Source organism: Sinomonas atrocyanea (genome assembly GCF_030812675.1).
In the GTDB taxonomy this organism is placed as follows: domain Bacteria; phylum Actinomycetota; class Actinomycetes; order Actinomycetales; family Micrococcaceae; genus Sinomonas; species Sinomonas atrocyanea_B.
In genome coordinates this window covers 55616-104626 of record NZ_JAUSTE010000014.1, presented here as the reverse complement: position 1 = coordinate 104626, position 49011 = coordinate 55616, and the positions used below count along the sequence as shown (strand labels likewise).

Annotated in this window: 46 protein-coding genes and 2 pseudogenes (1 of these 48 running past the window's edge); 16 read left to right on the top strand and 32 right to left on the bottom strand. The window is 71.9% G+C overall.

Annotation, left to right across the window (positions count from 1 at the left end; all coding sequences use genetic code 11):
• The 9 genes and pseudogenes from J2W20_RS17075 to hisS all read right to left on the bottom strand — a co-directional run.
• Positions 1-1358, bottom strand: a pseudogene (locus J2W20_RS17075) (hypothetical protein); the annotation flags it as partial.
• 5 nt (positions 1359-1363) lie between these two features.
• Complete coding sequence (gene ruvX / locus J2W20_RS17070; protein ID WP_307008086.1) at positions 1364-1915, bottom strand: Holliday junction resolvase RuvX; 552 nt, start codon at positions 1913-1915, stop codon at positions 1364-1366.
• Between the two features lie 12 nt (positions 1916-1927).
• On the bottom strand, positions 1928-4606 hold the full coding sequence (gene alaS, locus J2W20_RS17065; RefSeq protein ID WP_307008085.1) for an alanine--tRNA ligase: 2679 nt from the start codon (positions 4604-4606) through the stop codon (positions 1928-1930).
• A 114-nt stretch (positions 4607-4720) separates the two neighbouring features.
• On the bottom strand, positions 4721-4933 hold the full coding sequence (locus tag J2W20_RS17060; protein ID WP_307008084.1) for a hypothetical protein: 213 nt from the start codon (positions 4931-4933) through the stop codon (positions 4721-4723).
• 38 nt (positions 4934-4971) lie between these two features.
• Complete coding sequence (locus J2W20_RS17055; RefSeq protein WP_307008083.1) at positions 4972-5352, bottom strand: DUF948 domain-containing protein; 381 nt, start codon at positions 5350-5352, stop codon at positions 4972-4974.
• A gap of 121 nt (positions 5353-5473) precedes the next feature.
• Entirely contained in the window at positions 5474-6097 is a 624-nt protein-coding gene (gene rpsD / locus J2W20_RS17050) for a 30S ribosomal protein S4 (protein WP_307008082.1), read from the bottom strand.
• Positions 6098-6257: 160 nt separating this feature from the next.
• Positions 6258-7691 (bottom strand): replication-associated recombination protein A, encoded by a 1434-nt coding sequence (locus J2W20_RS17045; RefSeq protein ID WP_307008081.1) that lies wholly within the window; start codon positions 7689-7691, stop codon positions 6258-6260.
• 102 nt (positions 7692-7793) lie between these two features.
• Positions 7794-9584 carry an aspartate--tRNA ligase gene (aspS, locus tag J2W20_RS17040; RefSeq protein WP_307008079.1) on the bottom strand — a complete coding sequence of 597 codons (1791 nt, stop codon included), beginning with the start codon at positions 9582-9584 and terminating at the stop codon, positions 7794-7796.
• 52 nt (positions 9585-9636) lie between these two features.
• On the bottom strand, positions 9637-10983 hold the full coding sequence (hisS, locus tag J2W20_RS17035) for a histidine--tRNA ligase (RefSeq protein ID WP_307008078.1): 1347 nt from the start codon (positions 10981-10983) through the stop codon (positions 9637-9639).
• 80 nt (positions 10984-11063) lie between these two features.
• Between hisS and J2W20_RS17030 the strand changes: the two genes are divergently transcribed.
• The 3 genes from J2W20_RS17030 (at position 11064) to J2W20_RS17020 (ending at position 14065) form a co-directional block, all read left to right on the top strand.
• Entirely contained in the window at positions 11064-11867 is an 804-nt protein-coding gene (locus J2W20_RS17030; RefSeq protein ID WP_307008095.1) for a peptidylprolyl isomerase, read from the top strand.
• Positions 11864-13339, top strand: coding sequence for a DUF349 domain-containing protein (locus J2W20_RS17025; RefSeq protein WP_373458040.1), 1476 nt, complete (start codon positions 11864-11866; stop codon positions 13337-13339). The genes J2W20_RS17030 and J2W20_RS17025 overlap by 4 nt, the downstream gene beginning before the upstream one ends.
• 135 nt (positions 13340-13474) lie before the next feature.
• Positions 13475-14065 carry a hypothetical protein gene (locus tag J2W20_RS17020; protein ID WP_307008076.1) on the top strand — a complete coding sequence of 197 codons (591 nt, stop codon included), beginning with the start codon at positions 13475-13477 and terminating at the stop codon, positions 14063-14065.
• On the opposite strand, the gene J2W20_RS17015 is transcribed toward J2W20_RS17020, so the two are convergent.
• The 9 genes from J2W20_RS17015 to pdxT form a co-directional block, all read right to left on the bottom strand.
• Positions 14062-16497, bottom strand: a complete 2436-nt coding sequence (locus tag J2W20_RS17015; RefSeq protein ID WP_307008075.1) for a RelA/SpoT family protein — start codon at positions 16495-16497, stop codon at positions 14062-14064. The two genes, J2W20_RS17020 and J2W20_RS17015, sit on opposite strands and share 4 nt — an antisense overlap.
• Before the next feature lie 40 nt (positions 16498-16537).
• Positions 16538-17533, bottom strand: a complete 996-nt coding sequence (gene secF, locus J2W20_RS17010) for a protein translocase subunit SecF (RefSeq protein ID WP_307008073.1) — start codon at positions 17531-17533, stop codon at positions 16538-16540.
• Positions 17533-19302: a protein translocase subunit SecD gene (gene secD / locus J2W20_RS17005; RefSeq protein ID WP_307008072.1), complete on the bottom strand. Its 1770-nt coding sequence runs from the start codon at positions 19300-19302 to the stop codon at positions 17533-17535. Before secD ends, secF begins: the two co-directional genes overlap by 1 nt.
• A gap of 72 nt (positions 19303-19374) precedes the next feature.
• Positions 19375-19839: a preprotein translocase subunit YajC gene (gene yajC, locus J2W20_RS17000; RefSeq protein WP_307008094.1), complete on the bottom strand. Its 465-nt coding sequence runs from the start codon at positions 19837-19839 to the stop codon at positions 19375-19377.
• A 130-nt stretch (positions 19840-19969) separates the two neighbouring features.
• Positions 19970-21040: a Holliday junction branch migration DNA helicase RuvB gene (gene ruvB / locus J2W20_RS16995; RefSeq protein ID WP_307008071.1), complete on the bottom strand. Its 1071-nt coding sequence runs from the start codon at positions 21038-21040 to the stop codon at positions 19970-19972.
• Positions 21033-21674 (bottom strand): Holliday junction branch migration protein RuvA, encoded by a 642-nt coding sequence (gene ruvA / locus J2W20_RS16990; protein WP_307008070.1) that lies wholly within the window; start codon positions 21672-21674, stop codon positions 21033-21035. Before ruvA ends, ruvB begins: the two co-directional genes overlap by 8 nt.
• An 86-nt stretch (positions 21675-21760) precedes the next feature.
• Entirely contained in the window at positions 21761-22396 is a 636-nt protein-coding gene (gene ruvC / locus J2W20_RS16985) for a crossover junction endodeoxyribonuclease RuvC (protein ID WP_373458039.1), read from the bottom strand.
• 3 nt (positions 22397-22399) lie between these two features.
• Positions 22400-23155, bottom strand: coding sequence for a YebC/PmpR family DNA-binding transcriptional regulator (locus J2W20_RS16980; RefSeq protein ID WP_307008069.1), 756 nt, complete (start codon positions 23153-23155; stop codon positions 22400-22402).
• Between the two features lie 2 nt (positions 23156-23157).
• Positions 23158-23796: a pyridoxal 5'-phosphate synthase glutaminase subunit PdxT gene (gene pdxT, locus J2W20_RS16975; protein WP_307008092.1), complete on the bottom strand. Its 639-nt coding sequence runs from the start codon at positions 23794-23796 to the stop codon at positions 23158-23160.
• A 168-nt stretch (positions 23797-23964) separates the two neighbouring features.
• On the opposite strand from pdxT, the gene asnB reads away from it, so the two are divergent.
• The 3 genes from asnB to J2W20_RS16960 all read left to right on the top strand — a co-directional run bounded on the left by asnB (position 23965) and on the right by J2W20_RS16960 (position 30216).
• Positions 23965-26628 (top strand): asparagine synthase (glutamine-hydrolyzing), encoded by a 2664-nt coding sequence (gene asnB, locus J2W20_RS16970; RefSeq protein WP_307008067.1) that lies wholly within the window; start codon positions 23965-23967, stop codon positions 26626-26628.
• A 138-nt stretch (positions 26629-26766) separates the two neighbouring features.
• On the top strand, positions 26767-28779 hold the full coding sequence (locus J2W20_RS16965; RefSeq protein ID WP_307008066.1) for a M3 family metallopeptidase: 2013 nt from the start codon (positions 26767-26769) through the stop codon (positions 28777-28779).
• Between the two features lie 99 nt (positions 28780-28878).
• Complete coding sequence (locus tag J2W20_RS16960) at positions 28879-30216, top strand: phosphoribosyltransferase family protein (RefSeq protein WP_307008065.1); 1338 nt, start codon at positions 28879-28881, stop codon at positions 30214-30216.
• A 27-nt stretch (positions 30217-30243) separates the two neighbouring features.
• On the opposite strand, the gene J2W20_RS16955 is transcribed toward J2W20_RS16960, so the two are convergent.
• The 4 genes and pseudogenes from J2W20_RS16955 to J2W20_RS16945 form a co-directional block, all read right to left on the bottom strand.
• Positions 30244-30498, bottom strand: coding sequence for a phosphopantetheine-binding protein (locus tag J2W20_RS16955; RefSeq protein WP_307008064.1), 255 nt, complete (start codon positions 30496-30498; stop codon positions 30244-30246).
• Positions 30495-31337 (bottom strand): 2-oxo acid dehydrogenase subunit E2, encoded by an 843-nt coding sequence (locus tag J2W20_RS16950; RefSeq protein WP_373458043.1) that lies wholly within the window; start codon positions 31335-31337, stop codon positions 30495-30497. Before J2W20_RS16950 ends, J2W20_RS16955 begins: the two co-directional genes overlap by 4 nt.
• A pseudogene (locus J2W20_RS19230) lies at positions 31338-31616 on the bottom strand (E3 binding domain-containing protein); the annotation flags it as partial.
• On the bottom strand, positions 31549-31914 hold the full coding sequence (locus tag J2W20_RS16945; protein ID WP_307008061.1) for a biotin/lipoyl-containing protein: 366 nt from the start codon (positions 31912-31914) through the stop codon (positions 31549-31551). The gene J2W20_RS16945 and the pseudogene J2W20_RS19230, both read right to left, overlap by 68 nt.
• 207 nt (positions 31915-32121) lie before the next feature.
• Here J2W20_RS16945 and J2W20_RS16940 point away from each other — a divergent pair, with 207 nt between their 5' ends.
• The 3 genes from J2W20_RS16940 (at position 32122) to J2W20_RS16930 (ending at position 33791) form a co-directional block, all read left to right on the top strand.
• On the top strand, positions 32122-32451 hold the full coding sequence (locus J2W20_RS16940) for a hypothetical protein (protein WP_307008060.1): 330 nt from the start codon (positions 32122-32124) through the stop codon (positions 32449-32451).
• A 56-nt stretch (positions 32452-32507) separates the two neighbouring features.
• A complete protein-coding gene (locus tag J2W20_RS16935) occupies positions 32508-32903 on the top strand; it encodes a hypothetical protein (protein WP_307008059.1) in 396 nt (131 codons plus the stop codon).
• A 132-nt stretch (positions 32904-33035) separates the two neighbouring features.
• Complete coding sequence (locus J2W20_RS16930; protein ID WP_307008058.1) at positions 33036-33791, top strand: FG-GAP repeat domain-containing protein; 756 nt, start codon at positions 33036-33038, stop codon at positions 33789-33791.
• Between the two features lie 117 nt (positions 33792-33908).
• On the opposite strand, the gene pdxS is transcribed toward J2W20_RS16930, so the two are convergent.
• The 4 genes from pdxS to thrS form a co-directional block, all read right to left on the bottom strand.
• Positions 33909-34817 carry a pyridoxal 5'-phosphate synthase lyase subunit PdxS gene (gene pdxS / locus J2W20_RS16925; protein ID WP_307008057.1) on the bottom strand — a complete coding sequence of 303 codons (909 nt, stop codon included), beginning with the start codon at positions 34815-34817 and terminating at the stop codon, positions 33909-33911.
• Between the two features lie 57 nt (positions 34818-34874).
• On the bottom strand, positions 34875-35486 hold the full coding sequence (pgsA, locus tag J2W20_RS16920; RefSeq protein ID WP_307008056.1) for a phosphatidylinositol phosphate synthase: 612 nt from the start codon (positions 35484-35486) through the stop codon (positions 34875-34877).
• Positions 35476-36027, bottom strand: a complete 552-nt coding sequence (locus J2W20_RS16915) for an HIT family protein (protein ID WP_307008091.1) — start codon at positions 36025-36027, stop codon at positions 35476-35478. Before J2W20_RS16915 ends, pgsA begins: the two co-directional genes overlap by 11 nt.
• Before the next feature lie 73 nt (positions 36028-36100).
• Entirely contained in the window at positions 36101-38113 is a 2013-nt protein-coding gene (gene thrS / locus J2W20_RS16910; RefSeq protein WP_373458038.1) for a threonine--tRNA ligase, read from the bottom strand.
• Positions 38114-38286: 173 nt separating this feature from the next.
• On the opposite strand from thrS, the gene J2W20_RS16905 reads away from it, so the two are divergent.
• The 5 genes from J2W20_RS16905 to J2W20_RS16885 all read left to right on the top strand — a co-directional run bounded on the left by J2W20_RS16905 (position 38287) and on the right by J2W20_RS16885 (position 41817).
• Positions 38287-39015 (top strand): SOS response-associated peptidase, encoded by a 729-nt coding sequence (locus J2W20_RS16905; protein WP_307008054.1) that lies wholly within the window; start codon positions 38287-38289, stop codon positions 39013-39015.
• 74 nt (positions 39016-39089) lie between these two features.
• Complete coding sequence (locus J2W20_RS16900) at positions 39090-39350, top strand: mycoredoxin (RefSeq protein WP_307008053.1); 261 nt, start codon at positions 39090-39092, stop codon at positions 39348-39350.
• 135 nt (positions 39351-39485) lie between these two features.
• On the top strand, positions 39486-40568 hold the full coding sequence (locus tag J2W20_RS16895) for an S-(hydroxymethyl)mycothiol dehydrogenase (RefSeq protein ID WP_373458042.1): 1083 nt from the start codon (positions 39486-39488) through the stop codon (positions 40566-40568).
• Positions 40568-41191, top strand: coding sequence for an MBL fold metallo-hydrolase (locus J2W20_RS16890; RefSeq protein ID WP_307008051.1), 624 nt, complete (start codon positions 40568-40570; stop codon positions 41189-41191). The genes J2W20_RS16895 and J2W20_RS16890 overlap by 1 nt, the downstream gene beginning before the upstream one ends.
• A 50-nt stretch (positions 41192-41241) precedes the next feature.
• Positions 41242-41817, top strand: a complete 576-nt coding sequence (locus J2W20_RS16885; protein ID WP_307008050.1) for a cysteine hydrolase family protein — start codon at positions 41242-41244, stop codon at positions 41815-41817.
• On the opposite strand, the gene J2W20_RS16880 is transcribed toward J2W20_RS16885, so the two are convergent.
• On the bottom strand, positions 41810-42559 hold the full coding sequence (locus J2W20_RS16880) for a lipoate--protein ligase family protein (protein WP_373458041.1): 750 nt from the start codon (positions 42557-42559) through the stop codon (positions 41810-41812). The two genes, J2W20_RS16885 and J2W20_RS16880, sit on opposite strands and share 8 nt — an antisense overlap.
• A 30-nt stretch (positions 42560-42589) precedes the next feature.
• Entirely contained in the window at positions 42590-43423 is an 834-nt protein-coding gene (locus J2W20_RS16875; RefSeq protein ID WP_307008048.1) for a thioesterase family protein, read from the bottom strand.
• 130 nt (positions 43424-43553) lie between these two features.
• On the opposite strand from J2W20_RS16875, the gene J2W20_RS16870 reads away from it, so the two are divergent.
• Positions 43554-44999 (top strand): MFS transporter, encoded by a 1446-nt coding sequence (locus tag J2W20_RS16870; RefSeq protein ID WP_307008047.1) that lies wholly within the window; start codon positions 43554-43556, stop codon positions 44997-44999.
• Here J2W20_RS16870 and J2W20_RS16865 read toward each other — a convergent pair.
• Together J2W20_RS16865 and J2W20_RS16860 are read right to left on the bottom strand one after the other, a co-directional pair.
• Complete coding sequence (locus J2W20_RS16865) at positions 44996-46171, bottom strand: FUSC family protein (protein ID WP_307008045.1); 1176 nt, start codon at positions 46169-46171, stop codon at positions 44996-44998. The two genes, J2W20_RS16870 and J2W20_RS16865, sit on opposite strands and share 4 nt — an antisense overlap.
• A 56-nt stretch (positions 46172-46227) precedes the next feature.
• Positions 46228-47244 carry a hypothetical protein gene (locus J2W20_RS16860; RefSeq protein ID WP_307008044.1) on the bottom strand — a complete coding sequence of 339 codons (1017 nt, stop codon included), beginning with the start codon at positions 47242-47244 and terminating at the stop codon, positions 46228-46230.
• A 184-nt stretch (positions 47245-47428) separates the two neighbouring features.
• On the opposite strand from J2W20_RS16860, the gene J2W20_RS16855 reads away from it, so the two are divergent.
• The gene (locus tag J2W20_RS16855; RefSeq protein WP_307008042.1) at positions 47429-47848 is read left to right on the top strand and encodes a hypothetical protein; all 420 of its coding nucleotides are present in this window, start codon (positions 47429-47431) and stop codon (positions 47846-47848) included.
• 99 nt (positions 47849-47947) lie between these two features.
• Here the strand turns inward: J2W20_RS16855 and J2W20_RS16850 are convergent, their stop codons facing one another.
• Both J2W20_RS16850 and J2W20_RS16845 read right to left on the bottom strand, forming a co-directional pair.
• A complete protein-coding gene (locus tag J2W20_RS16850) occupies positions 47948-48934 on the bottom strand; it encodes an aldo/keto reductase (RefSeq protein WP_307008041.1) in 987 nt (328 codons plus the stop codon).
• Between the two features lie 54 nt (positions 48935-48988).
• Positions 48989-49011, bottom strand: partial view of a hemerythrin domain-containing protein gene (locus J2W20_RS16845; protein ID WP_307008039.1) — the end only. It continues 490 nt past the right edge of the window; 23 of the gene's 513 nt are visible here — the last part of the coding sequence; its start codon lies beyond the right edge, outside the window — the gene reads right to left on this strand; the stop codon is at positions 48989-48991.

Sequence of the window (49011 nt, the reverse complement as noted above, 5' to 3'; positions counted from 1 at the left end):
GCACTCAGCGCGAAGTAGACCACCTTCGCACTGTCCGTGCCGGCCAGGATCGCCGCCGCATCCGAGGCCTTCATCTCCTTCTTGAACGTGTAGTCCCCGGGGTGGAGGTCGCCGCCGGCGGCCGCGAAGGCCTTGAGGAAGGTCCCCGCGTCCGCGATCACATCCTGCTGCTTGAGGGAGCTGGCCACGGCGGCCGGACCGGATCCGGGCTGGACGGTCACCACGACCGAGCCCGAGCCGGGGCCTGGATAGTCCGTGACCTGGTCGATGCCCAGGAGCGGCTTGAGGAACTGGACCCCGATCAGCGCTGCTCCGACGAAGAGCGCGAGGGCGAGGGTGAGCCCGATGAGGACGCGGAACCGACGGGACCGCCGGGAGGGCCTCGGCGCAACGGGCTCGCCGAAGACCCCGTGGCCGGGATCGAGAGGAAGGGAGATGTCGAGCGGGTGGTCGTCCTCGGCGAGGGCGTGGTGGCCGTGGTCGGCCGCGCCCAGGAAGTCGGCGCCGTGGGCGTCGTCATGCAGTCCGTGGGCGGAATCCCCCCAGGGGGCGTCACCGGCCGGAGCGTGGGCAGGGGCGGCCTCGGGCTCGAGGACGGCGGGACCGGCCGCGCCGCGGGTGAAGGCCTGCGCGGCAGCAGGGAACACGTTGCGGCGGATGGGCGCGTCCTCGGACCGCGCCGGGACCCGGTCCACGAGCCGGGTGGCGGGCTGGGCCTCGGGGACGGCGGGCAGGTAGGAGGTGGCCGCGGGGTCGGCCTTGCCCGTGGGGGCCGCCGTTCCGGCGGCCGGCGGCCGCGCCGGGGACGCGGCGGCCGCGGGGCGTGCAGCGGGCACGGGTGCGGGCAGGACCGAGGGCGCGCCTGATTCGGCGGACGGGATCGCCGACGGCGGGGAGTACGCGGGGGCCTGGGAGCCGGACGACGGCGGGTAGGCGCCCCAGCCCATCGTGGCAGAGGTCGGGGGGACGGCCGAGTCGGACGTCTCGAAGGAGCGGGCGCGGCGGCGCCCATGCGGGGTGCCGGCGCGGAGACCCTCGGCGTCCGCGGTCGCGCCGTCCCGGGCTGGGGAGGCCGCGCTCGGGGGCGGGGCGCTGTTCTGGGGCGGGCGGACCTGGGAGGGCACGGTGTCCCACCCCGTGCCGGTCCCGGTCGTCGGGGCGGCATCTGCCGCCTTCGCCGCGCCGTCGGGCGCGGAGGCGGACCGTGGGAACGCGGAGGGCGGAGGAGAGGCGGCACGCCGCTGGGGAGCGAGCAGCCGCTGCTGCTCCTCTTGACGGGCGCGCTCCCGCTCGCGGATCTCGCGGCGGGTCAAGGGCCGGTCAGGCACGGCCGGGGTCGTGTTGTCCTGGGGGTCCATTCTCGCTAGCCTCTCACATCCGAGTCGTCGCCGCGGGTCTCCCCATTCCGCGGATCCGGGACACCCACAGGGTCGCCGGCCTCGCCGCGGCCACGGATCAGGTCCAGCGCGTGCTGGAGTATACCCACCGCCGCCATCTGGTCCACCACTCTACGTTGCTCGCGAGAGTCCATGCCCGCGGCCCGCAGGTTGCGCTGGGCCTCGACGGTGCTGAACCGCTCATCCACGAGCCAGACGCCGCACGGTGTGCCGGCCGCGTCAAGGGCGACGGCGAGGCGTTGGGCGAACGCCCTCGCCAGCTCCGCGGAGTGGGTCTCCCGGCCCGCGAGTGTCCTCGGCAGGCCCACGAAGACCTCGACCGCGCCGCGGGCTGCTGCTTCCTTGGCCAGGACTGTGATGTCGCTGTTGCGCTTCGGGTCGCGGGCCAAGGTCTTCAGCGGCGTGGGGAGGATGCCGTCGGGATCGCATACGGCGACGCCGACCCGCACCGTGCCCACGTCAGCGGCGAGCCTCACGCCGCGCGGGAAGGGGCGCTCCTCGCGATGGGGGGTGGTCATAGGCGGCGCCCGCTAGCGCTGGGCGACCGCTGCCGCGATCGCCCCCAGCGCGTCGACGATCTTCGACGGGTCGGTGCCGCCGCCCTGGGCCACATCGTCCTTGCCGCCGCCGCCGCCGCCGAGGATCCCGGCGGCCGTGCGCACGAGGGCACCGGCCCTGACGCCGGCGGCGCGGGCCTCCTCGTTGGTGGCGACGAGGACCGCGGGGCGGCCCTTGGCGATGCCGGCCACCGCGACCGCGGCCGCGCCCGAGCCGAGCCGGGCCCGGAGGTCCAGCGCGAGCGCCCGCAGCTCATCCGCGGAACCGAGCTCCCCGGCGTCGTGCGTGATGAGGCGTACCCCGGCGACGTCCTTGGCGGTGCCCACGAGGGCGGCCGCGGAGGCTGCCAGCTTCTCCTTGCGGAGCCGCTCGAGTTCCTTCTCTGCCGTCTTGAGCTTCTCGAGCGTCGCGGAGATGCGGTCGGTGAGCTGCGCCGAGGGCACCTTGAACATCTCGCTGAGCTCGGAGACGAGGGCCCGCTCGGCGGCCTGGTGGCGGAACGCGTCCAGGCCCACGTACGCCTCGACGCGGCGGTTGCCCGAGCCGACGGACTGCTCGCCCAGCATGGTCAGGCTGCCGATGAGCGCGGTGGAGTCGACGTGCGTGCCGCCGCAGAGCTCCATCGACCAGGGCCCGTTGATCTCGACGACGCGCACGCGCGAGCCGTAGTTCTCCCCGAACAGGGCCATGGCTCCGGCGGCCCGCGCCTCGGCGAGGGGCATCTCGGCGGTGTTGACCACGAAGTTGTCCCGGATCGCGAGGTTCGCGACCTCCTCGATCTCGCTCCGGGCCGCGCCGGAGAGCTGCTCGCCCCAGGCGAAGTCGAAGCGCAGGTAGCCGGCCTTGTTGAAGGAGCCGCGCTGGACGGCCTCCGGCCCGAGGATCTGGCGCAGGGCAGCGTGGACGAGGTGCGTGGCGGTGTGCGCCTGCTCGGCCCCGTGGCGCCGCTCGCGGTCGACCGCGGTGCGCACGAGGGCCTCGGCGCTCAGCTCGCCCTCGCGCACGATCCCCTTGTGGACGGAGAGGCCCTTGATCGGGCGCTGGACGTCGAGCACCTCGACGAGCACGCCGTCGGCGCTGATCAGCCCGCGGTCGGCGGCCTGGCCGCCGGCCTCGGCGTAGAACGGGGTCTCCTCGAGGACGATCTCCACTTCCTCGCCGGCAGAGGCGCGGTCGACGCGGGAGCCGGCGGAGACGAGGCCCCGGATCCGGGACTCGCCTGCGAGCTCGGTGTAGCCCGTGAAGACGGTGTCTCCGGCGGCGTGCAGCTCCTGGAAGAGGGTGAGGTCGGCGTGGCCGGACTTCTTCTCCTTGGCATCCTTGCGGGCGCGCTGGCGCTGGTCCTCCATGAGGGCCCGGAAAGCGGTCTCATCGACGGAGACCCCGGCCTCCTCAGCCATCTCGAGGGTCAGGTCGATGGGGAAGCCGTAGGTGTCGTGGAGCGCGAAGGCCTCCTCGCCGGACAGCGGCGAACCGGCCGCCTTCGAGGCCCGCACGGCGTCGTCGAGGCGCGCAGTGCCGGCGGCGATGGTGCGCAGGAAGGCCCTCTCCTCGCCGTAGGCGATGCGGCTGATCCGGTCGAAGTCCTTCTCGACCTGCGGGTAGACGCCCTTCATGGCGTCGCGCGAGGCCGGCAGGAGCTCGGGAAGCACGGGCTTGTCGACGCCGAGGAGGCGCATGGCGCGCACGGCACGCCGAATGAGGCGGCGGAGCACGTAGCCGCGGCCCTCGTTGGAGGGGGTGACCCCGTCGGCGATGAGCATGAGGGCGCTGCGGACGTGGTCTGCGACGACGCGCATGCGGACGTCGTCGGTGTGGTGCGGGTCGGCGGCGGTCTCGGCGGAGGTGTACTCCTTGCCCGAGAGCTCGGCCGCCTTGTCGATCACGGGGCGGACCTGGTCGGTCTCGTACATGTTCTCGACGCCCTGGAGGATCATCGCGAGGCGCTCCATGCCGAGGCCGGTGTCGATGTTCTTCTGGGGCAGCTCTCCGACGATGTCGAAGTCGACCTTCGAGCGCACGTTCTCGATCTGGTACTGCATGAACACGAGGTTCCAGATCTCGATGTAGCGGTTGTCGTCCGCCGCGGGACCACCCTCGACGCCGTAGCCGGGGCCACGGTCGTAGTAGATCTCGGAGCAGGGGCCCGCGGGACCGGGCTGGCCGGTGGACCAGTAGTTGTCGCTCTTGCCCATGCGCTGGATGCGCTCGGCCGGGATGGAGGTGTGCGTGAGCCAGAGGTTTGCGGCCTCGTCGTCGTCCTCGTAGACGGTGACCCACAGCTTCTCGGCGGGCAGGCCGTAGCCCCCGTCGTCGACGCTCTTCGTCAGCAGGTCGAACGCGAAGCGGATCGCGTCCTCCTTGAAGTAGTCCCCGAAGGAGAAGTTGCCGCACATCTGGAAGAAGGTGCCATGGCGGGCGGTCTTGCCGACCTCCTCGATGTCCCCCGTCCGGATGCACTTCTGCACGCTCGTCGCGCGCGGGAAGGGGGGCTCCTCGCGGGCGGTGAGGTAGGGGATGAAGGGGACCATGCCGGCCACCGTGAACAGCAGGGAGGGGTCGCTCGAGACGAGCGACGCCGAGGGCACCGCCGTGTGCCCCTTGCTGACGAAGTAGTCGATCCAGCGTCGGGTGATCTCGTGCGACTTCATGGGCGTGTTCTTCAACCTTCTCTACGAGTGGACGCGGCGCGCCGCGGCGCCGGACGGCCAGCGGACCCGCGCACCGGTGGGCGCGGATGCCTTCATCAATTCTAGGCGCGGGAGCTAGTCCCCCAGGCCGAGGCCCTGGCGCAGCTCCCCTTCGCGCTCCGCCATCCCTGCGCGCACCTGGTCCGCGAAGTGCGCCACGCTGTCGGCGAGCGAGGCGACGGCCCGGTTGAGGCCCCCGGGCGAGGCGAGCGAGCGGGCCGCGGCGATCTTCTGGTAGGCGACGGCGCCGAGCGCCACGCCCACGGACAGCCACACGATGCGCTTCACGACGGTTTCCCTTCCTTGGTTGCTGCCGGGGGTACCGGTCAGCGGCTGCGGCGGCCGGAGGCGCGGGGGGTCCTCTGCCGCTGGGCGAAGGCCGACCGGACGCCGTAGGAGAACGCGGCAACCTTCACGAGCGGGGACCCGACGGTGGCTGCGACGAGCGAGGACAGCGCCGAGACGTTCGCAGTGGTGTCCGAGACGTTGGAGGCGATCCCGTCGACCTTCTTGAGCTGCTCGTGGGTGGTGGTGACGGTCATGGTCACCTCGTCCATGAGGGGGGTGGCGCCGTCGGCGAGGGTGCGGATCGAGGCGCGGAGCTCGTCGAGCACGCGCCCGAGCTTCAGGATCGGCACGGCCAGCAGGGCCACGAGCACCGCGAAAACGCCTGCGGCGATGAGTCCTGCGATGTCCCCTCCGGACACGGTTCCTCCTCCCGGCGCACGGCTCGCCCGCGCACCCTCTGGCTACCTTACACACGCGAGGAGCCCGCGGCGCGCGCCGCGGGCTCCTCGAACTGGCCCGTCCGCCCGGGGGCGGGACGGATCAGCGGGCGTAGTACTCGACGACGAGCTGCTCTTCGCAGGTCACCGGGATCTCGGTCCGCTTGGGGCGGCGCACGAGGCGGGCCTGGAGGGACTCGAGCTTGACGTCGAGGTAGCCGGGGACGGCCGGCAGGACGTCGCGGTGGGCGCCGGCAGCGGCGACCTGGAACGGCGTCATGGTCTCGGAGCGCTGGTGCACGCCGATGAGCTGGCCCTCGGCGACGCGGAAGGACGGGCGGTCCACGCGAGCACCGTCGACGGTGATGTGGCGGTGCACGACCAGCTGGCGGGCCTGGGCGATGGTGCGGGCGAACCCGGCGCGGAGCACGAGGGCGTCGAGGCGCATCTCGAGGAGCTCGATGAGGTTCTCACCGGTGAGGCCCTTGGTGCGCTTGGCCTCCTCGAAGGCGCGGGTCATCTGCGCCTCGCGGATGCCGTACTGGGCGCGGAGGCGCTGCTTCTCGCGGAGGCGGACCGCGTAGTCCGAGTCCTGCTTCTTGCGGGCGCGGCCATGCTCACCGGGGCCGTACGGGCGGCGCTCCATGTACTTGGCGGCCTTGGGGGTGAGGGCGAGGCCGAGAGAGCGCGAGAGGCGCGTCTGACGGCGGGCACGAGTGCTCGACACGTGTGTCCTTTCATTGTGCCGCGGCGTGTGGATTCCTGGCCTCCCGAGGTGGAGAGCATTGGCCCGCGACTGCCTTCTGCTACCGACGGGCGCACCCCACGCAGGGGGCAGCGGCCCGGACGTGCCAGACGGTCATCCAGCCTAGCACGGATGCGGGGGGTCAGCTGCCGCGGACGATCCCGCGCAGGCGCTCGACCCGCGCCTGCAGCTCGCGCTCGGCGCCGTTGGCCGTGGGCACGTAGTAGTCCTTGCCCACGAGGTCGTCCGGCGGGTACTGCTGTCGGGCCACCGAGTGCGGGGCGTCGTGGGCGTACCGGTAGCCCTTGCCGTGCCCGATCCGCTCCGCTCCCGCGTAGTGCGCGTCGCGCAGGTGCGGCGGAATGCCGGTGCCGAGGCCGGCGCGGACGTCGGCGATGGCCGCGTTGATGCCCTGGTAGGCGGCGTTGGACTTCGGGGCGGTGGCGAGGTGGACCACGGCCTCCGCGAGCACGATCCGCCCCTCGGGCATGCCGATCAGCTGGACGGCCTGGGCCGCCGCGACCGCGGTCTGGAGTGCGGTGGGGTCCGCCATCCCGATGTCCTCCGCGGCCGAGATGACGATCCGGCGCGCGATGAAGCGCGGGTCCTCCCCTGCCTCGACCATCCTGGCCAGGTAGTGCAGGGCCGCGTCGACGTCGGAGCCGCGGATCGACTTGATGAACGCGCTCACCACGTCGTAGTGCATGTCCCCCGCGCGGTCGTACCGCACGGCGTGGGCGTCGACCGCCTTCTCGGTGTGGGCCACCACGACGGTGACCGGTCCGGCGGGCTCTGGCCCGTCGTCGTGCGCCTGGCCGAGCGCGACGGCGGCCGCCGCCTCGAGCGCGGTGAGCGCGCGGCGCGCATCGCCGCCCGCTAGGCGCACGAGGTGCTCCGCGGCGTCGTCCGAGAGCCTCACGGCGCCGCCGAGGCCGCGCGGGTCCGTCGCCGCCCGCTCCACGAGGCCGCGGATGTCCTGGTCGGTGAGGGGCCGCAGCGTGAGCAGGAGGGAGCGGGAGAGCAGCGGCGAGATGACCGAGAACGAGGGGTTCTCCGTGGTCGCCGCGACGAGGACGACCCAGCGGTTCTCGACGCCGGGGAGGAGCGCGTCCTGCTGTGCCTTGGTGAAGCGGTGGATCTCGTCCAGGAACAGCACGGTGGTGGTGCGGTGCAGGTCGCGCGCGGTGAGTGCCTCGTCCATGACGCGGCGGACGTCCTTGACCCCGGCCGTGATCGCGGACAGCTCGACGAACTTGCGGCCCGGACCGCGGGCAATCACGTGGGCCAGCGTGGTCTTGCCCGTGCCGGGAGGGCCCCAGAGGATCACCGAGCTGGGCCCGGTCACGGACTGGGTGCCGCCGCCGGCTGCGGCACCCGCCGCGAGCTGGCGCAGCGGAGAGGCAGCGCCGAGCAGGTGCTGCTGGCCGACGACCTCGTCGAGCGTGCGGGGGCGCATGCGGACGGCGAGCGGGCTGCGCTGGGCGTCGCGGGCCGCCTTCGCGGCGCGTCCGCCCGCGGCGGACGACGGCGCGTCCTCGCCGGTGTCGCCGTCACCGGAACCGAACAGATCTTCCATTGCCACTACGCTACCTCCGCGCGCCGACACTCCAGGACGGGCACCGACGGCGAAGGCGCGGGTCCCAGCGGGAGCCGCGCCTTCGCCGTCGTGCGCTGCCGATCAGGCGGGGAGGCCGGCCTCGGAGCCCTTCTTCGGCTCCGGCTTGGCGTCGACCCCGGCCTCCTTGCGCTGCTCCGGGGTGATCGGGGCGGGCGCGGACGTGAGGGGGTCGAAGCCGCCGCCCGTCTTCGGGAAGGCGATGACCTCCCGGATCGAGTCGACGCCCGCGAGGAGCGCGACGACCCGGTCCCAGCCGAACGCGATGCCGCCGTGCGGCGGGGCGCCGTACTTGAAGCCCTCGAGGAGGAAGCCGAACTTCTCCTGGGCCTCGTCGGCGCCGATGCCCATGACCTTGAACACGCGCTCCTGGATGTCGCGCCGGTGGATGCGGATGGAGCCGCCGCCGATCTCGTTGCCGTTGCACACGATGTCGTAGGCGTAGGCGAGGGCCTCGCCCGGGTCGGTGTCGAACGTGTCCAGGAACTCGGGCTTGGGCGAGGTGAAGGCGTGGTGCACGGCGGTCCAGGCGGAGTAGCCGAGGGCGACGTCGCCGGAGGCCTTGGCGTCGGCCGATGCCTCGAACAGCGGGGCGTCGACGACCCACACGAAGGCCCAGTCGGACGGGTCGATGAGCCCCGTGCGGTGCCCGATCTCCACCCTCGCGGCGCCCAGCAGCGCCCGTGAGGGGCCCTGCTCGCCGGCGGCGAAGAAGATGCAGTCCCCCGGCTCGGCGCCGACGGCGGCCGCGAGGCCCTCGCGCTCGGCGTCGGTGAGGTTCTTCGCGACGGGGCCCGCGAGCTCGCCGTCCTCCTTGTAGAGGACGTAGGCGAGGCCCTTCGCGCCGCGCTGCTTGGCCCACTCCTGCCAGGCGTCGAGTGTGCGCCGGGGCTGCGAGGCGCCGCCGGGCATGACCACTGCGCCCACATACGGGGCCTTGAAGACGCCGAAGGTCGTGTCCTTGAAGTACTCGGTCAGGTCGGTCAGCTCGAGCCCGAACCGCAGGTCCGGCTTGTCCGAGCCGTACTTGGCCATGGCCTCCGCGTAGGTCATCCGGCGGATCGGGGTCGGGACCTCGACGTCGATGAGCTGCCACAGGGCCGCGACGATCCGCTCTCCGAGGGCGATGATGTCGTCCTGCTCGACGAAGCTGGCCTCGATGTCCAGCTGGGTGAACTCGGGCTGGCGGTCCGCGCGGAAGTCCTCGTCGCGGTAGCAGCGGGCGATCTGGAAGTACTTCTCGATCCCGCCGACCTGGAGGAGCTGCTTGAACAGCTGCGGGGACTGCGGGAGGGCGTACCACGAGCCCGGCGCGAGGCGGGCGGGCACGAGGAAGTCGCGGGCGCCCTCGGGGGTCGAGCGGGTCAGGGTCGGGGTCTCGACCTCGACGAAGTCCTCGCCGTGGAGCAGCTCGCGGGCCACGCGGTTCGCCTCCGAGCGCAGCCGCATGGCGCGGGCGGGGCCGGGGCGCCGCAGGTCGAGGTAGCGGTGGCGCAGGCGCGCCTCCTCGCCGACCTCGACGTGCTCGTCGACCTGGAACGGCAGCGGATCGGCGGTGTTGAGGACCACCACCTTCTCGGCGATGACCTCGATCTCGCCCGTGGCGAGCTGCGGGTTCTCGTTGCCGGCCGGGCGGCGTTCCACGGTGCCGACCACCTGGAGGACGAACTCGTTGCGCAGGCCGTGGAAGACCTCTTCCTCCCGGACCACGACCTGGGCGACGCCCGTCGAGTCCCGCAGGTCGACGAAGGCCACCCCGCCGTGGTCTCGGCGGCGGGCCACCCAGCCCGCGAGGGTGACGGTCTGTCCGATGTGCTCGGGACGCAGCGTTCCGAGGCCGTGTGTGCGCAGCACAGCTCTTCTTTCAGTAGGGACGAGTGGTTCGGATCGAGTTTACCCGCAGGCCTCAGGCCGACGGCGCGGCGGCGATGCGCGGCACGAGGTCCTCGGCCGGCGGCATCCAGGAGTCGGGGTCGGCGGCGACCTGCTCGCCGGAGCGGATGTCCTTCACCTCGTGGGTGCCGTCGGCGTGGGTGAACCACACGAAGGGGATCCCGCGCCGGTCCGCGTACTTGATCTGCTTGCCGAACTTCTCCGCCTTCGCCGCGACCTCCACCGCGATCCCCCGGCCGCGCAGCCTGGCAGCGATGCCCTGGGCCGCCGGCCACGCGCCGTCGTCGGCGAGCGTCACGAGCACGGCCGTGGGCACGGAGCGGCTCGCGCTCGCCAGGCCCTGGCTGAGGATGCGAGACACGAGCCGGGTGACACCGATGGACAGCCCGACTCCTGGGAACTTGCGGGAGCCCTTCGTGGCCAGGGCGTCGTAGCGGCCGCCGGAGCAGATCGAGCCCAGCTGCTCGTGGCCCACGAGGACGGTCTCGTAGACCGTGCCGGTGTAGTAGTCGAGTCCGCGGGCGATGCTCAGGTCCGCGACGACCTTGCCGGGGGCCGCGGCCGAGGCCGCGGCGATGACCTCCTCGAGCTCGGCGAGCCCCTCGGCGAGGAGCTCGTCCTCCACCCCGAGCGCACGCACCTGGTCGGCGAAGGAGGTGTCCTCGGTCCGGATGGAGGCCAGTTCGAGGGCGGCCTTGGCCTGCTCCGGCGTGGCCCCGAGCTCCTCCTGCAGCAGCTCGGCGACCCGCTCCGGGCCGACCTTCTCGAGCTTGTCGATGCTGCGCAGCACCCCGGCGGTGTCCGTCAGCCCGATGCCGCGGTAGAAGCCCTCGGCCAGCTTGCGGTTGTTGATCCGCAGCCGGAACGGCGGGATCGGCAGCGCGGAGAGCGCCTCCGCGATCACCAGCGCCAGCTCCACGTCGTAGCGGAAGGGCAGCTCGCCGTCGCCCACCACGTCGATGTCCGCCTGGGTGAACTCCCTCGCCCGCCCCTCCTGCGGACGCTCCCCGCGCCAGACCTTCTGGATCTGGTACCGGCGGAACGGGAAGGCGAGGTATCCGGCGTTCTCCACGACATAGCGGGCGAACGGCACGGTCAGGTCGAAGTGGAGGGCCAGGGCGTTCGCGTCGTCGCGGCTCGCCGAGTCCTCGTCGTCCTGGAGCCGCGAGAGGCCGTAGACCTCCTTGTCGATCTCGCCCTTGCGCAGAAGCTGGCCGACGGTCTCCACTGCGCGGGTCTCGATCGACGCGAAGCCATGCAGCTCGAAGGTGCGCCGGAGCGTGTCGAGCACATGGAGTTCCACGAGCCTCTCCTGCGGAAGCCACTCGGGGAATCCGGACAGCGAGGCGGTACGTGCCATGGGGGACAAACTCCTTGTGCGTAGACTGATTGCTGCACAAGTTTATGCGCCTGTTCAGGCACCCCGAGATGAGCGTGCGGATGGAGGACTGCCCGGTGGCCAAGCGGAACGTGCGTGAGGACCGCCGTCGCATCCAGCTCATGGACGCGAAGGCCGAGCTGCGCAGGGGCAAGGAGAAGCGACGCCGGCGGGACAACACCATCGCCGCCACGGCTGCCGCGGCGGCAGTCGTCCTCGCGGCCGTCCTGCAGGCAACCGTCTTCGCCTCCAACCCCACCGCCTCCGAGTACGCCGCCGCCCAGGCCGGGCTCGAGGCGCCGACCCCGAGCGCGGCCCCCAGCGCAGCCCAGACGAACGGGCCGCAGATCCCCAAGCCGGACACCGCCGCCGGCAAGACCTTCAGCGGCAGCCTCGTGCTCAACGGCAAGGCCGTGGGCGTCGAGCTCGATGGCACGAAGGCCCCCCAGGCCGCGGCCGTCTTCTCCTCGCTGGGCCAGTCCGGGGCGCTCAACGGCCGGCAGTGCGGCAGGCTCACCACCGGCGCGGCCTTCGCCCTCCTGCAGTGCGGGCAGAAGGCCGACGGCTCCTCCGACCCCGCCTACACCTGGGGACCGCTGGAGAACACTCCCGCCGACGGCAAGTATCCGGCGGGCACGATCGCGGTCGCCCGGACGGCAGGCAACGCCTACGGGAACGGCCAGGAGTTCTTCATCGTGTACAAGGACACGACCATTCCTGCGGACAGCGCCGGCGGCTACACGATCGTGGGCCGCGTGACCTCGGGCCTCGACGTCGTCCGGGCGATCGCCGCCAAGGGCGTCAAGACGGGCAATGACGGGGCTCCCGTGACGCCAGTCACGATAGACTCGTTCACGGTGAAGTGACGTGGGCTGCCGGTACCCCGGCAGCCCCATCCGAAGGACAAACCACAATCGAAAGAGTTCTAGCGGTGACCGAAAGTCAGAAATCCGACGACACCGCGGCCGCAACGGCCGCATCCGTTCCGTCCCCCGCCGCGCTCGCGGCCAAGCTCAAGCCGGCTGCGCCGGCCGCGCCCTCCCCTGCCCCCGCCGTCGCCACCGTTCCGGCTGCGGCGCCGGTCTCGCTCGCCGAGGCGTCCAAGTGGGGCCGCGTCGAGGGCGACGGGCACGTCTTCCTCACGATTGACGGCGAGGAGCACCCCGTCGGGCAGTACCCGGGAGTCTCCGCCGACGAGGCACTGGCCTACTTCGCCCGCAAGTACGAGGACGTCCTCGCCCAGATCGTGCTCCTCGAGCAGCGCGTGGCCTCCCACGCCGCCGTGGCCGACGTCCGCAAGGCCGCGTCCCATCTTCGCGCCCAGCTCGCCGAGCGGTCGATGGTCGGCGACGTGCGGGCGGCCGAGGGCCGCCTCGACGCCCTCGAGCAGTCGCTCGTCCAGGCGGAGGCCGCCGAGAAGGCCCAGCATGAGGCAGCGCGGGCCGAGGAGCTCGCACGGCGCGAGGCCATCGTGTCCGAGGCCGAGCAGATCAGCGGCCAGGACCCCGAGCGGACGCAGTGGAAGTCGAGCGGGGCCCGGATGAACGAGCTCTTCGAGGAGTGGAAGGCGTCCCAGAAGTCCGGGCTTCGGCTCGGGCGGGCGGCCGAGGACGCGCTGTGGAAGCGCTTCCGGGCCGCGCGGACCCAGTTCGACCGGCACCGCCGCGCGTACTTCTCCCAGCTGGACAGCATCAATGCCCAGGCGAAGTCCGTGAAGGAGCGGCTCATCGCCGAGGCAGAGACGCTCCAGACCTCCACCGACTGGGGCTGGGCGGCCGGCGAGTACCGGCGCCTCATGGAGGAGTGGAAGGGTGCTCCGCGCGCGAGCCGCAAGGAGGACGACGCCCTCTGGGTCCGCTTCCGCGCCGCCCAGAACGTGTTCTTCGAGGCGCGCCAGGCCGCCAACGACGCGGTGGACCGGGAGTACTCGTCCAACCTGAAGGTCAAGGAGGCGCTCCTCGCGGAGGCCCAGCAGATCCTTCCGGTGCAGGACCTGAACGCGGCCAAGAAGGCGCTCCAGTCGATCCGCGACCGGTGGGAAGAGGCTGGCCGCGTCCCGCGGGCCGACATGGGCCGCATGGAATCGGGACTCCGCCGGATCGAGGATGCCGTGGCGCAGGCCGAGCACGAGAACTGGCGCAGGACCGATCCCGAGACGAAGGCCCGCACCGACTCCGCCCTGAGCCAGCTCGAGGCGTCGATCACGACCCTCGAGGAGGAGCTGGCGGCGGCCCAGTCGAAGGGGGACGCCCGCGCCACCGCGAAGGCCCAGGAGGCGCTCGACGCACGGCGCCTCTGGCTCACGACGCTGCAGAAGTCCGCCGGCGAGCTCGGCTGATCCCGCTCCGCTCCCTGTCGGGGGCCCGGACCGCCACGCGGTTCCGGGCCCTCGGCGCATCCGCGGGACGGCCGGTTGTCCACAGGTCTCGGCCGGGGCGCGCGCCCGCGGGCCTCCGGCGGGCATCATGGCCGTATGCCTGATTTCCTCCTCCCCCGCGGCACGGGCCTCGGCGGTCCGCCCGTGCTCACGGCCGGCCGGCCGTTCAGCGCCGTCGAGCTGCAGGCGATGGAATCCGACGGGGTGGTGCGCCGCATCCTCGCCCAGGTGTACGTGCCCGCGGCGGTGCGGCCGACGTCCCAGCTCCGGGCGCGGGCCCTGGCACAGACGCTGACGTCCCGGGTCCGCGAGCGGACCGTCGCGGGGCGGATGACGGCGGCGTGGATCCTCGGGTGCGCGCCGGCCCCGGAGCGGCCGGTGATGCTCGTCGAGAGCACCCGGCGGCTCGCCCGTCTGGGCACCGGGGACCGGCTTCTGGTCCACGAGGTGCGGTTCGGGGAGCTCGACGTCGTCGACATCGCCGGGCTGAAGGTGACGAGCGGGCTCCGCACCGCGCTCGACCTCGCCCTCCACTGCGAGGAGCGCGCGGCGCTGCCCGTCCTGCGGCGCCTTCTCGGCCATCCCGGGCTGGGGCTCACGGCAGCCCTCGTGTCCGCGGGACTGGAGGAGATGCCCCGGCAGCCGCACAAGGACAGGGCCCGCGCCGTGCTCGGCCGGCTCGGCTAGGTGCGGCGCCGGTTGCCGGTGGTGCGGTAGACGTCGAAGACGCCGTCGATGCGGCGCACCGCCCCCAGCACGTGGCTGAGGTACTTGGGATCGCCCATCTCGAACGCGAAGCGCGAGACGGCCAGCCGGTCGGTGGAGGTGTGCACGTGCGCGGAGAGGATGTTCACGTGGTTCTCGGAGAGCACGCGGGTGACGTCCGAGAGCAGGCTCTTGCGGTCGAGCGCCTCGACCTGGATCTCGACGAGGAACACGCTCGACTGCGTGGGAGCCCATTCGACGTCCACCATGCGGTCCGGCTCGGCGCGCAGGGTGGCGATGTTCGTGCAGTCGGTCCGGTGCACCGAGACCCCGGAGCCGCGCGTGACGAACCCGATGATCGGGTCCGGCGGCACCGGCGTGCAGCAGCGGGCCAGCTTGACCCAGACATCGCCGACGCCCTTCACGATCACGCCCGAGTTGGAGTACTTGGGCGGGATGCTGCCCTTGGTGGGCGCGATGGTCTCGGCGATGTCCTCGGCCGCGCCCGCCGCGCCCCCGAGGCTGTCCACCAGCTTCTCAACGACCGACTGGGCCGACGCGTGGCCGTCGCCGATCCCGGCGTAGAGCCCGGCGATGTCCTGGTAGCGGAACTCCTGGGCCACGGCGAGCAGCGCGTCGTGGCTGAGGAGCCGCTGGAGCGGGAGGTTCTGCTTGCGCATCGCGCGGGTGAGCAGCTCCTTGCCCTTGTCGATGGCCTCCTCGCGGCGCTCCTTCGAGAACCACTGCCTGATCTTGTTGCGGGCACGGGCGCTCTTGACGAAGTGCTGCCAGTCCTGACTGGGGCCGGCTCCCTCGGCCTTGGACGTGAAGATCTCGACCCAGTCGCCGTGGTTGAGCTCGCTGTTGAGCGGGACGAGCTTGCCGTTGACTCTGGCGCCGATGGTCCGGTGGCCCACCTCGGTGTGCACCGCGTAGGCGAAGTCCACGGGCGTCGACCCTGCGGGCAGGGCCATGACCTCGCCCTTGGGCGTGAAGACGAAGACTTCCTTCGCGTTGATCTCGAACCGCAGCGAGTCGAGGAATTCCCCCGGGTCCGAGGTCTCCTGCTGCCAGTCCACGAGCGAGCGGAGCCAGCCCATCTCGGAGGCCTTGCCGTCGGGCGTGTGGCTCTGGGCGCGCGGCTGGTCCTTGTACTTCCAGTGCGCCGCGACGCCATACTCGGCGCGCCGGTGCATCTCATGCGTGCGGATCTGGATCTCGACCGGCTTCCCGCTGGGCCCGATCACGGTCGTGTGGAGCGACTGGTACATGTTGAACTTCGGCATCGCGATGTAGTCCTTGAACCGGCCCGGGAGCGGGTTCCACCGCGCATGCAGGGTGCCCAGCACCGCATAGCAGTCGCGCACCGAGTCGACCAGCACCCGCACGCCCATCAGGTCGTTGATGTCGTCGAATTCCTTCTGGCGGACGATCATCTTCTGGTAGATCGAGTAGTAGTGCTTGGGGCGTCCCGTGATCTCGGCCTTGATCTTGGCAGCGCGCAGGTCGTCGGCGATCTGGGCGCGGATCACCGAGAGCTGCTTCTCACGCTCGGGGGTGCGCGCCCCCACCATGCGCACGATCTCCTCGTACACCTTCGGGTAGAGCGCGGCGAAGGAGAGGTCCTCGAGTTCCCACTTGATGGTGTTCATGCCGAGCCGGTGCGCGAGCGGCGCGAAGATCTCGAGCGTCTCGCGGGCCTTGCGGGCCGAGGACTCCGGCGAGACGAAGCGCCACGTGCGGGCATTGTGCAGCCGGTCCGCCAGCTTGATGACGAGCACGCGGATGTCCTTGGCCATGGCCACGACCATCTTCCGCACGGTCTCCGACTGGGCGGCCTCGCCGAACTGGACCTTGTCGAGCTTCGTGACCCCGTCCACGAGCATGGCGACCTCGGGCCCGAAGTCCTTCTTCAGCTGCTCGAGCGTGTACGAGGTGTCCTCGACCGTGTCGTGCAGGAGGGCCGCCGCGAGCGTCGTCCCGGTCATGCCGAGCTCGGCCAAGATGGTGGCGACCGCGACGGGATGGGTGATGTAGGGATCGCCGCTCTTGCGCTTCTGGCCCTGGTGGCTGCGCTCGGCCACCTCGTATGCGCGCTGGATGAGGTCGAAGTCCTCCCGCGGATTGTTGGCGCGCACGGTGCGCAGCAGCGGCTCGAGGATCGGCGAGTGGGCGCTCGGCCCGCGTCCGGTCAGCCGCGCCAGGCGGGCGAAGGACCAGTCACGGCGTCCGAGCGTGGGGCGCTCGAGCAGGCTGTTGCCGCCGACGCCGGCGGGCGCAGGGGAGGCCTGCGGTGCGGGGGACGCCGTGCGCGCGGGCGACGACGGGCCCCCGGTGCCGCTTCCCGCGGCACCGGGCGCCCCTGCCGGGGCCGGGGACGACGTCGGACGCTCCACCACCGAGGGGACCTCCATTCGTTGACGGGATTCCCTCAGTGTATGCCCCGGGGGCTGCTCAGACGGCCGCGTTCGCCGAGGACCGACGCGCCTCGACGCGCTCGGCCTGCTTGCGCAGGCCGGGTTCCCGCTCGCGCAGCCCGGCGTACATCGGGGCGGCGATGAAGATCGTCGCCGCGGTGCCGATGAGGATGCCGACGAACAGCGCGAGCGAGAGGTCCCGCAGCGTGCCGGCGCCGAGCAGGCCGGCGCCGATGAAGAGGATCGCGGCGACGGGCAGCACGGCCACCATCATCGTGTTGATCGAGCGCACGAGGGTCTGGTTCACGGCGAGGTTGACCTCCTCGGCGAAGGTCCGGCGGGTCGAGGCCGTGATGTCGGCGGTGTTCTCGCGGATCTTGTCGAAGACCACCACGGTGTCGTAGAGCGAGTAGCTCAGGATCGTCAGGAACCCGATGATGGCCGAGGGCGTGACCTCGAACCCGCTGGCCGCGTAGACCCCGGCGGTGATGATCATCGTGACGAACATGCCGGTGAGCGCGGACAGCGACATCTTCCACGTGCGGAAGTAGAGCGCCATGAGCACGGCGGCGAGGACCACGAAGATCACGAAGCCGAGCAGGGCCTGCTTGGACACGTCGGCTCCCCACGTCGGCCCGACGAACGAGGACGTGACATGGTCCGCCGCGACCCCGTATGAGGCCGCGAGCTTGCCCTTCACCTCGAGGGTCTGGGTGTCGCTGAGCCGCTCCGTCTGGACCCGCATCGTCCCGGGCGCGATGTTGCTCACCCGGGGCTGATTGCCGGGCGCCACGGAGTCCACGGCCTGCTCGCCACGGTGGACGTCGGTGGAGGCCGTGTCGGAGATCCGGAACTCGCTGCCGCCCCGGAATTCGATGCCGAGGTTGAACCCGCCGGTGAGCACCGGGATGAGGATTGAGATCAGCACGAGCATCGCGGCCGCGCCCAGCCAGACCCTCTTGCGCTCCACGAAGGGGTAGGAGCGCTTCCCGGTGTAGAGCTCGTTGCCGAAGCGTGCGAAGAAGTTGGACATCAGTTCTCCTCCCCCGCGCCCTTGGACGCGCGGCCGCTCCGCCCGGAGGCCGCGGTCATCTCGGACTGCTTCTGCGCCTCAGCGGCGCGCCGCTCGGCGATGGTCATGCGCCGGCCGGCCTCGCGCGCGGCGGCGGCGTTCTTGGGCTTGAGGTTGGCCCTGGCCGCCTCGGAGGCCTCGCGGAGCCGGCCGGCCCCACGGTAGAGGGGCACGGCGCCCAGCCGTTCCGGGTCGAGGCCGGAGAAGCGGTGGCCCTCCCCGAAGAACCGGGTGCGGGCGAGCACCTGCAGCATCGGGTGGGTGAACATGAAGACCACGATGAGGTCGGCGATCGCGGTGAGGCCGAGGGTGAACGCGAAGCCGCGGACGTTGCCGACCGCGACGAAGTACAGCACGACCGCCGCGAGCAGGTTCACGGCCTTGGAGGCCAGGACCGTCCGCTTGGCGCGCTTCCACCCGTTCTCCACAGCGGAGACCAGCCCGCGGCCCTCGCGGAGCTCGTCGCGGATGCGCTCGAAGTAGACGATGAACGAGTCCGCCGTCTGGCCGATCGCGACGATGAGGCCCGCCACGCCTGCCAGGGACAGGCGGTAGTTCTCGGTCCAGCCGAGGATGGCGATCGCGAGGTACGTCAGCGCACCGGCGACCACGAGCGAGGCGATCGTGACGAAGCCGAGCGCGCGGTATTGGAACAGCGAGTAGATGACCACGAGGAGCAGGCCGATCGCGCCGGCGAGGAGCCCCATCTCGAGCTGCTGGGTGCCCAGCGTCGCCGAGATCTGGTCCTCGCTCTGGATCTCGAAGCTGATCGGCAGCGCGCCGTATCGCAGCTGGTCCGAGAGCGCCTGGGCGCTCTGCTGGGTGAAGTTGCCGGTGATCTGCGGGCGGCCGTCGGTGATCACGGCCTGGGTCCGCGGCGCCGAGAGGACCCTGTCGTCCAGCACGATCGCGAACTGGGCCTTGGGGTCGTTCTGGTCGGCGACGTAGTAGCCGTTGAGTCGCTCGGTCACGGCCTTGAACTTCTGCGTGCCGGCGTCGTTGAACTGGATGTTCACGGCCCACTCGTTGGTGACGGCGCCCTGGCGGCCCTGCTGAAGCTGGAAGGAGGAGCCGGCGATGTCCGTCCCGACGACCTCGACCGGGCCGAGGATGTACTTCGCCGCAGGCCGCGACCCGTCGGCGGGCTCGCAGGTCACGAGCGGCTTGTTCGGGTCCGAGCGCTGGGTGCTCTCCGGCTGCGGCTTGGTGCAGTCGAGCGCCTCGTACTGCTTGTAGACGTCGGCGGTGATCCAGTTGGTGTCGCTGGCGTTCTTGGGGGCCGCCGTCGGCTTCGGGAGCTTGTCGGGGGTGAGGCGCTGGTCCGCGGGGACCGCTGCCGGATCGCCGGTCGTGAGCACGGGCCTGAAGTTCATGTCCGCCGAGGCCTGGATGAGCTGACGCGTCTCGGCGGACGGCGTGCCGGGGAGGCTCACCACCACGTTCCGTCCGGACTGCGTGCTGATCTCGGCCTCGGACACGCCCGAGCCGTCCACGCGCTGGCGGATGATCTCGACGGCCTGGTTGAGCTGGTCCTGGTTGATCTGCGAGCCGCCCGAGACCTTCGGGGCGAGGATCATCTCTGTGCCGCCCTCGAGGTCGAGGGCGAGCTTCGGCGCCCAGGACGCCTGCCCGGCCAGCTTTCCGCCGCCGAGGATGCCGACGAGGGCGAGCAGGATGACGCCGAGTGAGATGAGGGTCTTCAGTCCCGGCCGCGTGCGGGATCGTGCCATGGTGGTCCTTCGATGGGGGACGGCGCCTTGTCGGCGCGGGGCCGCCCGGCGGTGGCCGGGCGGCGCGTTCGGCTACTTGCTGGTGTTGCCTTCGTCGTTGAGGCGCCGAAGGGTCTCCTCGGGCGTCTCGTCGAGCCGGTCCTCCGGGCGGGGGGCCGCTTCCTCGTTCTTGCCGAGGGTGATCCCGGACGACGGCGCCGCGCCGGCCTCCCGGGGGTCGGCGATCGGCGCGGTGCCCTCGCCGGCGTCGGCGATCGGCGCGGCGGACTCGCCGGCGGCCGGGACGGTGGGCTCGACGACCTTGGTGACGGCCTGACGGTGGACGGTCGCCTCGTTGCCGGGGCTCAGCTCGAGGACCACCTTGTTCTCGGCGTCGTTCACCGCGACGATCCGGCCGTAGAGCCCGAAGCTCGTCATGACCTCCACGCCGGGATGGAACTTGGACTGCATCTCAGCCTGCTGCTGCTGCGTCTTCTTGTTCCGCCGGAACATCGTGAAGATGAAGAAGGCGAAGACAGCCAGCAGGAGGATGGTCATCAGGTCCATACGAGGTCCAATCTGTGTGGGGCTCGGGTAGCGTTCGGGCGGGTCCCGGGCGCAGCATAGGGGCCCTCGGCCACGCGAGGGTGTGATCCCAGTCTAAGGGCACGCCGGCGGGCTGCTCCGATCAGTCCAACGATCCGCCGGCCTCGTCCGAGCCCGGACCGAAGAGGGTTGCGCTCTCGGCGAACGGCGCGGTCGCCGGAACCGGGAGGCCCAGGTGCTCGTAGGCCAGCGGCGTGGCGATCCGGCCCCGTGGGGTGCGCCCCATGAGGCCCTCGCGGACCAGGTACGGCTCGGCCACGGTCTCCACCGTCTCCGGCTCCTCGCCCACGGCGATCGCCAGGGTGGACAGCCCCACGGGGCCGCCGCCGAACTTGGTCACGAGCGCGGTCAGGACCCCGCGGTCGAGCCGGTCGAGGCCCCGCGCGTCGACCTCGTACATGTCCAGCGCGGCTCCCGCCGCCCGCGCGTCGATCTGCTCGATGCCGTGCACGAGGGCCCAGTCCCGGACCCGGCGCAGGAGCCGGTTCGCGATGCGCGGCGTGCCGCGCGACCGCCCGGCGACTTCGCTGAACCCGGCGGAGGTCACCTTCAGGTCCAGGAGCCCCGCGGAGCGGCGCAGCACGAGCTCGAGCTCCTCCACGGTGTAGAACTCGAGGTGCCCGGTGAATCCGAAGCGGTCCCGCAGCGGCCCGGGCAGGAGCCCCGCCCGGGTGGTGGCCCCGACGAGCGTGAACGGGGGCAGGTCCAGCGGGATCGCTGTGGCGCCCGCGCCCTTGCCCACCACGATGTCGACCCGGAAGTCCTCCATCGCCATGTAGAGCATCTCCTCGGCGGGACGCGACATGCGGTGGATCTCGTCGAGGAAGAGCACCTCTCCCTCCGAGAGCGAGGACAGGATCGCCGCGAGGTCGCCGGCGTGCTGGATCGCGGGGCCGGAGGAGATGCGCAGCGGCGCGTTCATCTCCCCCGCGATGATCATGGCCAGCGTGGTCTTCCCCAGCCCCGGCGGCCCGGAGAGCAGGACGTGGTCCGCGGTGCGGCCGCGCATCCGGCTCGCCTCGAGCACGAGCGAGAGCTGGCGGCGCACCCGCCCCTGCCCCACGAACTCGTCGAGGAACTTGGGACGCAGCGCCGCCTCGAGGGCCCGCTCCTCGGGCTCCTCCTGGCTCGCCACGAGGGACGGCTCAGCCACGGGCCCCGGCCTTCAGCGCCCGCGCGCCCTGACCCAGCCAGCGCAGGGTGGCCCTGAGGATCTCGGGGACGCTGCCCGACGCGGCGACCTCGGGCGCGTCGGCCATCGCCTTCTCGATGCTCGCGGCCGCGTCCTTCTCGCTCCAGCCGAGCGACGCCATCGCCTCGATGACCTGCGCCTTCCACGGCGCGTCGGTGCCGGGCGCAGCGGAGGCAGGCTCCTCCCCCGTCCCGAGCGGGACGAGCTTGCCCTTGAGCTCGAGCACGAGCCGGGCGCCCACCTTGGGCCCGATGCCGGGCACCTTCGTGAAGGCCTTCGCGTCCTCCGAGTGCGCCGCGACCCGGACCGCCTCCGGGCTGTGGACGGCCAGGACCGCCAGGGCAAGCCGCGGCCCCACCCCCGAGACACCCAGCAGCACCTCGAAGACCTCACGCTCCTCGCCGTCGGCGAACCCGAAGAGGGTCAGGGAGTCCTCCCGCACCACGAGGGAGGTGTGCACCGTGGCCTCCTCCCCGACCCGGAGGCCCGCGAGGGTCTGGGGCGTCGCCCAGAAGGCCATGCCCGCGCCGTTGACGTCGATGACTCCCGAGGAGAGCCCCACGTGGGCGACCGGACCGTGGAGGAAGCTGATCACCGATACCCCTTGCCTTGCCCGTTGCCGTGGCCGTTGGATCCGAACATATCTACGAGAACTCTAGCGGCCGACGGCGTCGATCCGGCTCACCGGCCGCGGCGTGCCTTCGCCTCCGCCTCCTGCCACAGCCGCTGCGCGGCCGTGAGCGCCGTGGCCGGCATCGCCGTCGTGCGTCCCACCGCGGAGGGGGAGCCGGGGGCGCTCCCCCGCCACGCGTGGGCGAGGGCGAGCGCGAGGGCGTCGGCGGCGTCCGCCGGACGGGGGGCCGTCTCGAGCCGGAGGATCTTGGTGACCATGCGGGTGACGGCGTCCTTGTCCGCCCGGCCGCTGCCGGTCACGGCGGCCTTGACCTCGCTGGGGGTATGCAGCGCGACGGGGATGCCGCGGCGCGCCGCCGCGGCGATCACCACGCCCGAGGCCTGCGCGACCCCCATGACGGTGCTCACGTTGAGCTGGGAGAAGACGCGCTCGACGGCGACGACCTCCGGCTCGTGGCGGTCGAGCCATTCGTCGATCGCCTGGGCGATGGCCAGCAGGCGGGCGTCCAGCGGTTCGTCGGCCTTCGTCCCGACCACCCCGACGGCGACGAGGGTCGCGCGGCGGTCCGCGGCGACGTCGACCACGCCGATGCCGCAGCGGGTGAGGCCCGGGTCGACGCCCAGCACCCGCAGGGCGGCGCCCGGCCCCGCAGTCTGCGCGCCGGGCGCCTCAGGGGTGCTCACGCCTCAGTCGTTCTCGAGCTCCGCCATGACGTCGTCGCTCATGCCCGCGTTCGTGTACACGTTCTGCACGTCGTCGAGGTCTTCGAGGGCATCGACGAGGCGCACGAACTTGCGGGCGCCGTCGGCGTCGAGGTCGACCTCCATCGAGGGCACGAACTCCGCCTCGTCGGTGTCGTACTCGATGCCGGCCTCGTTCAGCGCGTCGCGGATGGCCTGGAGGTCGGCGGCCTCGGAGTACACGATCCAGTTCTCGCCGCCGTCCTTGACCTCCTCGGCACCGGCGTCGAGCACCGCCATGAGCAGGTCGTCCTCGGAGAGTCCGTTCTTCGGCAGGACCACGACGCCCTTGCGGGCGAACAGGTAGTTGACGGAGCCCTGGTCCGCCATGGAGCCGCCGTTGCGGGTGACCGCCAGGCGCACGTCCGCCGCGGCGCGGTTGCGGTTCTCGGTGAGGCACTCGATGAGGAGCGCCGAGCCCTGCGGCCCGCGGGCCTCGTACGTGATCTCGGTGTACTCGATCGCCTCGCCGGTCAGGCCGGCGCCGCGCTTGATGGCGCGGTCGATGTTGTCGTTGGGGACCGAGTTCTTCTTCGCCTTGCTGACGGCGAGGTCGAGCGCGGGGTTGCCGGAGAGGTCGGGGCCGCCCATGCGCGCGGCAACCTCGATGGTCTTGATGTACTTGGCGAACGCCTTGGCACGCTTGGCGTCGACGACGGCCTTCTTGTGCTTGGTGGTCGCCCATTTGGAGTGGCCGGACATGCCTACGCTTCTCCTCTGATCATGCGGATGAAAAGTTCATGGATCCGTGTCTCGCCGGTCACCTCGGGGTGGAACGATGTGGCGAGCAGCCGTCCAGAACGCACTGCGACAATTCTAGACCTGCCCCCGAGCGTCGCCGTGTGCGACGCGTGGGCCGGATCGACCTCGGCGAGGACCTCGACGTCCGGGCCGACCCGCTCGACCCACGGTCCGCGGATGAAGACGGCGTGGACCGGCCCGCGGCTCTGGTCCACTTCCTTGAAGTCCAGGTCCGTCTCGAACGACTCCCGCTGGCGGCCGAACGCGTTGCGCCGCACCGTGATGTCGAGGCCGCCGAACGACTCCTGCGGGCGCCCCGCGAGGTCCGGCGTGGGATCCGCGATCTCGTCCGCGAGCAGGATCATCCCGGCGCACGAGCCGTACACGGGGAAGCCCGCGCGGATCTTGGCCCGCAGCGGCTCGGCGATGCCGAAGGCACGCGCCAGCTTGTCGATGGTGGTCGACTCCCCGCCCGGGACCACGAGGCCGTCGACCGCGTCGAGCTCCTCGGGCCGGCGCACCTTGACGGCGCGGGCCCCGGCCTGCTCGAGCGCCGCGAGGTGTTCGCGCACGTCGCCCTGCAGGGCGAGCACGCCGACCACGGGCGCTCCCTGGCCCTGGGGCGAGCGGGGATCCGGTGCGGGCTGCGGGGAAGTCGGGGCGTTCGAAGTCACCGTGACAGTGTAGTCGCCGCCCCCGGGGCGGGTCGGCGGGGGCCCCGCCGGTAGCATGGAGCGCAGACCCGCAGGACAACAGATGAGGACAGCACTATGTGCGGAATCGCCGGCTACTTCGGCGCTGGGCTCGATGAATCGCTCCTGGAGGCGATGAACACCTGCATCGTGCACCGGGGGCCCGACGGCGAGGGCTACTTCACGGACGGCAGCGTGGGCCTCGCGCACCGGCGGCTCGCGATCGTCGACGTCGCCCACGGCCAGGAGCCGATGGTCAGCGCCGACGGCCGGACGGTCCTCGTGTACAACGGGGAGGTCTACAACTACCGCGAGCTCCGGGCCGAGCTCGAGGGCGCCGGCCGCACGTTCCGCACCGCCTCCGACACCGAGGTGGTGCTGCAGTCGTACGAGGAGTGGGGCACCGAGGCGTTCGACCGCTTCAACGGCATGTTCGGCCTGGCGATCCTCGACCAGCACCGCGGGCAGCTCGTCCTGGCCCGCGACCACTTCGGGATCAAGCCGCTCTACTGGGCCAACGCCGGAACCGAGCAGGAGCCCCGTCTGCTGTTCGCGTCCGAGATCAAGCCCATCCTCGCCACGGGCCTGATCGAGGCCCGGCCCAACGAGCGGATCCTCTACCGGTACCTCCAGTACCGCATCCACGACGACACCGAGGAGACCTTCTTCGACGGCGTCCGCAAGCTCCTCCCGGGCGAGATGATGACGGTCGACCTCGCGACGAGCCGCTTCCGCATCTCCTCGTACACCCGCCTGCGGGAGGAGCTCGCCGAGCTGTCCAAGGTCAACACCCCCTACACCCAGGACGTCGTCGACGAGTACCGCCGGCGGTTCACCGAGGCCATCCGGATCCGCCTCAACTCCGAGGTCCCGGTGGGCAGCGCCCTCTCGGGCGGCCTGGACTCCTCCGCCGTGGTGGTGACGATCAACCGGCTCATGCAGGAGAAGGCGGAGGGCCTCGAGGCCGTCGGCGCGAAGCAGAACACCTTCAGCGCGGTCTTCCCCAACGCGATCAATGACGAGGAGGCGTACGCCGACGCCGCGATCGCCGCGTGCAGCGGGAACATCGAGGCGCACAAGATCAAGCCCACCCCGGAGGGCTTCGACGCGGACCTGGCCGACTTCGTGCGGACCATGGAGGAGCCCATCATCTCCTCAGGCCCCTACGCGCAGTACTGCGTCATGAAGGAGGCCTCCCAGCACGTCACGGTCCTCCTGGACGGCCAGGGCGCGGACGAGATGATGGCGGGCTACATCCCCTACTACTTCGCGTACCTGCGCCAGCTCAAGGCCGCCGGCGACTACGCCACGCTGGCCAAGGAGTCGGGCTCGAGCCTGGACATCTTCTACCGGCTCGGCCGGTTCCGCCTCAAGGGCATGGCCAGTGGCAGGAAGACCGTCTCGATGGGAACCCTGCTGAAGAAGTCGTGGACGGGGAAGTTCTCCAACGAGTCGTTCGGCAACATCCCGGCCAACCTGAAGGCCCGGCTCATCGACGACCTGTTCGCCAAGTCGCTCCCGTCCCTGCTGCGGTACGAGGACAAGAACACGATGCGGTTCTCCCTCGAGGGCCGCGTGCCGTTCCTGGACAAGGAAGTGGTCAAGTACCTCTTCAGCCTCTCCGACGAGGCGATCATCAAGGAGGGCTGGAACAAGCGGGTGCTCCGCGACGCCACGCGCGGCCTCCTGCCGGAGATGATCAGCAACCGGCGCAACAAGATCGGCTTCACCACGCCCGAGGCCGAGTGGTTCACGCTCATGAAGGAGCGGATCTACAAAGTCTTCATGTCCAACTCGTTCTACTCACGTCCCTACTGGGACCGCGAGCAGGTCCTCACCGCGTTCGAGGAGTACCTCAACGGCAAGAACGACGCCGACACGATGATCTTCTGGCGCCTGCTGAACGTGGAGCTGTGGCTGCGGGAGTTCATCGACAAGGACGAGGCCCCCGCCGACGTCAAGGCGGACAAGAGCGACTACGAGGCCAACCCGGGCAAGGAGCTCGACATCGCCTCGGGCGCGGGCATCTACCGGCGCTACCCGCTGCAGACGGACGTCTTCGCCAAGGACACCGAGCTGGCCCCCGCCGTGGCCTCCTACGTGGAGCGGTTCTTCGGCGGCCTGCCGGGCGCCCCCGCGGAGGCGCGTGCCGCCGTCGACGGCAAGGCGTGGTACCTGCTCGTGAGCGAGAAGATCGTCGCGATCACCCAGGGCCGCTCCTTCCCGGTGTGGGAGATCGAGGTGACCCCGGCGGCGCGCATCCTGTCGAAGTTCGTCACCCGGACCCCCGCGGGCATCGGCCTCGGGAGCCCGTGGTCGATGCAGATCGCGATCAACGAGGTGGGCCTGCCGCTCATCGCCAAGGCCGCGGCGGCGTCCGTGGTGGGCAAGGTGCAGGGCAAGAGCGGCGTGTTCTACGACGTCGTCGGCCACAACATCAACGCGATCGACGGTGCCACGCCGTACAGCCTCGGCGCGGCGAGCAATTCGGTGAAGCTCGCACCCAAGGACCCCGAGGGCGTGGCCCGCTCCCTGAGCGCGGCCGTGCGCGCGGCCCTCCCGGCCGGCGCCGCGGAGCTGTTCGGCGGCACGGCGATCATGGACGCCAACGATCTGGGCGTGGTGGTGATGGGGCACGACACGGACCTGCCGACCGAGACCATCGCCGGCATGTTCAAGGACAACCCCCAGGGGCAGGGCGCCCAGGCCACGCCGATGTCCCTCGTGTTCACGCAGGGCTGACCCACCCGGCCCTTCCGGGTCCCTCCGGCGTACGACGGCGGCCGCGCACCCCGCGCGGCCGCCGTCGCGCGTGCGGGGCCCCGACACACCGGCGGGAAGCCCTTGTCGGCGTACGGCGGCACATGAAAGCCTCGCTTCATGACGAACCCGCTCCTCGCCCCCAGCCCGCTGCCCTACGGACTCCCGCCGTTCGCCGACCTGTGCGATGCCGATTATGCCGAGGCCGTCCGGGCTGGACTGGCCGAGCACCTCGCCGAGATCGAGGCGATCACGGGCAGCGCCGACGAGCCCGACTTCGAGAACACCGCGGTCGCCATGGAGCGCTCGGGCGGCCTCCTGAACCGCGCCGTCTCGGCGTTCATGACCCTCGTGTCCTCGCACGGCACTGACGGCATCCGGGCCCTCGAGAGCGAGCTCATGCCCGAGCTCTCCGCCCACGAGGACGCCGTGTACCTCAACCGGGCCCTCTACGAGCGCTTCGCGGCGATCCCCGTGGAGGGCCTCGACCCGGAGTCCGCACGGCTCGTGTCGGAGTGGCTCGCGGCCTTCCGGCGCGCCGGGATCGCACTCGACGAAGCTGGCCAGGAGCGCCTGCGGGCGGTCAACGCCGAGCTCACCCGGCTCGGCACGGACTACGGCCAGCGCGTCGCCAAGGGCATCAACGAGGCCGCGGTCCTCGTCACGGACCCGGCCGAGCTCGCCGGGATGCCGGAGGACGACAGGGCCTCGGCCGCTGAGGCGGCCCGCGGCGCCGGCCATGAGTCCGGCTGGCTGCTCACGTTCATCCAGCCCACGGCCCAGCCGCACCTCGCCGTGCTCGAGGACCGCGGGCTGCGGCGGCGCATCTTCGAGGCCTCTGTGTCCCGCGGCAGCTCGGGCGGCGAGACCGACGTCCTCGACCTCGTCACGGCGATGGCACGGCTGCGCGCCGAGAAGGCCGAGCTCCTCGGCTTCGCCGACTTCGCCGAGCTCGCGGTCGACGACCAGACCGCGCCCTCGATCTCCGCGGTCGAGGACATGCTCGGCCGGCTGGCCCCGGCGGCGGTGCGCAACGCAGCGGGCGAGGCGGCGGCGCTCGCCGAGGCCGCCGGCCACGAGCTCGAGCCGTGGGACTGGGCGTTCTACTCGGCCAAGGTCCGCCTCGAGCGCTACTCCGTCGACGAGCAGGCCCTGCGGCCCTACTTCGAGCTGGACCGGGTGCTCGAGGACGGCGTCTTCCACGCCGCCGGGAAACTGTTCGGGCTCACGTTCCGGGAGCGCGCGGACCTCACGGGCTACCACGAGGACGTGCGCGTGTGGGAGGTGCTCGACGCGGACGGCGCGGGCCTCGGGCTCTTCCTCGGCGACTACTTCGCCCGGCCCACCAAGCGGGGCGGCGCCTGGATGAACTCGCTCGTGGAGCAGTCGCGGCTGCTGGGCCACTCCCCCGTGGTCATCAACAACCTCAACGTGCCCAAGCCCCCGGCCGGCGAACCGGCGCTCCTGACGCTCGACGAGCTGCGCACGGTGTTCCACGAGTTCGGGCACGCCCTGCACGGCATGCTCTCCGACGTGCAGTATCCCCGCTTCTCGGGCACCAACGTGCCCCGGGACTTCGTCGAGTACCCGTCCCAGGTCAACGAGATGTGGATCTTCGACCCGGACGTGGTGGCGAACTACGCGCGCCACCATGCCACCGGCGAGCCGCTCCCGGAGGAGACCCTCGCCCGGCTCGATGCCGCGCGGCTGTGGGGCGAGGGCTTCGCCACGACCGAATACCTCGGCGCGTCCCTCCTCGACCTGGCCTGGCACCGGTTGCGCCGGGGAGAGGAGCCCCAGGACGCGCTCGCGTTCGAGGCGAAGGCGCTCGCCGACGCCGGGGTGTCCGTGCCCCTCGTCCCGCCGCGCTACCGCACCGGCTACTTCCAGCACATCTTCGCCGGCGGCTGGTACGCCGCTGGCTACTGGTCCTACATCTGGAGTGAGGTGCTCGACGCCGACACGGTCGAGTGGTTCAAGGAGAACGGCGGCCTCTCCCGGGCCAACGGGGACACCTTCCGGCGCGAGCTCCTCTCCCGCGGCAACTCCCGGGACCCGCTGGCCTCGTTCAGGGCGTTCCGCGGCCGGGACGCCGACGTCGCACCGCTCCTGGCCCGCCGCGGCCTCGACTGATCACCACGGGGCCATCGCCGCGCGGACGGCTTTATGGACATTGTGCCCTGCCGCCGCATGCCCCGCGGAGGGACAGTGGAGGGACGCGAGGAGGTCGCCATGCACGTCTTCAAAGACAGGTCCCAGGCCGGCCGGGAGCTCGCCAGGGCCCTCACGCGATACCGCCAGCAGGACGCGGTGGTCCTCGGACTCCCCCGCGGCGGGGTCCCCGTCGCCTTCGAGGTGGCGGTGGCCCTCGATGCGCCCCTCGACGTGATCGTCGTGCGGAAGCTCGGAGTGCCCTTCCAGCCCGAGCTGGCCATGGGCGCCGTCGGCGAGGGGGGCGTCCGCGTGCTGGACGACCATGTCCTCGCGGTCTCGGGCGTCACGGAACGCGAGCTTGCCCTGGTGGAGGCCCGCGAGCGCGAGGTGCTGCGCGAGCGCACGGCGCGCATCCGGGCGGTCCGCCCCCAGCAGGACCTGCGGGGCCGGACGGCGATCCTGGTGGACGACGGGATCGCCACGGGCTCGACCGCGCGCGCCGCCTGCCGGGTGGCCCGTGCCCTGGGCGCCGCCCGGGTGGTCCTCGCGGTCCCGGTCGGCCCTGCGGACACGGTCGGCGAGATCGCCGAGGCGGACGAGGTGGTGTGCCTGACCACTCCGTCCCCGTTCCGTGCCGTCGGACGGTTCTACAGAGACTTCTCGGCGACAACGGACGACGATGTGCTGCAGCTCCTCGACGCCGCGGCCCGGCGCGCGGTGCACCCGCGGCCGGTGGACTCCCCCGCCCCGATCGACGAGGACGTCGCCATCCCGGTGGACGACACGACCGTGCGCGGCTCGCTCCACCTCCCCGCGACGGGAGCCGTCATCGTCTTCGCCCACGGCAGCGGCAGCAGCCGGCACAGCCCGCGGAACCGTGCGGTCGCCCGGGTGCTCAGGGACGCGGGCTTCGGCACCCTGCTCATGGATCTCCTCTCCCCCGAGGAGGAGCTGCTGCGCCATGCCGTGTTCGACGTCGAACTCCTCGCCGCGCGGCTGACCGCCGTGACCGCGTGGCTGCGCACCGTGAGCGCCGGAACGCCGCGGCCCGTGGGCTACTTCGGGGCGAGCACGGGCGCGGCGGCCGCGCTCTGGGCCGCCGCGGAGCCGGGGGCGGACATCGGCGCCGTCGTCTCGCGCGGCGGCCGGCCGGATCTCGCGGGTCCTCGGCTCTCCGCGGTGCGCGCGCCGACGCTGCTGATCGTCGGCGGCGCGGACCGGCAGGTCCTCGAACTCAACCGGGAGGCGGCGGCGCAGTTCACGTGCCGCCACCGCCTCGAGATCGTCCCCGGGGCGACGCACCTGTTCGAGGAGACCGGCGCGCTCGACGCCGTCGCGCGGCTCGCGCGCGACTGGTTCGCCGAGCACCTCGTCGGCGAGCCGGAATCGCAGCCGAGGGCGGCGGGCACGGCCTGAGCCAGGACGGCGCCCGCGGCCGCGCCGTCAGCCCTCGGGCTGCCGGTGCGCGGCCAGGTAGCCGACCAGGCCGCCCACGGTGGCGACCTCCGGGTAGTCGCGCTCGGGGATGTCGATCCCCGTCGTCGCGGCGATCTGCTCGATGAGCCGCAGGAAGTCGAGCGAGTCGAGGTCGAGGTCCTGCCGGAGCCTGTCGGAGTCCTCGAGCGACTGCGGCTCGATCTCGGGGGCGATCTGGCGCAGGGCGGTGACGACGGCGGAGCGGGCGTCCACGGGTGTCATAGGTCCTCCGGGGTCAGCAGGAGCTCCTCGAGCCGGTTGAGGTAGCGGCTGCCGCCGAGCCCGTCGCTCACGCGGTGGTCGGCGGAGAGGGTCGCGGTGGCGGCCATCCGGACTCCGAGCATGCCGTTCTCGGCCCAGGGCCGCTCGGCGACCCGTCCGAGCCCGACCATGGCGACCTGCGGGGGGACGATCACCCCGAACACCGCCTCCACGCCGAGGTCACCCAGGCTCGTCACCGTGATCGTGGCACTGGCCATCTCGGTGCGCGCCAGCCGCCCCGCCCGCGCACGGGCCACGAGGTCGCGCAGCCGCTGCATGAGCCCGTCCACGCTCAGCGCGTCGGCGTCGAGCAGGGCCGGGGCCACGAGGCCGCCTCCGCGCAGGGCGACCGCCACGCCCAGGTGCACGTGCTCGCTGGGTGCGAACCTGCCGTCGGTCCAGTGCCCGTTCATGCCCGGCACCTCCCGGGCCGCGACGGCCGCGGCCTTGAGCAGGAAGGCAGCGGGGACGAGGCGGTCCGAGACGGGCCGGGCGAGGTTGCGCTCCTGCAGGAGGGCGCCCATCCGGGCGAGGTCGAGGGTGGTGCTCACGTAGTAGTGCGGGATCGACTCCTTCGACGACTTGGCCATGACGGCGCCGATGGACGCCCGCAGGGTCGCCGCGCGCCCCTCGGCCGGCGGGACGGCGGCGGGAGCAGCCGGAGCCGGAGCGGCCGGAGCGGGAGCGGGCGCGGGCGGCTCCTCCCCTGCGCCGGCTGGGGGCGGCTGCTGTGGCGCGCCTGCCGCGGCCCGGCGGACGTCCGCCTCGGAGATGCTTCCCTGCTGGCCCGTGCCCGCCACGGTTGCGAGATCGATGCCGAGCTGGGCCGCGAGGCGGCGCGCGAGGGGCGAGGACCTGCACGCGCCGGCCGGCCGGCGTCGGACGCGGCGCTCCCAGCGGCGGGCCCGCAGCCTCCGTGGTCGGCGCGGGGATCCGTGGCGAGGGGGTGGGCTCCGGCGGGGCGGGCGCTGCGTCCGGTGCGGGCGCGCCCCCGTCCTCCGGACGCGCCTCCTAGCCCGGCTCGGCGAGGCTGAGGATGGGTGTGCCGACGGGCACGGTCTCGGCGAGGTCGACGGCATAGCCGCGCACGATTCCGTCCTCGAACGACTCGACGTCCATGAGGGTCTTGTCGGTGTCCACTACCGCGATGAGGTCGCCCTGGTGGACGGTGTCGCCCGGGTGCACGAGCCACTCGACCACCTTGCCGTGCTCCATGTCCGCTCCGAGCGAGGGCATGCGCAGCTCATGCACGGGCGGAGACCGCCTCGAGGGCCGCGGCGACCACCCGTGCGGCGGACGGCAGGGCGGCACGGTGAGCGCGGACGGATCCTTGTGGATCGTGGGCCACACGGTGCCCGTGGGTGTCTCGGCGCTCACCCCACCATGACACGCCCGCGCATCCGAGAGGGCCCAGTGCCGAAAGTCCCCGCGGCGGGACCGGCGGCAGCGTCCCGGCTGGCCGCCACGCCCCTCCATCGTCGCCACTCGCCGTCACCGCGGAAAAGCCGCACTCGACATGCCTCTTTAGGTATTCTTGCTACCGGTGGCGCGACCGCCACCCATCATCACCCGATCGGGAGCACTATGGACCTCAGACGTCGCCGCGAGCTCGCGGCGCAGGCCGACCTCGCCGCAGGCCCAGTGACACCCCCGGTCTCCCCGTCGCTGCTCATGGCGGAGGTGATTGCCCTACCGCGCCCCGAGCCCGCCCCTCCGCTGCACAGGACCATGCTCGAGATGCTGCACGAGGCGCGGCGGCGCGGCATGTCCCATCAGGAGGACTCACTCCCGGCCTGCGAGCTCATGCTGGAGATCCATGCCCCGGAGGGCGAGCTGATGGGAATGCCCTGCGCTGCCTGCCACGGGCCGTGGCCCTGCACAACGGTACTGGGCATCCTCGGAGGCCTGGAGTAAACCACGTGAGTCGGCAGCGCTGGCCTCAGCGGATTGGCTGGATCGCTCTGGCAGTCGTGAGCCTCGGCATCATGGGCTTCGGCATAGTGATCGCCATCGCGCCGATGGGTGCTGATGAGGCGCTCTACCGCGCTGACGGGCTCGCCTCGATCGGGCTGGGCCTCCTCGGCGGTCTCGTCGCCCTGATCCCGTACCGCCGGGGCGAGCGCTGGGCATGGATCGCGCTCTGGTTCTACCCCGTCTTCTGGACCATCCATCTGGGCGCCGGACTGCCGCCGGGGCAAAGACCACATCCACCAGGTCGCCTTCATCGCCCTCTCCCTGCTCGGGCTGCTCCTGCCCGTGCGGGCATTCTTCCCACAAAGCCGAACGGCTGTCCGCTGAAGGATTCCTCAGCCGGCCGGCGGGAGGTGCCAAAGCCCGAGCGTTACTCACCGGTTACTTCTCATTGACGGGGGAAAGCGGCGGCTCTACCTTTTAGCATGAAAAAGGCAACATTACGCGTAGTAACGAGCATCATGGGGCTGTTCGTCATAGCAACGGGATCCGCTGGGACCGCTCAGGCCGCTCCGCTGCCCGCAACCGTGCAGGCCGCATCCACCCGTACCGACTACCGGGACTTCAACGGCGACGGCAATGCGGACGTCCTCGCGCGCGACAGCTTCGGCACCCTGTGGCTCTACCCCGGCAACGGCGATGGCGGCTTCCTGGCACGGACGAGGATCAGTGGCGGGTGGAGCCACATGACCGCCATCATCACCGGGTACTTCACCCGGAGCGGCCACAACGACATCGTCGCCCGGGGCTATGACGGCAACCTCTGGCTCTACGCGGGGAACGGCGACGGAACGTTCAAATCCAGGGTCAAGATCGGCTCCGGCTGGAACGCCTTCACCACGATCCAGGGCTACGGCAGCACGACCCACGGCACCGGCATCCTGGTCCGCGACAAGTCCGGCGTCCTCTGGGACTACCGGTTCAGCACCGCCACCCGCCACTTCAGCCCCAAGAAGCTGGCCGGAGGCTTCGGCCAATACACCAAGGTGCTCTGGGTGGGCGACTGGAGCAATGACGGCAACTATGGGGACGTCGTCGCCATCGACAAGTCCGGCAAGTTCTGGCTCTACGCCGAGGACCCCTACGGCACGTTCTACCCGCGCCGCCAGATCACCCCCACCGGACCCTCGTACACCGCGGTCATCTGCCCTGGCGCCTGGGACGGACGTGACGGCGAGCCTGACCTGATGGGCCGTGACAGCAGGGGCGTCCTCTATGTGTTCAGCCCGACGACGACCCCGCACAGGGTGAGCCACGGCTGGAACGGCTTCACACTCTTCTGAGCAACTGCCCGATCCACCGGCGGGAGGTTCCGTCGGCGGACTGCAGCGCCGAAACGAGCGAGGCCCACGCCGCCAGAGAATGGCAGCGTGGGCCCGAATCGCCACGTAGACGGGTGTCTACCAGCCGCGCTCGGCGAGGCGGTGGGGCTGCGGGATGTCGTCGACGTTGATCCCGACCATGGCCTCGCCCAGGCCGCGGGAGACCTTGGCGATCATGTCCGGGTCGTCGAAGAACGTGGTGGCCTTCACGACGGCGGCGGCGCGCTCGGCCGGGTTGCCGGACTTGAAGATGCCCGAGCCGACGAACACGCCGTCCGCGCCCAGCTGCATCATCATCGCCGCATCCGCCGGGGTCGCGATGCCGCCGGCGGTGAACAGCACGACCGGGAGCTTGCCCGTCTCGGCGATCTCCTTGACGAGCTCGAACGGGGCCTGCAGCTCCTTGGCCGCGACGTAGAGCTCGTCCTCGGGCAGGGACGTGAGGCGCTTGACCTCGGCGCGGATCTTGCGCATGTGCGTGGTCGCGTTGGAGACGTCGCCGGTGCCGGCCTCGCCCTTGGAGCGGATCATCGCCGCGCCCTCGTTGATGCGGCGCAGGGCCTCGCCGAGGTTGGTCGCACCGCACACGAACGGGACGGTGAACTTCCACTTGTCGATGTGGTTCTCGTAGTCGGCCGGGGTCAGGACCTCGGACTCGTCGATGTAGTCCACGCCGAGGGACTGCAGGACCTGCGCCTCGACGAAGTGGCCGATGCGCGCCTTGGCCATGACCGGGATGGAGACGGCCTCGATGATCGAGTCGATCATGTCCGGGTCCGACATGCGGGACACGCCGCCCTGGGCACGGATGTCAGCAGGGACGCGCTCGAGCGCCATGACGGCCACGGCGCCGGCATCCTCGGCGATCTTCGCCTGCTCGACGTTGACGACGTCCATGATGACGCCGCCCTTGAGCATCTCGGCCATGCCACGCTTGACCCGGTTGCTGCCGGTCGTGGGAGCCGAGGCGTTTGCTTCAGTAGACACGTGCTCGTCTTTCTTGTCGCGCGGAAAGCTTGGAAACGTCTGTGGGGACACCTCAGTCTATCCCCGGCTGCCCGCCTGCCGGTGCACCGCGAGCACCCGCTGGACCACTGTGACGGCGCTGGCTGCCGCAAGGAGCCCAAGCGTCCACGTCAGGAACACCGCCGGCAGGCCGAGGCCCACGAGGCCCGCGACGACGAGGGTCGAGACGAGCCGCTCGGCACGCTCTGCGATGCCGACGTTCGCGGCGTATCCGAGCGACTCGGCCTTCGCCCTGGCGTAGGAGACGATGTTGCCCAGCGCGAGGCACGCCACCGCGAGGGCCCCGGTCAGGAAGCTCCCGCCGCTGCCGAAGAACCAGAGGGCGAGGCCGCCGAACACCGCCGCGTCCTGGACGCGGTCGAGCGTCGAGTCGAGGAAGCCGCCCCACGTGCCGGCGCGCTGCGACAGGCGGGCCATGAGGCCGTCGATGACATCCGAGAACACGAACGCGGTGATGACCACGACGCCCCAGAAGAGCTGGCCCAGGGGGAAGAGGATGATGGCGCCGAGGGACACGCCCAGCGTTCCGGCGAGCGTGACCGCGTCCGGGGAGACGTGCAGGCGCAGCAGGAACCGCGCGAGCGGGGTGAAGACGCGACCGAAGGTCTCGCGCGCGTGCCTATTGAGCACCCGCGGCCGTCCCCTCGCCCGGCCAGGCCTCCGCGAGCAGCCGGCGCGTCTCGTCGAGGGTCTGGGTGATCTGCTTGGTCTGGGCGATGATCGGCAGGAAGTTCGCGTCCCCTCCCCACCGCGGGACCACGTGCTGGTGGAGGTGGGCGGCGATCCCGGCCCCGCCCGCGTCGCCCTGGTTGATCCCCAGGTTGAAGCCGTGCGGGTTGGACACCGCCCGGATCACCCGCATCGCCGTCTGCGTGATCTGCGCCATCTCGGCCGTCTCCTCGGCGGTGATGTCGGTGTAGTCGGCCACATGGCGGTAGGGGCAGACGAGGAGGTGGCCCGGGTTGTAGGGGAACAGGTTCAGGATCGCGTAGCAGGTCCGGCCGCGGTGCACGATCAGGGACTGCTCGTCGCTCCGGCCCGGCGCCGCGCAAAAGGGGCAGTCCTTGTCCTTGTACTGGCCCTGGCCGCCCTTGACGTAGGCCATCCGGTGGGGGGTCCACAGGCGCCCGAACGCGTCCGGCGTCCCGGGCAGCTCGAACGGGTCGGTCACTGCGGCGTCCGACGCGGCCGCGTCGACGGCCGGGTCCGCGTGCTGGCCCTGGGCGCCCCCGGACCCCGCCACGTCAGAGCGCCCTCGAGCGGACGGCCTGGACGATCCGCGCCACGGCCTCGTCGACCGGAACACCGTTGTCCTGGCTGCCGTCGCGGAACCGGAACGAGACCGCGCCCGCGTCGGCGTCGTCGCCGCCGGCGATGAGGACGAACGGGACCTTCTCCTTGCTTGCCGTGCGGATCTTCTTCGGGAAGCGGTCGCTCGAGGCGTCCACCTCCGCGCGGATCCCCTCCTTCTTGAGGCGGTCCACGACGTCGTACAGGTAGTCGTTGAACGCCTCGGCGACGGGGATGGCGACGACCTGCACCGGGGCGAGCCACGCCGGGAAGGCGCCCGCGTAGTGCTCCGTGAGGACGCCCAGGAACCGCTCGATCGAGCCGAACTTCGCGGCGTGGATCATGACCGGCTCCTGGCGGGTGCCGTCCGCGGCCTGGTACTCGAGCCCGAAGCGGGCGGGCTGGTTGAAGTCGTACTGGACGGTGGACATCTGCCACGTCCGGCCGATCGCGTCGCGGGCCTGGACCGAGATCTTGGGGCCGTAGTAGGCGGCGCCGCCCGGGTCCGGGACGAGCTCGAGCCCGGTCTCGAGGGCCACCCGCTCGAGGACGGCCGTGGCCTCCTCCCACTGCTCGTCGGTGCCGATGAACTTGTCCGACTCCGGGTCCCGGGTGGAGAGCTCGAGGTAGAAGTCGTCGAGGCCGAAGTCGCGCAGGAGCGAGAGGATGAACGTCAGCAGGTGCTTGACCTCGCCCGGGGCCTGCTCCTTGGTCACGTACGAGTGCGAGTCGTCCTGGGCGAAGCCGCGCACGCGGGTGAGGCCGTGCACCACGCCGGACTTCTCGTACCGGTAGACGTGGCCGAACTCGAACAGCCGCATCGGCAGCTCGCGGTAGGACCGGCCGCGGGAGCGGTAGATCAGGTTGTGCATGGGGCAGTTCATGGCCTTGAGGCGGTAGTCCTGGCCCGGCTTGGTGATGTTGCCGTCCTCGTCGCGCTCCTCGTCGACGTGGAGCGGGGGGAACATCGTGTCCGCGTAGTACGGCAGGTGGCCCGAGGTGTGGAACAGGCCGTCCTTGGAGATGTGCGGCGTCCCGACGTACTGGAAGCCCTCCTCGATATGCCGGCGGCGGACGTAGTCCTCCATCTCCCGCTTGATGATGCCGCCCTTGGGATGGAACACGGGCAGCCCAGAGCCGAGCTCGTCGGGGAAGGAGAACAGGTCCAGCTCGGCGCCGAGCTTGCGGTGGTCGCGCCGCTCGGCCTCGGCGATGCGGTCCTGGTAGGCCTTGAGGGCCTCCTTGGTGGGCCAGGCGGTGCCGTAGATGCGCTGGAGCTGGACGTTCTTCTCGTTGCCGAGCCAGTACGCGGCCGCGGAGCGGGTGAGGGCGAAGGCGTTGGAGATGAGCTTGGTGTTGGGCAGGTGCGGGCCGCGGCACAGGTCGCACCAGACGACGTCGCCGCTCTTGCGGTCGATGTTGTCGTAGATCGTGATCTCGCCGGCGCCGACCTCGACGTTCGCGCCTTCCTTCGCGGCGGCGTCGTGCGCCTTCGAGTCCTGGTCCTTGACCCCGAGGAGGACGAGCTTGTAGGGCTCGTCGGCCATGGCGGCGCCGGCCTCGACCTCGGTGACGACGCGGCGCCGGAAGACCTGGTTCTGGTTGACGATCTTGAGCATCATCTTCTCGAGGGTGCGCAGGTCCTCGGGAGTGAAGGGCTCGGCGACGTCGAAGTCGAAGTAGAAGCCGTCCTTGATGTAGGGACCGATGCCGAGCTTGGCCCCCGGGCGCAGCTGCTGCACGGCCTGCGCCATGACATGCGCCGTCGAGTGCCGCAGGACGTTGAGCCCGTCCTCGCTGGCGATGTCCACGCCCTCCACCTCGGCGCCGGCCGGGACGGCCTGATCGAGGTCCTTCAGGCCGCCGTCCACCCGCATCACGACGATCTCGCGGTGTCCCTCGAACAGCTCGGTTCCCGTGGTGCCCTCCGTCACGGTTCGCGGTTCGCCGTCAACGGTGATTGTCATCTGCTGGGCCTCTGGCACGGGTCTCTCCTCGTCATGTTCCGGCTTCATAGCTTGTGGCGTACGGAGACCACAGCCAGCCAGCGTCAAGCCTATCGGATCGCGTCCCCCACCCACGGCGGCGACAGGCGGCCGCCGCGTGGCCCGATGGCCCGGGCCGCGGCCATAATGGGCGCATGTGCGGCAGATACGTCATGGCCCGGCCGGTGGGCGACCTGGTGGCGGAGTTCGACGTCGACGAGACCTACGTCGATGCCCTCGAGCCCTCCTACAACATTGCGCCCACGGACCCCGTCCCGATCATCCTCGACCGCCGCGAGAAGGACACCGGAGGACTCTCGCGCAAGCTCGTCACGGCGCGCTGGGGGCTCGTGCCCCCGTGGGCGAAGGACACCAAGGGCGCGGCGCGGCTCATCAACGCCCGCCGGGAGACGGTCACGGAGAAGCCCTCCTTCCGCAAGGCCGCGGCGTCCAAGCGGGCGCTCGTCCCGGCGGACGGCTACTACGAGTGGGAGAAGCGCGAGAGCACCGCCAAGCCCGGCACGCTCGAGAAGGTCCCCACCTACCTGCACGCGGACGACGACGGGCTGCTCGCCTTCGCTGCCCTGTTCGAGAACTGGCCGGACCCGACCCTCCCTGCGGACAGCCCGCACCGGTGGCTGCGCACGTGCACGATCCTGACGGGCCCGGCCTCGGACGCCCTGGGCTACATCCACGACCGCACGCCGGTGATCGTGCCCCGCGAGATGTGGTCGGACTGGCTCGACCCGGAGACGACCGGCGAGGCGGACGTGCGGGCGCTCATCGACTCGATGCCGGAGCCGCATCTCGCCCCCCGCGTGGTGGGCAGCCTCGTGAACAGCGTCCGCAACGACGGCCCGGAGCTCATCGAAGCAGCCGGGTGAGCCGCACCGCCGGGAATACCCGGCGCCCGCAGCGCGTTGGAAGACCCGGATCCCCTACCCCTAGGAGTACACGCATGGACACCTTCACCCCTGCAGCCGGCAGCATCACGATGTTCTCGACGACCTGGTGCGGCTACTGCAACCGGCTCAAGAAGCAGCTGGACGCCCAGGGCATCGGCTACACCGAGGTGAACATCGAGGAGGTCGAGGGCACCGCCGAGCTCGTGGAGCGGCTCAACGGCGGCAACCGCACCGTCCCCACCGTCGTGTTCCCGGACGGCACTGCCGCGACCAACCCCTCCGCGGCACAGGTGAAGGCCAAGCTCGGCCTCTGACGCCTCGGGGCATCCGGCGGTCTGCACCGCGGACCCGGTTTGCCCGGCCTCCCCCGGCCCCTCCTACGATGGCCCCACACCGTAGGACGAGTCAGGGGAGGTTTTTTCATGGCCAGCGCAGCTCAGCAGCCCAGGATGCACGAGGTGAGGGGGGTCGTGGTGCGCTCGAAGGGTGCCGCGGCGGTGGTGGAGACGATCCTGGTCCCGGATCCGGGGCCGGGCGAGGCGCTCGTGGACGTGCTCACGTGCGGGGTGTGCCACACGGACCTGCACTACAAGCAGGGCGGCATCGGGGAGGACTACCCGTACCTGCTCGGGCACGAGTCCGCCGCCGTGGTCTCCGCGGTCGGCCCGGACGTGACGGACCTCAAGCCCGGGGACCGGGTGATCCTGAACTGGCGGGCCGTGTGCGGGCAGTGCCGGGCCTGCGCCAAGGGCCAGCCGCAGTACTGCTTCGCGACCGACAACGCGACCCAGAAGATGACCCTGGCCGACGGGACCCCGCTCTCCCCGGCCCTGGGCATCGGCTCCTTCGCGGAGAAGACCCTCGTCGCCGCCGGGCAGTGCACGAAGATCGACGACGACGTCGACCCCGCCGCGGTCGGCCTGCTCGGCTGCGGCATCATGGCCGGCATCGGCGCGGCCATCAACACCGGCGAGGTCGCCCGCGGGGAGTCCGTGGCCGTGATCGGCTGCGGCGGGGTCGGCATCGCCGCGATCGCCGGGGCCAGGCTCGCCGGCGCGACCACGATCATCGCCGTCGACCTCGACCCGGCCAAGGTCGAGCTCGCCCAGACCCTCGGCGCCACCCACGGGGTCGTCTCGCGCGAGACCGACCCGGTCGAGGCCATCCGCGAGCTCACCGGCGGGCACGGCGCGGACGTGGTGATCGACGCCGTCGGCCGCCCCGAGACCTACAGGCAGGCCTTCTACGCCCGCGACCTCGCCGGCCGCGTGGTCCTCGTCGGCGTCCCCACCCCGGAGATGGCCCTCGAGCTGCCCCTGCTGGACGTCTTCGGCCGCGGCGGGTCGCTGAAGTCCTCCTGGTACGGCGACTGCCTGCCGAGCCGCGACTTCCCCATGCTCGTGGACCAGTTCAGGCTCGGCCGCCTGCCCCTGGACGCGTTCGTCACCGAGCGGATCGGCCTGGGCGACGTCGAGGCCGCGTTCGAGAAGATGCACCGCGGCGAGGTCCTCCGCTCGGTGGTCGAGCTCTGATGCCCGCCAGCATCGACCGCCTCGTCACGGCGGGCACGTTCAGCCTCGACGGGGGAACCTGGGAGGTGGAGAACAACGTCTGGATCGTCGGCGACGACACCGAGGCCATCGTCATCGATCCCGCCCACGCCGCCGTCGCCGCCGCCGTCGCCGGCCGCACCGTGACCGCGGTGCTGCTCACCCACGGCCACGACGACCACATCCGCCACGCCCGCGAGTTCGCCGACCGGGTCGGGGCCCCCGTGCTCCTGCACCCGGCCGACCTCATGCTCTGGGACGCCCTCTACCCCGGCACCGTCCCCGACGCCGAGATCGCCCACGGGGAGGTCTTCACCGTGGCCGGGACCGAGCTGACCGCCCTGCACACCCCCGGCCACACCCCAGGCTCCGTCTGCTTCCACGCCCCCGCCCTGGCCACCGTGTTCACCGGCGACACCCTCTTCGCCGGCGGACCCGGCGCCACCGGCCGGTCCTACTCCGACTTCCCCACCATCATCGACTCCATCCGCACCCGCCTCCTCACCCTCCCGCCGGATACGGTGGTCAACACCGGCCACGGCGACCCCACCACCATCGCCGCCGAAGCCCCCCACCTCCAGGACTGGATCGACCGCGGCCACTGAGTGCCCGGGATGTGTGTGTGCATGCCCGCTGCGGCGGGTAAGGCGCGGGCATGCGCACCGCCCTCCTCATGATTGACATGCAGAACTCGTTCTTCGAGTTCCCGGAGCTTGCGGCCCAGCGTGACCGCCTCGTTGCGGCCTGCAACGAGCTTCTGGCTGCCGCCCGCGCCGCGGAAGCACCCGCCTTGGTGGTCCGCACCGAGCACGAGCGCGACCAGTCGACCTGGACTCTCGCAATGCTCGACGACGGGCAGGGCTTCGCCTTCCGCGGCACGGAGCAGGCCGAGTCGCTCGCCGAGCTCGACATCGAGGGGCTCCCCCAGCTCGTCAAGCGTCGCGACAGCGCATTCGTGGGCACGGATCTGCTGCAGCGGCTGAGGACGTGGGGCACCGAGCGCCTCCTGCTCGCGGGGGTGTCCACCCACCTGTGCCTCGCCCAGACGGCGGCGGATGCCTATGCCCTGAACCTCCGCGTGGCCTACGCTGCCGAGGCGATGGGCGCCGACGACGCAGAGCAGGCCGACGCGATGCTCACGATCCTCCTCGAGCAGTACCGCCAGGAGCGGCTCGGCAGGGAGGACGCGCTCGCCCTGCTCGGCCAGGCGAAGCGGGCCTCCGTCAGTTGAGGGCGCCCTGGTCCCGGTACATGGCCAGCAGCGCGGCCTCGACGGCGTCGACCGTGAGGCCGGGCACGAGATCGTCCGCGGCACCCGCGGTGGCCGGGTCGAACGGCAACGCGAGGGCGCGGTAGACGTCGGTGAGCACGGCGCGCACGGGCGCGGCGTCGGCCACCACGAAGACCGAGGAGAACAGCCAAGCCCCGGCGACCACCCGCTGGGCCGTGCCGACGAGCTTGAGCCGGCCGCCCGCCGTCGTGCCTCCCGGGCCGCTCCGGGCGGGGAGGCCGGCGCCGGCCGGGACGCCGTGGACGCTGAACTCGCCCGGGCAGTACTCCCCGGGGATCTCACCCACGCGGGCGTCGACGCCGAGGGTGCGCAGTGCGCCTGCGTAGAGGTCGCCGAAGACCTCGAACCGGTGCCGGTGCCCCACCATCGCCTCGCGGGCCGGCTCGATGTGGTCCACGATGAGCGTGCCGGCGTGGTAGGCCGCCGCCCGGCCGCCGGCGCGGCGCACCACGGGCTCGAAGCCGTGCGCGAGGGCCGCGGACCGGGCCGCCTCGAAGCCCGGCAGGCGCGTGTCCCGCTGCCCGAACGCGAGGGTGCGCTGCGGGCGGTAGAGCCGGAGCGTCCCGCCCCGGGCGCCGCGCTTGACCTCGTCGAGCAGTTCCATGGCGCGCCCCAGCTCAGCCGCGGCCCCGCCCCCGGCGGACCCGCCCAGGCCGGTCCCGGAGACGACCTCGAGCGGCACGTGGTCGCCGCCGTTCCACTCCGCCACGGATCAGCTCCTGCGCAGCGTGAGGATCTGCTCGGCCCGGCCGAAGGGCCCGTCGTCGTCGTGCAGCACGGAGGAGGTCAGGCCGATCCCGTCCGTGCCGAAGGACACCGCGTTGTCGATGCCGAGCCACTCGCCCCGGGGCTCGCGGTACATGTGGATCTGGAGGTCGACGTTGGGGAACGCCCAGCTGCCGGGGCCGGGCGGGACCCGGGTGGCGATGCCGTTGGCCGTGTCGACGAGCCCGATGAGCCGGGCCCACTCGGGGCTCTCCGCGCCGCCGACGAGGGGGTGGGCGGTGCGGATCCACACGGTGCCGCTGCCCGAGCGATGGCCCGGAGCCTGGTACATCTCGAGCGAGCGGATGTAGCCCCCGGGCCATTCGGTGGCCCCGTCCCAGCGCTCGCACTCCTCGCGCGGCGGGATGCGCGGGTCCTCGACGGCGGCGACCGCCGAGGTGTCCGCGGTGACGAGCCGCCAGGCGGTGGCCCGCACGGCGGGGCGGCCCTGGGCGGTCAGCTCGGCCTCGATCAGCTCGATCGTCCTGCCGGGGCGGACGGTGCGGGTCGTGACCTCGAACTCGCCGCCGTGGATGAGGCCGAGGATCTCGTAGCCGATGCGCGCGATGCGCATCTCGGGGCGCGGCTCGTGGTGGGCCAGGGCGTGGGCGAGGATGCCGGAGGCGGGTGCCATGTGCTGCTCGTGGGCGTTCCAGGCGCCCTGGGCGTGGATGGTGGAGCGGTAGCGGCCGCCGCCGAGGTCCTCGTAGTAGAAGTCGCCCTCGGCCAGTTCGGGCAGCGCCTGCGCCCACTCGGCCGATGTCCCTGCCTGCTGCGTCACGTCCCGCTCCTCTCCTGGCCTGCTCTCCGCTGTGCGGCCCCGTCCACCTTATCGCCAGCGGCAAGGCGGCCCCGCACCGCTGCTGGCTCCGGCCGGGACTATTTGCGCACCCCGCGCGGTTCTGACCTTCATGACCGTGACCCGTGCCGACGTGGGCTTCCGCTCCGAACGTGGCCCCATCCTCATCGCCCTCATGCTCACGACGGGCCTCGTGGCGATCGATTCGACCATCGTCGCGACGGCAGTGCCCTCGATCGTGCGCGACGTCGGCGGGTTCTCCTCGTTCCCGTGGCTCTTCTCCGCCTACATGCTCGCGCAGGCCGTCTCCGTGCCGGTGTACGCCAAGCTCGCCGACATGCTGGGCCGCAAGCCGCTGATCCTCACGGGCATCGGCCTGTTCCTGCTCGGTTCGGTGCTGTGCGGGATAGCCCCGACCATGGGCGCGCTCATCGCGTTCCGCGTGGTGCAGGGGCTCGGCGCCGGCGCCGTGCAGCCGATGGCCATCACGATCGCCGGGGACATCTACACCGTCGCGGAGCGGGCCAAGGCGCAGGGCTACCTCGCGAGCGTGTGGGCGGTCTCCTCCGTGGTGGGGCCGACCCTCGGCGGCGTGTTCGCGTCGCTGGGCATCTGGCGCGGGATCTTCCTGATCAACATCCCGCTCTGCGTGCTGGCGGCGTGGATGCTCGCGCGCACGTTCCACGAGTCCTTCGAGAAGGAGCGGCACCGGATCGACTACCTCGGATCCGGGCTGCTGACCGTGGCGATGACGCTGCTGATCCTCGGGGCGCTCGAGGGCGGCCAGGCGTGGGCGTGGGCCTCGCCGCTGGGCATCGGCGTGCCGGGCGCGGGCGCGGCCCTGTTCGTGGCCTTCCTGCTCGCCGAGCGGCGCGCCGCGGAGCCGGTGCTCCCCCTGTGGGTCATGTCCCGCCGGCTCCTGCTCACCACCACGCTGGTCTCCTTCGGCGTGGGGGCAATGATCCTGGGGCTGACGTCCTATGTGCCCACGTTCCTCGAGGGCGCGCTGGCGGTCTCCCCCGTGGTCGCGGGCCTCGCGCTGGCAGCCCTCACGCTCGGCTGGCCGATCAGCGCCTCCCAGTCCGGGCGGCTGTACCTGCGGATCGGCTTCCGCCGCACCGCCATCATCGGCATCCTGGTCGCCGTGGCCGGCACAGCCGTGCTCGCCGCGACCGCCCATACCCCGGACGTGCTCTTCGTCGCGGGCAGCTGCTTCGTGATCGGCCTCGGGCTCGGTCTCACCGCCTCGCCCACCCTCATCGCCGCACAGTCGAGCGTCGACTGGAGCCGGCGGGGCGTGGTCACGGGCACCAACCTGTTCGCCCGCTCCATCGGCAGCGCCCTCGGCGTCGCCGTCTTCGGCGCGATCGCCAACGGGATCTACGCGTCGGCGCCCGGCCGGCCGCTCGCCGTCGTGCCCGCCTCCGCAGCGGTATTCCTCGCGGTCCTCGTGGTTGCCGCCCTCGCCGTGGCCGCGGTGCTCGCCATGCCGCGTGACGCCCAGAAGGAGCCGGACGCCGCCGGCGCCGAGGCCGAGTCGCGGCGTCCGGCGCCCTAGGCAGGACCGGGAGTGAGGCCGGGGCCGGGCGCCCCGGGCTCCGGCTCGCGCGAATCCAGGCGGTCGCGGACCATACGCACGATCCGCGACAGCGCGAGCGAGATCGCGCCGGTCGCATCGCCGGGGGCCTCCCGCGCGGCCACCTCGTGGTACGAGCCGCTGAGCGCCTCGATCGCCTCCTGGGCACGGTCCAGCAGCCCTTCCGGGGCGTCCTCCTCGCCCCAGCCCCGCAGGGCCTCGGCGGTGGCGAGCAGTGCCGCGGCTACTTCGGGGGTCAGCTCGGCGGGCACGCGCGTGCCCGCGTGCTCCTCCCAGATGACGCTCGTGAGCACATCGGTGATGTCCTGGACCCTGAAGGTGGCCCGCTCGAGCGCCTGCAGGTCCGCGAGGTCCGCCGCGAGGTCCCGGTGGTGCCGCTTCCTGCGGGGATTGGCCCGGGCGCTCACTTCGGCCTCCTCGACGGCGCCGCGCACCTCCGCCGCTGTCGTCGCCAGCAGGCCCTCCCTCGTGGCCCACTCCTTCCGGCTCGGGGGCCATTCGTCCTCCGTAACGGCGGCGGCCATGTCCTCGAGCTGGTCGCCGAGCGCATGGCGTAGCCGCGCGAAGGCCGGAGTCACGGCTGCGACCCGCAGCGGCGGGAAGACGATCCAGTTCACCGCCAGGCCGACCGCGACGCCGAGCCCCATCTGGACGAGGTACGCCAGGGAGAAGACATCGCGACGGTTGGCCCCGGCAACGAGGACGAAGAGCGCCGCGAGGGGGACCCACTCGCGGCCGCTGCCCATCCGCGGGAGGCCGCCGACGATCATGCCGACGCCGACCACGAGCGCGACCGACCAGGCCGCGGTGTCGGCGAAGCTGCCCACGAACAGCGCCACGCCGATGCCGAGCGCGAGCCCCACCAGGCTCTGCAGGCCGTTGCGCAGCGAGTCCGCCACGGTCGGGTACATGCTCACGAGGGCCCCGAGCGGGGCGTAGTACGGGTACTCGCCGAGGGAGCCCGGCATGAGCTGCGCGAGGGCCCAGGCGATACCGGCCGCGAGGGCGGTCTTCCCGGCCAGCAGGAGCCGCTCGGCCGACGCGGCCTCCCTGAGTCCGCTGCGGGTGGCCGAGGGCGCCCACACGAGGAATCTGTGGAGGGCCGCGCGGGGTTCACGGGGAAGGGGGACCATCTGCCCAGCGTCGCACGGCGCCCGGGCTGCGTCGACTCGGGCCGGTGTCCGTGCGGTCAGCCGAGCCCGGCGAGGCGTTCCTGGGCCCTGGACACCGTCCGGAGTTCGCGCTCCACGAGCCGTGAGGCGAGCCTGCGGGCACGCTCCGCGGCTGCCCCCTCGCGTTCGGCTGCCGCGAGGTCGTCCTCGAGCTCCGCGATCCGGGCCCGCAGGCCCGCGAGCTCGTCGGTCAGGCGGCGGGCGCGGGCGGCGGCGTCTGCGGCGTCCCGCTCGGCGCCGGCGAGCTCGGCCTGTGCCTCGTCGAGGGCGTGAGCGGCGTCGTCTCGGTCCGCCTCGGCCTCCGCGCGCTCCTCCCTGCGGAGCTCGTCCGCGTGCCTACGCTCCTCCTCGGCGCGCCGCTCGGCGTCTGCCTTCCGGTCGGCGTGTTGCTGGCGGTCGGCGTCCGCTGTACGACGCCGGTCGGCGGCCTTCCGCGGACGCCTGCCGTCGGCGCGGCGACCCCCACTGCCCCCGTGGCCGCCGCCTGCGCTCACCGGCTCGTCGGGTGCCGCGGGCGGCCGGTCGAGGGCCTCGGGCACGGCCACGGCGCCGGAGAGGTCCACCGGGTCGAGGCCGTTGCCCTCGAGGGCGTGGAGCAGGAGGCCGCTCCGGACGGCGGCGGACGCGTGCGCATCGGCCATGGCAGCGCGAAGGGTCTGCTCGATCTCCCCCGCCGCGGCATCACTCACGGCGATGCCCGACTCGTCCGCGGCTGCCCGGGCCGCGGCCACGGCCTCGGCGAGGAGCTGCACCCGCTCCTTGGCGAGGGAGCGCAGGCGTGTGGCGTCGAGGTCCTCCTGGGCCTCCCTCAGCTGGGCGCCGAGGGCTACGACGCGCTCGAGGGCCTCCGCGCCCCGGCGGGCCAGCGCGTTGACGGCCCAGGCGGAGACGGTGGGCTTGGCGAGCCGGGCGACCTGCTGCGCGAGCTCGCGCTTCCCCTCCCGCCGGAGCAGCTTGGCCCGTTCGTTGCGCGCGGCGGTGAAGGCCCCCGGCGCGAGGGCGCAGAGCTCGGCGGCGATGGCAGCGAGGTCCATGCCACGCATCATAGGCGCCAGCCGTCCGCGGCCGCGGACCGACGCCAGCGCCGGCCCCCACCGTCGTATGACAAGTCCGTCATGCTCTAGACAGTCGCGCGATCACCTTTTCATACTTGTCACATCGCCTCGCCGCCCGGCAGCCCGCCGGCTCCTGTCGAAGCGGACTGGACAGGAAGACGTCATGGGAGCAGACCAGAGGACCCGAGTGCTCCTCGTGAGCGCCTACCGCCCACTCCTGAGCGCCCTGCGTGAGCTGCTCGAAGACGAGGGCGTCGACGTGGTGGGCGAGAGCGGAACGGTGACCGAGGGCGCGCGGCTGGCACGGCGGTGCGCGCCGCAGGTCATGGTCCTCGACGAGCATCTCCCCGACGGGGACGCGGAAGCCATGTGCCGGCAGCTCAGTGAGTCCGGGACGCCCACGCGCTGCGTCATCCTCACGAGCCTGGCCGCCCGGCGCGGCCGCAGGAGGCCTCCGGGAGACCCCATCTTCGTGGTCCGGAAGATCGCCAACAGCGGGCTCCCACAGGCTGTCCGGGCGGCCGCGTCCCTCACGCCCGCGTGGTCGGCCGCAGCTTCGCCGAGAGGGTGCAGACGGCCCTGAGGCCGCCCTCCCCGGAGGTGAGGACGCGCCCGACCGGCGCGCGGAGCGCTGGGGCGAGGCGACCCGGTGCATGCCCCGGGGACCTCGCCGGACCCGCGGCTACCAGCGCGGGTGGATCGTCTCGCGGAAGTAGGTGTCGTAGATCCGCCGCACGCCCGCGTCGAACTCGGGGCCGAGCGACGGGGCCCCGGCGGCCGCCGCTGCGTTCCCCCGCGCCTGGTCCGCATTCCTGGCCCCGGGGATCACAGTCGAGACCCCTGGCTGGGAGATGATCCAGGCGAGGGCAGCCTGTGCCGTGGTCAGCCCCTCCGGGACGAGCTTCTGGAACTCGGCGACGGCCTCGAGGCCCTGCTCGAAGTCCACCCCTGAGAAGGTCTCCCCGACGTCGAACGCGGAGCCGGTGCGGTTGTAGTTGCGGTGGTCTCCCTCCGGGAAGGTCGTGCTGCGGCTGTACTTCCCGCTGAGCAGGCCCGAGGCCAGCGGCACCCGCACCACGATCCCCACCCCGGCGTCCTGGGCCGCGGGGAGGACCTCGTCGAGCGGCTTGAGCCGGAAGGGATTGAAGATGATCTGCACCGTGGCGAGGTGCGGCCGGGCGATCGCGGCGAGCGCCTCGCCGGCCGTCTCCACGCTGACGCCGTAGTGGCGCATCACGCCCTCCTCGACCAGCTGGTCGAGGGCATCGAAGACCGCGTCATCGGAGTAGACGCGGGTGGGCGGGCAGTGGAGCTGGACGAGGTCGAGGGTGTCCCGACCCAGATTGCGGCGCGAGCGGTCAAGCCACTCCCGGAAGTGCGCGAGGGTGTAGTTCTCCGGGATCTGGGGCATCCGGCGCCCCATCTTGGTGCCCACCATGACTCCGGCGTCCGGGTGCGCTGTGAGCCACTCGCCGATCGCCCGCTCGCTGCGGCCATCTCCGTACACATCCGCGGTGTCGAAGAAGGTGACGCCCGACTCCGCCGCCGCATCGAGCACCTGCGCGGCGGCTTCGCGGCCGACGTCGCCCCAGTCACCGCCCAGTTGCCATGTCCCCAGACCGATCACGGAGACTTCTCGGCCGGTCCGTCCCAGCACACGCTCGTCCATGGGCTCCGACTATAGTGCCGAAATCGGCCGGCTGGGTCGATGGCTTCAAGAGGATCAGCTGTTCTCGCGCAGGTACT

Excerpts from the sequence above, each read along its gene's own strand:
- ruvX (WP_307008086.1), bottom strand. The coding sequence starts at position 1,915 with ATGACCACCCCCCATCGCGAGGAGCGCCCCTTCCCGCGCGGCGTGAGG.
- alaS (WP_307008085.1), bottom strand. The coding sequence starts at position 4,606 with ATGAAGTCGCACGAGATCACCCGACGCTGGATCGACTACTTCGTCAGC.
- J2W20_RS17045 (WP_307008081.1), bottom strand. The coding sequence starts at position 7,691 with ATGGAAGATCTGTTCGGTTCCGGTGACGGCGACACCGGCGAGGACGCG.
- hisS (WP_307008078.1), bottom strand. The coding sequence starts at position 10,983 with ATGGCACGTACCGCCTCGCTGTCCGGATTCCCCGAGTGGCTTCCGCAG.
- J2W20_RS17030 (WP_307008095.1), top strand. The coding sequence starts at position 11,064 with ATGGAGGACTGCCCGGTGGCCAAGCGGAACGTGCGTGAGGACCGCCGT.
- J2W20_RS17020 (WP_307008076.1), top strand. The coding sequence starts at position 13,475 with ATGCCTGATTTCCTCCTCCCCCGCGGCACGGGCCTCGGCGGTCCGCCC.
- J2W20_RS17015 (WP_307008075.1), bottom strand. The coding sequence starts at position 16,497 with ATGGAGGTCCCCTCGGTGGTGGAGCGTCCGACGTCGTCCCCGGCCCCG.
- secF (WP_307008073.1), bottom strand. The coding sequence starts at position 17,533 with ATGTCCAACTTCTTCGCACGCTTCGGCAACGAGCTCTACACCGGGAAG.
- secD (WP_307008072.1), bottom strand. The coding sequence starts at position 19,302 with ATGGCACGATCCCGCACGCGGCCGGGACTGAAGACCCTCATCTCACTC.
- yajC (WP_307008094.1), bottom strand. The coding sequence starts at position 19,839 with ATGACCATCCTCCTGCTGGCTGTCTTCGCCTTCTTCATCTTCACGATG.
- J2W20_RS16980 (WP_307008069.1), bottom strand. The coding sequence starts at position 23,155 with ATGTCCGGCCACTCCAAATGGGCGACCACCAAGCACAAGAAGGCCGTC.
- asnB (WP_307008067.1), top strand. The coding sequence starts at position 23,965 with ATGTGCGGAATCGCCGGCTACTTCGGCGCTGGGCTCGATGAATCGCTC.
- J2W20_RS16965 (WP_307008066.1), top strand. The coding sequence starts at position 26,767 with ATGACGAACCCGCTCCTCGCCCCCAGCCCGCTGCCCTACGGACTCCCG.
- J2W20_RS16960 (WP_307008065.1), top strand. The coding sequence starts at position 28,879 with ATGCACGTCTTCAAAGACAGGTCCCAGGCCGGCCGGGAGCTCGCCAGG.
- J2W20_RS16955 (WP_307008064.1), bottom strand. The coding sequence starts at position 30,498 with ATGACACCCGTGGACGCCCGCTCCGCCGTCGTCACCGCCCTGCGCCAG.
- J2W20_RS16940 (WP_307008060.1), top strand. The coding sequence starts at position 32,122 with ATGGACCTCAGACGTCGCCGCGAGCTCGCGGCGCAGGCCGACCTCGCC.
- thrS (WP_373458038.1), bottom strand. The coding sequence starts at position 38,113 with ATGACAATCACCGTTGACGGCGAACCGCGAACCGTGACGGAGGGCACC.
- J2W20_RS16905 (WP_307008054.1), top strand. The coding sequence starts at position 38,287 with ATGTGCGGCAGATACGTCATGGCCCGGCCGGTGGGCGACCTGGTGGCG.
- J2W20_RS16900 (WP_307008053.1), top strand. The coding sequence starts at position 39,090 with ATGGACACCTTCACCCCTGCAGCCGGCAGCATCACGATGTTCTCGACG.
- J2W20_RS16895 (WP_373458042.1), top strand. The coding sequence starts at position 39,486 with ATGCACGAGGTGAGGGGGGTCGTGGTGCGCTCGAAGGGTGCCGCGGCG.
- J2W20_RS16890 (WP_307008051.1), top strand. The coding sequence starts at position 40,568 with ATGCCCGCCAGCATCGACCGCCTCGTCACGGCGGGCACGTTCAGCCTC.
- J2W20_RS16885 (WP_307008050.1), top strand. The coding sequence starts at position 41,242 with ATGCGCACCGCCCTCCTCATGATTGACATGCAGAACTCGTTCTTCGAG.
- J2W20_RS16870 (WP_307008047.1), top strand. The coding sequence starts at position 43,554 with ATGACCGTGACCCGTGCCGACGTGGGCTTCCGCTCCGAACGTGGCCCC.
- J2W20_RS16865 (WP_307008045.1), bottom strand. The coding sequence starts at position 46,171 with ATGGTCCCCCTTCCCCGTGAACCCCGCGCGGCCCTCCACAGATTCCTC.
- J2W20_RS16860 (WP_307008044.1), bottom strand. The coding sequence starts at position 47,244 with ATGGACCTCGCTGCCATCGCCGCCGAGCTCTGCGCCCTCGCGCCGGGG.
- J2W20_RS16855 (WP_307008042.1), top strand. The coding sequence starts at position 47,429 with ATGGGAGCAGACCAGAGGACCCGAGTGCTCCTCGTGAGCGCCTACCGC.
- J2W20_RS16850 (WP_307008041.1), bottom strand. The coding sequence starts at position 48,934 with ATGGACGAGCGTGTGCTGGGACGGACCGGCCGAGAAGTCTCCGTGATC.